Here is a 57,671-nt window from a genome sequence, read left to right as displayed (position 1 = left end):
CCCCATGCCTTCCGGCCACCACAACGGCGGACGCACCCGCCGCAGGCCCGTGCTCCACCGGCTGCGCGCCCTCGCCGCCGTCGCGGCGCTCGGCGCCACCAGCCTCCTGCCCGTCGCCACCGCCACCTCCGCCTCAGCCGCTCCGGCGGAGGCCTCGACGCCGGCCGCCCGGGTCGACAACCCCTATGCCGGCGCGGGCGTCTACGTGAACCCCGAGTGGGCCGCGAACGCCGCCGCCGAACCCGGCGGCAGCGCCGTCGCGGGCCAGCCGACCGCCGTCTGGCTCGACCGCATCGCCGCCATCAACGGCACCGCCGGCCACCTGGGCCTGCGCGGACACCTCGACAACGCCGTCCGGCAGGCGGCGGGCAAGCCCTTCGTCGTCCAGCTCGTCGTCTACGACCTCCCCGGCCGCGACTGCGCCGCCCTCGCCTCCAACGGCGAACTCGGCCCGACCGAGATCGGCCGCTACCGGACCGAGTTCATCGACCCGATCGCCGCCGTGCTGGCCGATCCCGCCTACGCCGGGCTGCGGATCGTCACCACCGTCGAGATCGACTCGCTGCCGAACCTGGTCACCAACGCGGGCGGCACCGCCACCGCCACCCCGCAGTGCGACACCATGAAGGCCAACGGCAACTACGTGAACGGCGTCGGGTACGCACTGGCCAAGCTGGGCGCCGTCCCGAACGTCTACAACTACGTCGATGCCGGCCACCACGGCTGGCTCGGCTGGGACTCCAACCTCGGCCCAGCCGTCGACGTCCTCCACCAGGCCGCGACGGCCGCCGGCTCCACCACCGCCAACGTGCACGGCTTCATCGTCAACACCGCCAACTACTCGGCCCTGAAGGAGCCCTACTACACCATCGACGACTCGGTGAACGGCACCTCGGTCCGCCAGAGCGCCTGGGTGGACTGGAACCGCTACGTCGACGAGCTCTCCTACGCCCAGGCCTTCCGGCAGAAGGCCGTCAGCGCCGGGTTCGACCCGGCCGTCGGCATGCTGATCGACACCTCGCGCAACGGCTGGGGCGGCGCGGCCCGCCCGACCGGGCCGGGCGCCCGAACCAGCGTGGACAGCTACGTGGACGGCGGCCGGACCGACCGGCGGTTCCAGACCGGCAACTGGTGCAACCAGAGCGGGGCCGGCCTCGGCGAGCGTCCGCGGACCGCACCCGAGCCGGGCATCGACGCCTACGTGTGGGTGAAGCCCCCGGGCGAGTCGGACGGCGCCAGCCAGTACATCCCCAACGACGAGGGGAAGGGCTTCGACCGGATGTGCGACCCGACGTACACGGGCAACGCGCGCAACAACTTCCACCTCTCCGGCGCCCTGCCGGGCGCGCCGCTGGCCGGGGCCTGGTTCTCCGCCCAGTTCCAGGAGTTGCTGAAGAACGCCTACCCGCCGGTGACCGGCGGCGGCACCGGCGACACCACGCCGCCGAGCACCCCGGCCGGGCTCCGCTCCACCGCCACCACGGCCGCCACCGTCTCGCTGGCGTGGACGGCCTCGACCGACAACGTCGGGGTCACGGGGTACGATGTCTACCGCGACGGCACGGCGGTCGGGTCCACCACGGGCGCCGGCGGCACCACCTACACCGACGGCGGGCTGACCGCCTCGACCGCCTACCGCTACACCGTGGTCGCACGTGACGCGGCGGGCAACGCCTCGACGGCCTCGGCGGCCCTCACCGTCACCACTGCCGCGGGCAGCGGCGGCGGGAGCTCCGGTTGCACCGCGGCCTACCGGGTCAGCAGCGACTGGGGCAGCGGCTTCAACGCCGACGTCACCGTCACCAACACCGGCACGGCCGCCGCCACGCACTGGAAGGTGACCTGGACCTGGGGCGGCACCCAGCAGGTGAGCAACCTCTGGAACGGTGTCCTCGCGCAGTCCGGCCCGAGCGTGACCGTCACCAACGCCCCGTACAACGGCGCGCTGGCGGCGGGCGCGAGCACCGCCTTCGGGTTCGGCGCCGGTTACTCCGGCGGCAACACCGCGCCCACGCTGAGCTGCACGACGAGCTGACGCCCGACCGGCCCGGTGCCGGCTCCGCCACGACGGCGGGGCCGGCACCGGCGCTGTCCCCAGCGTTCCGGCCAGTCAGGGGTTCCCGCCACACAGGGGGTTCCCGCCAAGCCGGTACTCGCCGGGGCCGCGGGCAGGCCCCCGTCAGGCCGAGTCGCGGACCACCAGCTCGGTCGCCAGCACCACCTGCCGGCTGCCCCGGTGCCGCCCGGCGATCTCCTCCAGGAGCAGCCGGGCCATCGTGCGCCCCATCTCCTCGATCGGCTGGCGGACGCTGGTCATCGCCGGTTCGGTGTGCCGGGCCACGATCGAGTCGTCGAACCCGATCACCGCGACCTGGTCCGGGATCCGCCGGCCGGCCGCCCGGAGCACCTGCATGGCCCCGGCGGCCATCACGTCCGAGGCGCAGAACACCGCGTCGAGGTCGGGCCGCCGCTCCAGCAGCGCCCGCATCGCCTGCCGCCCGCCCTCCTCGGTGAAGTCGGCCAGACCGACGAGGTCCTCCTCGTACGTCTGCCCGGCCTCCTCCAGGGCCCGGCGGTAGCCGTCCAGGCGGGCCAGCGCCACCTCCATGTCCAGCGGGCCGGTGATGGTGGCCACCCGGCCGCAGCCGCGCCGCAGCAGGTGCCGGACGGCCATCCGCGCACCGCCGGCGTTGTCGGCGTGGACATAGCTGAGGACCTCGTGGTCGTTGCGCCGGCCGGCCAGCACCGACGGGATCTCCAGGCTCTCCAGCAGGCCGGGCAGCGGGTCGTCCCGGTGCACCGCGACGAGCAGCACGCCGTCCACCCGCTGGGCCGACAGGTACGCGGCCAGCCGGTCGCGCTCGCGCTGGTTGCGGACCAGGATCAGCAGCAACTGCATGTCGGTCTCGCTGAGTTCGGCCGCGACGCCGCTGATGATGTCGGAGAAGTAGGGCTCGGAGAAGAGCCTGGTCTCCGCCTCCGGGACGACCAGGGCGACGGCGTCCGTCCGGGAGGTGACCAGGGCCCGCGCCGCCCGGTTCGGCACGTAGCCGAGTTCGGCGATCGCGGCCTGGACCGCCTCCCGGGCCTTGTCGCTCACCCGGGGCGAGCCGTTGACCACCCGGGAGACCGTGCCGCGGCCCACGCCGGCGAGGGCGGCCACCTCCTCCAGGGTCGGCCGTGCCGAGCCCCGTGACCCACTGCCCGACGCGCCGGCCGTCCCACTCGCCGCCTGTGCCATCGTCCACCTCTCCAAGACCTCGCCACGGGGGCCGCCAACGCCGGGCGGGCGCCCCGGAGACCATCCTCCTCCACCGGGGCGCGGCGCGGGCGCGAGGGGGCAGGTGCCGGCCCGGTGGGCCGCCCGCCGCAGGACACGTTCCCGCAACGGATGGCGCGATCCGCCTTGACACCCGACCCGATCACCCAGCAACCTTCCCCTAGTGCTTGGGAGCGCTCCCACGACAGTGCGCCCACCCTAGCGGCCCGCCGCCACCGGGGCCAGCCTCCGACGCCCGACCGGAGCCGGAGGGGCTGTCCGACGCTCAATCAACACGCCTGCCAGTGAGCCGAATTGGCCGCCGGATCACTGACTGATCAACCCCGGCCGGGCACCACGCACACGTCCGCCGAGTACTGCCGGAACCAGAGCCCGAACCGGAACCAAAGTCCGAGCCGGAACCAGAGGGCCCGAGCCGAAGCCCGAGCAAACCCGCACCCGGCCCCCGGGAGCACCGGCCACCCGGCCACCCGGCCACCCGGCCACCCGGCCACCCGGCCACCCGGGAGCACCGGACACCGGCCACCAGACACCCGCCACACCCACCACGCACAGGCACCGAGGAGAACCCCCATGCGTCTCACCACCCGCGCACGCCGCCGGGCCGTCCCCGTCACCACCGCACTGACCCTCTCGGCCCTCCTGCTCACCGGCTGCGCCGGCGGCTCCGACGCCGATCCCGCCACCGGCGCAGCCGCCGACGGCGGTGGCAAAGTCACGCTCTCCGTCGGCGACTTCGGCACCTTCGGCTACCGCGAAGCCGGCCTGTACGACGAGTACATGGCCGCCCACCCCTCGATCACCATCCGGTACGAGACCGTCCAGGACGGTCAGAAGTACTGGGACGCCCTGGCCACCCACCTGGCCTCCGGCAGCGGCCTCAACGACATCCAGGCCGTCGAGGTCGGCTACATCGCGCAGGCCACCGGCACGCTCGGCGACAAGTTCACCGACCTCTCCAAGGCGGAGGGCGTCCGGGCCGACGCGTGGCTGCCGTGGAAGGCCAAGCAGGCCACCACCGCCAAGGGCGCCCTGATCGGCCTGGGCACCGACATCGGCCCGATGGCCGTCTGCTACCGCAAGGACCTCTTCGAGCAGGCCGGACTGCCGACCGACCGCGAGGCCGTCGGCAAGCTGTGGAGCGGGGACTGGGCGAAGTTCGTCGAGGCCGGTAAGCAGTACCAGGCCAAGGCCCCGGCGGGCACCTTCTTCACCGACTCGGCGAGCGGCCTCTTCAACGCGGCCCTCTCCGCGGAGTCCCAGCAGTACTCGGACGCCTCCGGCAAGCTCGTCTACCGGGACAGCCCCGGGGTGAAGAAGGCCTGGACGACCGCCGTGGACGCGTCCCGCGCCGGTATCAGCGCCGGTCTGCGGCAGTTCCAGGACGACTGGAACACCGCCTTCAGCAACGCCCGGTTCGCCACCGTGGTCTGCCCGTCCTGGATGACCGGCATCATCAGCAAGTACTCCGGCGACCCGGGCAAGGGCAAGTGGGACATCGCGCAGGCGCCGGTGGCCTCCAACTGGGGCGGCGCCTTCCTCACGGTGCCCAAGGCCGGCAAGCACCAGAAGGAAGCCGCCGCGCTGGCCGCCTGGCTGACCGCGCCCGAGCAGCAGGCCAAGGTCTTCGCCAAGGTCGGCAATCTGCCGTCGACCACCGCGGCACTGGCTCAACCCGCCGTCCAGAACGCCACCTTGGACTACTTCGGCACCACCCCGACCGGGAAGATCTTCGCCGCCACCGCACAGAACATCGCGCCGGCACCGATCGGTGAGCAGGACGGCACGGTCAAGACCGTCATCACGGACAACGGGATCCTCGACATCGAGCAGCACGGCACCGACCCGGCCAAGGCCTGGACCAACGTCACCAAGCTGATCGACGACAAGGTCAACGGCTGAGCGCCACCCCTCCGGCCGTTCCGGTGCCGGGCCCGTCCGCGGCCCGGACCGGCCCGGCCCGCCACCCCTGGAAGGACTCCCCCGTGGCCACCACCCACCGGCCCGCGACGGACAGCGGCCCGCCCCGGCCCGCGCCCGCAGGGCGCCGCTCCGGCCCCGCCGCGCCGCCCCCCAGCTGGCGCTCGCGCCTGCACCGACTCGACCTCAAGGCCTCGCCCTACGCGTACATCGCGCCCTTCTTCCTCTGCTTCGCGGCCTTCGGCCTGTTCCCCCTGCTGTGGACCGGCTGGCTCTCGCTGCACCGGGTCGACCTGCTCGACCCGGGGGTGATGGAGTGGCGCGGGCTGGGCAACTACACCCGGCTCTGGGGCACGGAGCAGTTCCGCACCGCGCTGCTCAACACCTTCACCATCGGGGTGCTGTCCACCGTGCCGCAGCTGCTGATGGCGCTCGGGCTGGCGCACCTGCTCAACTACCGGCTGCGCGGCCGCGGCTTCCTGCGGGTGGCGGTCCTGGCGCCGTACGCCACCTCGATCGCGGCGGCGACCCTGGTCTTCGTCCAACTGTTCAACCCCGACTACGGCTTGGTCAACTGGCTGCTCTCGCTGGTGGGGGTCGGCCGGACGGACTGGTACGCCGACACCTGGCCCGCCCAGATCGCCGTCGCCACCATCGTCACCTGGCGCTGGACGGGCTACAACGCGCTGATCTACCTGGCCGCGATGCAGGCCGTCCCGAAGGACCTCTACGAGGCCGCGAGCCTGGACGGCGCCTCCCGCTGGCAGCAGTTCACCCGGATCACCGTGCCGTCCATCCGGCCCACCATCCTGTTCACGGTGATCGTCTCGACCATCGGGGCCACCCAGCTGTTCGGCGAGCCGCTGCTCTTCGGCGGCGGTGTCGGGGTCAGCGGCGGATCGGCCCACCAGTTCCAGACCCTGAGCCTCTACATGTACGAACTCGGATGGCCGAGCCGTCAGTTGGGCCGTGCGTCGGCCGTCGCCTGGACGATGCTGCTGATCCTGTTGCTGATCGGCGCCGTCCAACTGCTGCTCGCCCGCCGGGGCCGTGCCGGACAGGGGCGCTGAGATGACCACCACCCTCGAACCCACCCCGACGGCGCGGCCGTCCACCGCCGACCGTGCCCCCGGCCGTCTCGCGGGCGCGCTGCGCGCCGTCCGGCGCCGGCTGCGGCCCGGTGCCGGGGAGCAGGACAAGGCCGGGCCGCTGACCTACGCCGTCCTGGTGGCCGCCGCCGTGCTCTCGCTGTTCCCCCTGTACTGGACCTTCGTCGCCGCCTCCTCCACCGGGGAGCGGGTGGCCCAGGCACCGCCGCCGCTGCTGCCCGGCGGATCGCTGTGGACCAACATCACCACCGCCTGGGAGCAGGCCGACCTCGGCCGGGCGCTGCTCAACTCCACGGTCGTGGCGGGCTGCGTCGCACTGAGCACGGTCGCGTTCTCCACCCTGGCCGGGTTCGCCTTCGCCAAGCTGGCGTTCCGCGGCCGGGGCGCCCTGCTGACCGTCGTCGTCGCCACCATGACCATCCCCCCGCAGCTCAGCGTGATCCCGCTCTACCGGATCATCACCGACCTGGGCTGGGGCAACCAGCTGAAGGCCGTCGTACTCCCCTCCCTGGTGGCCGCCTTCGGGGTGTTCTTCATGCGGCAGTACCTCGCCGAGGCGCTGCCGGTGGAGCTGATCGAGGCGGCCCGGGTGGACGGCGCGCACAGTCTGCGGATCGTCTGGCACGTCGTGCTGCCGGTGGCCCGGCCGGCGATGGCCGTGCTGGGAATGCTGGTCTTCGTGCAGTCCTGGAACGACTTCTTCTGGCCCTTCGTCGTCCTGACCCAGCAGAACCCGACCGTCCAGGTCGCGTTGTCCGCCATCGGCGGCGGCAGCGCCTACGAAGTCAACCAGGCGGTCATCATGACCGGCGCCCTGGTCGGCACGCTGCCGCTGCTGCTGCTCTTCGCCGTCCTGGGCCGGCACATCGTCGGGGGCATCACCGCCGGCGCCGTCAAGAGCTGAACCCGCCCCATGCCGCCGTCAAGAGCTGAACCGCCGTCGAGCGCTGACCCCCGCCCCGCCCACCACCTCCCGGGAGCATCCCCGTCATGACCTCCACCGTGCCGCCCGCCCGCACCGATGCCGTCCCCACGGCCCGCACCTCCGCCCGCACCTCCGCCTCCACCCCCGCCGCCCGCACCGCGGCCGAACCCCCCGCCAGGGCCTTCCCGCCCGGCTTCCGCTGGGGCGCCGCCACCGCCGCCTACCAGATCGAGGGCGCCGCCGCCGAGGGCGGCCGGACGCCGTCGATCTGGGACACCTTCAGCCACACCCCCGGCCGGACCGCCGGCGGGCAGACCGGCGACGTGGCGGTCGACCACTACCACCGGTTCCGCGAGGACGTCCGGCTGATGGCCCGGCTCGGCCTCACCTCCTACCGGTTCTCGCTCTCCTGGCCACGGATCCAGCCCACCGGCCGCGGCCCCGCCCTGGAGAGCGGCCTGGACTTCTACCGGGCCCTGGCCGACGAGCTCGCGGAGCACGGCATCCGGCCGGTCGCCACCCTCTACCACTGGGACCTCCCGCAGCACCTGGAGGACGCCGGCGGCTGGCCGGTGCGCGAGAGCGCCGAGCGCTTCGCCGAGTACGCGGCCCTCGCGGCGCAGGCCCTGGGCGACCGGATCGACACCTGGGTGACCCTCAACGAACCCTGGTGCAGCGCCTTCCTCGGCTACGGCTCCGGCGTCCACGCACCCGGCCGCACCAGCCCGGCCGACGCGCTCCGCGCCGCCCACCACCTCAACCTCGGGCACGGCCTCGCCGTCGGCGCCCTGCGCGCCGCCCTGCCCTCGACCGCCGAGATCGCCGTCTCGCTCAACCTGCACGCCGTCCGCCCGCTCACCGGCCACTCCGACGACCTCGCCGCGGCCCGGCGCATCGACGCGGTGGGCAACCGGATCTTCACCGGTCCGATGTTCGCCGGCGCCTACCCGGACGACCTGCTGGCCGACACCGCCCACCTGGTCGACTGGGCGGACCTGGTGCGCGACGGCGACCTCGCCGAGATCTCCCGGCCCATCGACCTGCTCGGGCTGAACTACTACACGCCGACGGTGGTCTCCGCCGCCCGCGACGGCGAGGCCGCGACGGCCCGCCACGACGGCCACGGCGCGAGCCCGCACTCCCCCTGGCCGGGCGCCGACGACGTCACCTTCCACCGCGCGCCCGGCGAACTCACCGCCATGGGGTGGCCGATCGACCCGACCGGCCTGACCGAGCTGCTGACCGCGCTGCACCGGGAGCACGGGCTGCCGCTCCTCGTCACCGAGAACGGCGCCGCCTTCGAGGACGTGGTCGGCCCCGACGGCAGCGTCGACGACCCCCGGCGGATCGCCTACATCCGCGCCCACCTCGCCGCCGTCCACCACGCCCTCGAAGCCGGCGCCGACGTGCGCGGCTACTACCTCTGGTCGCTGCTCGACAACTTCGAGTGGGCCTACGGCTACGCCAAGCGCTTCGGCGCCGTCCACGTGGACTACGACACGCTCGCCCGCACCCCGAAGGCCAGCGCCCACTGGTACGCGGAGGTGATCCGCCGGGGCGGGATCGACTGAGCGAGGGGCCGGGTGCCCCGGGCCTCAGCCGGCCAGCTCGTCGCGCCGCACCAGTGCGACGGCCCGGCCGTCGACCAGGACGAGCGCGGCCTCCTGGCCGGGCCCGAGCGACTCCCGGGCCTCGGCGAGCGACTGGCCGACGCCGACCGTCGGCAGGGCGGGGCCCAGCAGGGCGGTGACCGGGCCGTCCGGCGCGGCGCGGCCCTCGGTGACCGCTCGCTCGACGGCCGCCGAGGAGAGGGAGCCGAGCACCTCGGTGGCGCTGACCCCGTACGGGCGCTCCGGCCGGGCCAGCACCACCGGCGCGACGCCGCCGGGCACCTCGCGCAGCACGGCCAGGGCGTCGGCCACCGAGGCGTCCGCGGCGACCGTGACCGGCCCGCCGGGCCGACCGTCCAGCACGGACCGGACGGTCGGTCCGGTGTGGTCGGCGCCCCGCGGCTCCTCCAGGAACCCCCACCGGCGCAGCCAGTCGTCGCTGTACAGCTTGGAGAGGTAGGACCGGCCGGAGTCGGGCAGCAGCACCACGACGAGGTCGTCGGGGCCGAGTCCGCGCGCGACCCGGAGCGCGGCGGCCACCGCCGTGCCCGAGGAGGGGCCGGCCAGCAGTCCCTCCTCACGGGCCAGCCGCCGTGCGGTCAGCAGGGACTCGCGGTCCGGGATCCGCTCGACGTGGTCGACGACCTCGCGGTGGTAGGACTCCGGCCAGCGGTCCTCCGCCGTGCCGGGGTGCAGGAAGTGGCCGATGCTGTCGACGAAGTAGGGGCTGCCGTCGCCACCGCCGTAGCGGGAGGACTCCGGGTCCGCGCCGACCACCGTGACGCCGCCGCCGGAGGCCTTCTTGAGGAAGGCGCCGGTGCCGCTGATCGTGCCGCCGGTGCCGACCCCCGCGACGAAGTGGGTCACCCGGCCCCCGGTCTGCTCCCAGAGCTCCGGACCGGTGGTCCGCACGTGCGCGTCGGGGTTGGCGGGGTTGTCGTACTGGTTGGCCAGCCAGGCGCCGGGGATCTCCTCGGCGAGCCGGCGCACCACGTTGAACAGGTGGTCCGGGTGCTCGGCCGGCAGCGTGGTCGGGGCGAGCACCACCTCGGCGCCGTACGCCCGCAGGATGTCCGACTTCTCGACGGCGGACCGGTCGGCCACGCAGGCGATCACCCGGTAGCCGCGCCGGCGGCCGACGATGGTGAGGCCGATCCCGGTGTTGCCGGAGGTCGCCTCGATGATCGTCCCACCGGGCCGGAGCAGGCCGTCCCGCTCGGCCGCCAGGACCATCGACAGCGCGGCGCGGTCCTTCACGCTCCCGCCGATGCTGAGGAACTCGGCCTTGGCGTAGACGGGGGTCGCGAGGCCGGCGCCGAGCCGGGCCAGCCGGAACAGCGGCGTCCCGCCGATCGCGTCGACCACCGATTCGTGAACCGTCATGCGACTCCTTGCCCCGGTACCCCGCCGCGCGCGGCCGCTGCCGCGTACGCCACGGCCCCGGGCGAACGCCTGCGACCGCTGGGACGAAAGGCTTTCACCGCACGATCGCCCGACGCAAGAGGACCCGGCGCGAGAGGACCCGGCGCGAGAGGACCCGGCGCAAGAGGACCGGGCCAGGTCAGCGGGCCGGGCGGATGGACCCGGCCGGGCGGGTCACGCCTCCTGGGTGTCGAGCCAGTTCAGCAGGACGGCGCGGTCGGCGACGGTGCCGGTGGGGTTCGCCGGGTCCAGCAGCCAGTGCCGGATCCGCCCGACGGTCTCCGGATCGAGGTCCAGGTACAGGCGCCAGTGCGCCCGGGTGTGGCAGTTCGGGTCGCGCGGCTCGTCACAGTCGTGGCAGTGGGTGAAGAAGGCGTCCACCATGCGGTGCACGATCAGCTCGTCGGACATGAAGGCCGCGTTTCCCTCTCTCGGTGCGTACTGCCGGCCTCCACGGGCCGGCGCTCCACTTCCAGGGTGCGGGGCGGCCGACCCGGACGGGAGGGACGAACGTCCCGCGCCCCGGCCCGTCCGGCGCCCGCCCGGGCCCGGGAACGCCGGAGGCCCGGTACCCGTGGGGGTGGGTACCGGGCCGTTCGAGGGGCGGTGGTCAGCCGCGGCCCGAGGACTTCTGCGTGCGACGGGAGACCGAGTCCAGGACGACGGCGGCCAGCAGCACGGCGCCGGTGATCATGTACTGGATCGCCTGGGCGGCGTGCACCATGTCCAGGCCCGTGGTGATGGACTGGATGACCAGGATGCCGAGCAGCGCCGACCAGGTCTTGCCGCGCCCGCCGAAGAGGCTGGTGCCACCGATGACGGCGGCCGCGATGGCGCTCATCAGCACGTTGCCGCTGCCCAGCGTCTTGTCCGCCGAGCCCTGCTGGGAGGCGATGAACAGGCCGCCGAGACCGGCCAGGCCGGCCGAGATCATGAAGACCGAGATGCGGACCCAGGCGACGTTGATGCCCGCGCGGCGGGCGGCCTCGATGCCACCGCCGACGGCGAAGATCTGCCGGCCGTAGGAGGTGCGGCGCAGCACGAAGTCGGTCAGCACGACGACGCCGAGCAGGATGACCAGCGGCAGCGGCAGGCCGCTGTCCTGGTTGAGGGTGTAGGCGCCGGCCAGGGCGAGCACCGCGAGGGCGCCGGTGCGCAGCGCTATCTCGCCGGTGGTGCGGGCGGGCAGTCCGGCGGTGGTGCGGCGGCGGGCGTCCAGGAGCTGGCCGCCGAGGAACAGCACGATCGCGAGGACGGCCGCCAGCCAGGCGAAGGCGATGTCGCCGTCGCCCAGGAAGTAGGTGTCCAGGTTGGCGACGACGCCGTCGTTGATGTTGTTGACGGTGCCGAGCTTGCCGAGGACGTAGTCCTGCAGACCGCTCCAGGCGAGCATGCCGGCCAGGGTGACGACGAAGGCGGGGACGCCGATCCTGGCGAAGAAGAAGCCGTGCAGGGCGCCCATGGCCACCGCCGCGACGAGGGCGAGCAGGATCGCCAGGCCCTCGTTGAGGCCCTGACGGACCGCCAGGACGGAGGTGATGGCCGAGGTGACGCCCGCGATGGAGCCCAGCGAGAGGTCGATCTCGCCGAGCAGCAGGACGAAGACGACACCGACGGCGATCAGGCCGGGACCGGCGATCCACTTGGTGATGTTGGTCAGGTTGTCGGCCTGGAGGAAGTGGCCGGTGACGCTCTGGAAGATGACCGCGATCAGGACCAGGCCGATGACGACGGGCAGCGAGCCGAGGTCCCCGCTCTTGATCTTGCGGCGGAACTCCTCCACGTAGCCCGCGACGCCGCCCTGGCGGACCAGCAGGCGCGGGTCGGCCACCGGTGCCGGGGCGTTGGTGGGGGTGGTCTGGCTGGTGCTCACTTCGCTTCCTCCGCGATACGTGCCTGACGCCGGGTGACGGCGTTGTCGGTGGCGCCGGTGATGGCGGAGATGATCTCCTCGGGCGAGGTGCCGGCGACCGGGAAGACCCCGTTGTTGCGGCCCAGGCGCAGGACGGCGACGGTGTCGGCGACCGCCCGTACGTCCGCCATGTTGTGGCTGATCAGGATCACGCCGAGGCCGCGCTGGCGCAGCCGCTCGACCAGGTCGAGGACCTGCGCGGTCTGCTCGACGCCGAGGGCCGCGGTCGGCTCGTCGAGGATCACGATCCTCGGGTCGCCGACGAGGGCGCGGGCGATCGCCACGACCTGGCGCTGGCCGCCGGAGAGCGCGGCGATCGGGATCCGCACGCTGGGGATCCGGATCGAGAGCGTGTCCAGCAGTTCCTTGGCGCGCCGCTCCATGGCGACCTCGTCCAGCGTGCCGAAGCGGCGCAGCTCGCGGCCCAGGAAGAGGTTGGCGACGACGTCGAGGTTGTCGCAGAGCGCGAGGTCCTGGTACACGGTGGCGATGCCGAGTGCCTGGGCCTCCTGGGGACGGGTGACCCGGACCGGGCGCCCGTCCCAGGTGATCTCACCCTCGTCGATCGGGTGAACTCCTGCGATCGTCTTGACCAGGGTGGACTTGCCGGCGCCGTTGTCGCCGACCAGCGCGACGACTTCGCCGGCGTGGACGTCGAGGTCGACATCGGTGAGTGCCTGGACAGCGCCGAAGCGCTTGGAGACCGCGCGCAGCGCCAGTACGGGTGCGCCTGTCACGTGAACCATCTCCTGCGGGGTAGTGCGTGGGGTGGGGTGGGGTTCCTGCGGGCAGGAGGGCCGGCGCTCCCCGGGCGGTACGGGGAGCGCCGTGGCCTTCGAGCCCGGCGGGCGCGCTACTTGACGCCGGCGGTGGTGCAGGCGGCGGCGAAGTCCGCGGTGCAGATGTCGGCGGCCTTGTACAGGCCGTCGGCGATGACGGTGTCGTTGATGTTGGCCTTGGTGACGACCTTGGGCTCCAGCAGCTTGGCCGGGATGCCCTTGTCCGTGTCGCTGTCCACCGTGGACGGCGCCGCGGCCTTGAGGTCCTTGCCCTGCAGGAGGTTCACGGCCAGCTCGGCGGCGCTGTCGGCGAGCGGCTTGTAGGCCTTGTAGATGGTGTAGGCCTGGTCCCCGGCGACGATCCGCTGGACGGCGTCGAGGCCGGCGTCCTGACCGCCGACCGGGACGCTGACGCCCGCGGCCTTCAGCTGGGTGATGATGGCGCCCGCCATGCCGTCGTTGGCGGAGTAGACGGCCTGGAAGCCGTCCTTGCCCAGCTGGGTGATGGCGGCACCGGTCTTCTGGCCGGCGACGGTGGGCTTCCACTCGCCGGACTGCTCGTAGACCACCTTCTTGACCTTGCCGTCGAGCACCTTGTGCGCGCCCGACTTGAACTGCGCGGCGTTGGGGTCGGCCTCGTCACCGTTGATCATGATGATGTTGGCGTCGGCCGCCTTGGCGCCGAGCGCGTCGACCAGCGCCTGGCCCTGCAGCTCGCCGACCTTCTCGTTGTCGAAGGAGACGTAGGCCGAGACCGGGCCGGTGGCGAGCCGGTCGTAGGCGATGACCTTGACGCCCTTGCCGGCCGCCTCCTTCACCCAGGACTGGGTGGACTTGGCGTCGAAGGCGTCCAGGATGATCACCTTCACACCCTGGGCGATCAGGGTGTCGAACTGCTGCTTCTGCTTGGCGGCGCTGCCCTCGGCGTTGCTGTACTGCACCTTGCAGTCCGAGCAGAGCGCCTTGACCTTGGCCTCGATGAACGGCCGGTCGAAGGACTCGTAGCGGGTGGAGGAGGCGTTCTCGGGGAGCAGCAGGCCGATGGACTTGCTGTCCCCGGAGCTCGCGGAGTCCTTCTTGTCACTGCCGGCCTTGCCGCAGGCGGCCATCGAAAGGGCCATCGAGACCGCGGCGGTGCCAATGACGACGCGACGCATCGTTGCGTTCATGTGAGGAGTGCCTCCGTGACGGTGCCGCAGCGCTGCGGCGGGGTGGGAGGAGTTAATCCGTCTTCGGCATATGACGTCAATAAGTAAATCCAAGCCCTCACGATTCAGATCTTTTCGTTATCTTCGTGAACGCCTACTCGTCATTGAAGCTTGGAGGAACCTCCGAGTATCAATCTGGCAGGACATGACAGAACGGACATATGGTTTCGCTTCGATGTTCACCACCTGGTGCGAACGTGAGAATCGATCTGTGAATCCAAAGGGCCGGTCGCCGATCCCCTGACCGTTGCACTCTTGACAAGAACAGAGCAAAGTGCTTCGTGCGTTCAAGACTTAGATCAACAGGACGGAAGGCTTGAGGATCTGACGTTCCGTCGGCGGCGGCCGGAATCACCGCGCGGGCCCGTCGGCGCCCGAACGTGGTACAGGAGGGGCGGCCGCGGCGCACCCCCGGAACGCCGTGGACCCGCCGGACGTGATCGTCCGACGGGTCCACGATGTTCGGGAACGTGCTCGTAGGGGGTGCCTACCGGCGGACTGCCTACCGGCGGACGGCACCCACCACCCGGGGCCCGGGTCCGCCGGGGCCCCGCCCGCTCAGCCCCACCACTGCTCCGGCACGGCGGCCGCCTCCGGCGCACCGCCGGACCGCACCGCCTCCTCCCGCGCCCGGGGGCCGGCCGTCACCAGCAGCTCACCCGGCCCGGCCTCGGCCACCCGGTAGCCGGACTCCCGGAGCACTGCGGCGACCGCCCCGGTCATCGCCGTACGGATGCCCTCGCCGGGCGGCGGCGCGGCGTCGCCCGGCCCGCCGGCGCCGTCCCCGCCGGGCTCGGCGCCCTGCCCGGCGTCCTGGTCCGCGCCCGGCGACCAGCCGACCAGCACGCCCTGGGGCAGTTCCGCGATCCGCAGGCCCGAGGGCCCCGAGGGGCCCCGTTCGGTGTCGAACCCGGCACGGGCCAGGGCCGCTGTCACGTCCTCGTAGAGTTCCCGGTGATCCACCATTGGCGCAGCGTAGGCCGGGGACCGCACCCTCCCCGCGCACGGCGCGCGCCGAAACGGTTCGGCTCCCCGGCAACAGCACCCGAGCGCACCATTCCCGGGCCGAAAGCGGCCGGTCAGCGGCACGAACACCCCCGGACGGGCCGACACGAGCGGCCGTCCGGGCCGATGGACGTGCACAGTCGGCCCCCTGCCGACAGCATGACAGAGTAAGCGCTCCATCACTTTGAGCAACGGGGCCAGCGGGTCGGCGGATCCGCGCGCCGGCGACCCCGGCGGCCCCGTATCGAGAGGTCCCATGATCACATCACTCCGCCGGCCGGCAGCTCCGCAGGCGGGCTCCCCGGACGGTACGCAGCGGACGCCGGGGAGCCCGTCGTGAGAGCCCACCAGCAGTCGCGCCCGGGACCGGTCACCAGCACGCGCTCGGCGCCCGCGAACAAGGCCGAGGCCCTCGCCGACTGGGCCGACGGCCGGCTCGGCATCTACGCCCTGTCCAAGGCCAACCTGCGCAAGATCTTCCCGGACCACTGGTCCTTCATGCTCGGCGAGATCTGCCTGTACACCTTCATCATCATCATCCTGACCGGCGTCTGGCTGACGCTGTTCTTCCAGCCGTCGATGGCCGAGGTGACGTACGAGGGCTCGTACATCCCGCTCCGGGGCATCCGGATGTCCGAGGCGTACGCCTCGACGGTCGACATCAGCTTCGACATCCGCGGCGGTCTGCTGATCCGGCAGATCCACCACTGGGCGGCGATCGTGTTCGTCGCCGCGATGCTGGTGCACATGATGCGCGTCTTCTTCACCGGCGCGTTCCGCAAGCCGCGCGAGATCAACTGGATCTTCGGCGCACTGCTGCTGTTCCTCGGCATGTTCGACGGCTTCATGGGCTACTCGCTGCCCGACGACCTGCTCTCCGGCACCGGCATCCGGTTCATGGAGGGCGCGGTGCTGGCCGTCCCGCTGGTCGGCACGTACCTGCAGTTCTTCATCTACGGCGGCCAGTTCCCGGGCTTCGTGATCGTGCCCCGGCTGTTCACCGTGCACATCCTGCTGATCCCGGGGATCATGCTGGGCCTGCTGGTGGCCCATCTGATCCTGGTCTTCTACCACAAGCACACCCAGTTCTCCGGGCCCGGCCGCAAGGAGGAGAACGTCGTCGGCATGCCGCTGATGCCGGTCTACATGGCCAAGGCGGGCGGCTTCTTCTTCCTGGTGTTCGGCATCATCAGCGCGATGGCGGCGATCGCCACCGTCAACCCGATCTGGGCCTACGGCCCGTACCGGCCGGACCAGGTGTCCACGGACGCCCAGCCCGACTGGTACATGGGCTTCTCCGAGGGCCTGATCCGGATCATGCCGGGCTGGGAGATCGGCCTCTGGGGGCACACCCTCAACATGGGCGTCTTCGTGCCTCTGATGATCTTCCCACTGGTGCTCTTCGCCATCTGGACATACCCGTTCCTGGAGGCCTGGGTCACCGGCGACCGGCGCGAGCACCACATCGCGGACCGCCCGCGCAACGCGCCCGTGCGGACCGGCTTCGGCGCCGCCTGGGTCAGCCTCTACGTGATCCTGCTGATCGGTGGCGGCAACGACCTCATCGCCACCCACTTCCACCTGTCGATCAACGCCATCACCAACGCGGTCCGGATCGGCTTCTTCGTCCTCCCGGTGGTGGTCTTCGTGATCACCAAGCGCTGGTGCCTGGGCCTCCAGCGGCGCGACAAGGAAAAGGTGCTGCACGGCCGCGAGACCGGCGTCATCAACCGGCTGCAGCACGGCGAGTTCGTCGAGGTGCACGCCCCGCTCCCGCAGGGGCGGCTGTACACGCTCACCTCGCACGAGCAGCCGCAGCCGATGGAGCTGCCGGCCGAGGTGGACGAGAACGGCGTGGTCCGCCGGGCCGGCCTGCTCACCCGCACCCGGGCCCAGCTCTCGCGCGGCTTCTTCGGCCGGGGCAGCCAGATCGCCAAGCCGACCGCGCAGGAGCACGAGGAGATCACCAGCGGCCACGGCCACCACTGACCTCCCGCGCCCCGCACGACCGGGCCCGCCACGCCGTCCAGCGCGTGGCGGGCCCGTCGCGTGCGGCCACCCCGCGGGCTCCGGCGCGCGGCCGCCGCCCCGGTCAGGCCCGCAGCGCGACCGGCACCACCGCGAGCAGGGCCGCGGCGAGCGCCACCGAGAGGCAGACGGCCGCCCAGCGCGCGCAGATCCGCCGGCACTCGCCGCGGTAGCGCGCGGCCAGCTGGCGGCACCGCTCCACGGCCCGGTCGACGACGTCCTCGGCGTAGCGCAACCGGTCGGCCGCGTAGGCCCGTTCGAGGTCCTCCCGTTCGGCGGGCGACAGCCAGGGGAACCGGCCCGCGAACGCCTGGGCGTCCCGCTCGGCCGCCGCCACCTCGGCCTCCCAGGCCAGATAGCCCTCCAGCCGGGCGATCTCCACCCGTGCGTCCACCCGGGGCCGGGCCGGCCCGCCGCCCTTGCCCGGCCGAGGGGTCCGCGCTCTCGGCGGGCGCTCTCTGCCACCCATGACCGCTCCTTGTCCAGCACCCGGGCACCGCGGCGATCAGCACTGCGGCAGCGGCGCGCACCAGTCGATTGGGCCGGCCGAACGCTCCACCGGCCAGGACAGCAGCCGGCGGTCGATCGCACCGCAACCACGCAACTACTATCAGTGACCGACGGCGGCCCGCGGGACGACTCGCCGGATCCGGCCGCACCACGGGGCGCCCGCCCGGCCGCCCGCGCTGGGCCGATCGGTGCGACGGCGGCCCCCCGGAACGCCCGCACGACCGGAGCGGCGGCCCGCCCGGGCACACCCGCCCGCACCCCGAAAACCGGGTGGACACGCTCCGCACACAGGCATGTACGATCAGCGATCACGGCGGCGCTCTGCCCGACCGCCGGTCCGGCCTGCCCCGGCCCGCCGGGGTCCGAACCAGGAGGTCAGCCATGCCCGATGCCGGTCGGTTCAACGAGTTGGGCGAGCAGGGCTCGCAGGCGGTCATGGAGGCGGCCGCGGTGCTGGAGCGCGAGCTGTCCGCCGGGTTGACCGACGCCGAGGCCGCCGGCGACCGGCTGACCGGCGAACACCACGTCGACCAGGAGGAGTTCGACCGGCTGGGGCGCCGGGTCTCGGAGAACACCCACCAGCTGATCGAGGCCGTCAGCAGCCGTCTGCTCGGCAGCACCACCGGCGACGCCGCCGACCAGACCCAGCGCCTCGCCGCCAACGCGCACGACGTCCTCGACCTGCTGCTCAACCTCAGCTCGCTGGCGCCGGCGCTCGCCAACCGGACCATGGAGAGCAACTTCGGGCCCCGGCAGAGCCCGGCCGAGCGCCCCGGCGGGGCCGACGGCCGGCACGGGTGACGACCGCCGCCCGGCCGCTCGCCGGCGCCGCCTGCCGGTCGAGCCGGTACTCGCCCGGCAGGCGGCGGACGTGCTGGTGCCCCCTGCTCGTGGTGCAGTGGCCAATGGCGTACCTGCTGCGACCGGCCCGGGTCTGGGCGGCGCCGGCACCGATGGCGGCGCTGCTGTCGGTGGTCGCCGCGATCTCCACCATCAACCCGGGCACCTGAGCGTCAGGCGAAGGCCGAGGGCCGGCCGAGGGCGACCAGGCGGTGGTCCTTGGTCCCGACGTAGATCCGGCCCCTGTCGGTGGCCGGCACCGAGAACTTGCTGACCGTGCCGATCGGGAAGGAGCGGCGCAGCTTCAGCGTGCCGTCGACCGGCACGGGGTCGTAGGCGCGCAGTTCGCCGCCCTCGCCGTACTGGCCGGTGCCGGACCAGATCACCCAGACCAGGGCGGAGCCGGACCGGGTGCCGTCGGAGGTGACGACGGGTGAGCCGGACATCTTGAGGAAGTCCTCGGCGCTCGTGCCGGCGCTGGTCAGCCGCGGGTCGCCGGCCGCGGTGACGGAGTACTCGAGGGCGCGCAGCCTGCCGTAGTTCTCGACGGTGTAGACGTAGCCGCCGTCGCCGCCCCAGACCGCCGGGTGGCCCCAGACGCCGCCGTGCGGGCCGGTGATGCCGACGGCGCGGTCGGTGCCGCCGGGGCCCTGGCCCATGCCGCCGAGGTCGTCCCGGTCGAGCAGGAAGATCCGGCCGTCCTTGCCGACCTGGACCAGCAGGCGGGGGTGGGCGGGGGTGCCGAAGTGGGCGGCGGGCAGGGCGACCGGGCCGCCGGAGCCGAGGTCGGTGTCCCGCTTGTCGAGGGTCGCGTTGTTGCTGGGGCTGAAGAAGTCCCGCGGGGTGAAGCCGCCGTCGTCGTCGACGGCGAAGCGGATCACCGACTCGCCGAGGCCGCCGGGCGGACTGGAGCCGGGGCCCCGCGCGGGTGAGGCGCCGGCGCCCTGGCCGTTGGCGGTGGTGAGGATGATCCGGCCGGGTCCGTCCGAGACCGGCCCGCTGCCGGCCATCCAGATGGAGGCCCGCTGGGTGTCGGAGCCGGCCACCGTCGACCACAGGGTGAGCTTGCGGGTCCGGGTGTCGAGGCCGGCCAGGGTGCCGATGTAGTCGCCGATGCCGCAGAGCGAGCCGAAGCCGAGGTAGAGCCGCCCGTCGAGGAGCAGCAGTCCGGGTCGCTGGAGCGAGCGGTAGGCGTTGAACGGCTTGCCGGGCGCGTTCACCGGGTCCCCCTGGACGGTCACCGGCCAGCCGCTGCGCTCGGCACCGGTCTGCGCGTCCATGGCGTGCACGTAGTAGTGCGGGTGCCGGTCGTCCGGGCCGTCGTCGACCTTGCCGGTCAGGTAGACGGTGCCGGTGGCCGGGTCGTACACGGGGGTGGAGGTGGTGCCGACGTTGGGACCGGGGTCGGAGCAGCCGATCGCGGCGGAGCGCCAGGGGGCGCCCGTCGACCGGTGCCAGCGGACCCTCCCGGTGGCCGCGTCGACGCCGTAGACGTGGTTGGTCTCGGTGGCGACGACCACGGTCGGGCCGATGACCAGCGGCTGGGCGAACACCTGGCCGTCGAGCGGGGTGCTGAAGCGGATGCCGAAGTCGGAGGCGTCGACCTCGCCGGGGGCGAGCCCCGGTTCGGCCTGGTCCCAGGCGGTGCGTTCGGTGGTGACGGAGACGGTCGTGACGTCCGCGTGGGCGACCGCTGCCGGGGCGAGCAGGGCGATGCCGGTGAGCAGGGCGGCCGCCCGGGCGTACGGTCTGTTGGTTCGGTTCATGGCGCCCATGCTTCGGCGGTGGCGGCACGGCCACCAGCGGGCGTGGTCCAGTCGGCGCACCCGGAGCGGCTCGGCCGCCGCCGAAGGCGGTCATTCGCCCGCCGGCGGGGGCGCGGTGATCTATCGTCGTCGCTGCACGCGTCACGGGGCGCGCGACGACGGAGGGCGAGGCACGGTGCGGTTCGCAGTCATCGGCACAGGGACGGTCGGGCGGACGCTCGCGGACAGACTGGTGGCGCTCGGCCACGAGGTGACGCTGGGCTCCCGGAACAAGGACAACGAGACGGCCGTCGCCTGGGCGGAGCAGGCGGGGCCGAACGGGCGGCACGGGACCTTCGCCGACGCGGCGGGCTTCGGCGAGGTGGTGCTGAACGCCACCGGCGGGACGGTCGCGCTGGAGGCGCTCCGGGCAGCGGGCGCCGAGCGGCTGGCCGGGAAGCTGCTGGTGGACATCTCCAACCCGCTGGTCTTCTCCGCCGAGGGCGAGGTGACGCTGGATCCGGTGAACACCGACAGTGTGGGCGAGCGGATCCAGCGGGAGTTCCCGGAGGCCCGGGTGGTGAAGGCGCTCAACACCCTGACCGCCCCGCTGATGGTGGACCCGGGGCGGCTCCCGGGTGAGCACAACGTCTTCGTCGCCGGGAACGACGCGGGGGCGAAGGCCGAGACGGTCGCGCTGCTGGGCGAGTTCGGCTGGCCGGCGGAGTCGGTCGTCGACCTCGGGGACATCGCGGGCGCCCGGGCGATGGAGATGATGATGCCGTTCTGGCTCCGCCTGATGCGGGCCTACGGCACGGCCGAGTTCAACTACTCCATCAGGCGCGCCGGGTAGCGCGCCGGGAGGCCCGTGCCCCGTCCCCCCGGTCGCGGGGGGACGGGGCACGCCGCTACCGGGAGCCCGGTCCGGCTCCGGCGGGTACGCGCTTCTCGGGCGCGTCCTCGACCGGCTCCGGGGTGCCCCGGGCCGGCCGGGGAATCCGTACCCCGGCCGGGGCGACGGCGCCCGGGCCGGCCGGGGCAGCGGTACCGGCCACGCGGGCCGCCTCGGTGAGCGCCAGCAGGCGGTCCGCCTCGGCCTGGATGGCGTCCTTGTCACCGATCTCGGCGTCCGGCAGGGCGTCCGGCAGCAGGTCCTCGATCAGCCGCAGCGGCCGGTAGGCGAGGCCGAGCAGGCCCCAGACCGCCAGGACGGCGCCGACCACGACGAGCAGCAGGCCCGCGCCGCGCCCCGGGCCGGTGCCGAGCACCAGGCCGACGGAGTCGGCGAGCGCGCCGCCCGGCCGCATCAGCGGCTCGAAGACGTGGTCGGAGAGCGGCCCCGCGGTGAGGAAGCCGAGCGGCATCATCGACATCGCGAGCATCTGGTTGGTGGCCAGCACCCGGCCCTGGAGCTCCATCCCGACCTTGGTCTGGATCAGCGCCATCCAGTGCGAGTTGAGGATCATCAACGCCGCCCAGAGGCCGAAGAGCCCGCAGGCGGTGATGGCCGCCTGCGGCCGGCAGCCGGTGACGACGGCGGCCACGCCGACCAGCGAGGTGAAGCCGATCATGCCGACCGCGCGCCGCCTGGTGCCGCCCCACAGGGCCATCACCAGCGCGCCCGTCAGCGCGCCGACGCCGCCGACGGCGGTGATCACGCCCAGCTGCACGGCCGAGCCGCCGGCCAGCACCATCGGGGTGACCAGCACCGTCGCGACGGCGAACAGGTAGTTGAAGACCACGAAGAAGACCACCATCGCCACCAGGCTGTGCCGGCGCACGATGTAGCGCCAGCCGGTGACCACCTCGCGCAGCAGCGGCTCCTCCTGCCGGTCGAACAGCGCGTCCGGGAAGCGGACCAGCAGCAGGCAGGTGACCCCGGTCAGGAAGGTCGCCATGTCGAAGAGCACCACACCGTGCAGGCCGATCAGCGAGACCAGCACGCCACCGGCCAGGACGGCCATCATGTCGCCCGCACCGGTGCCGAGTTGGGCGAGGCCGTTGGCCTGTCCGAGGTAGCGCTTGGGCACCAGCTGGGTGATCGCGGCCAGATAGGCCGGGCGTTGGAAGGCCGAGCAGACCGCCCCGACGCAGGCCACCAGATAGATGTGCCAGACCTCCAGGAGGTCGGCCCAGAGCAGGAGACCGAGCGAGAGCATCGCGGCCGCGGCCACCGTGTCCGTGACGATCATGATCTTGCGGCGGTCGATCCGGTCGGCCAGCGCGCCCGCGATCGGCAGCAGCAGCACGGCGGGCAGCACCGCCACCACCGAGATCATCGCGAAGTCGAAGGCCGAGCCGGTCTGCTGGTAGACCCAGACGCCGAGGGCGAAGGTGGAGAGGCTGGTGCCGATCATCGAGACGAACTGGCCGATCGCCACCTTGGCGAAGGTGCCGAGCTCGGCCCGGGCCGCCGGCCGCTTGGCCGCGACCTGCTCGGCCACCGCCCCGGTGGCGGTGAACTCGGTCAGCACCCGGGCGAGTTCGTCGGCCTGGTGCTTGAGGAAGTAGTGCCCGGCCCGTGGGATGACGGCCAGGTCGACAGCCTCGCCGAAGTGCTCCCACTCGGCGTACCGCTCCTCGTACAGCTGGGTGGCGCGGTCCTTCTCGCCCACCACGCAGAGGATCGGCGCCGCGATCCGGGCCGGGCGGGCGTCCCCGTACGCCTGGGTGTAGAAGTCCTCCGCCTGCCGGACATCGTGGCGCAACGCCCGTACCAGGAAGTCCTGTTCCTCCTGGTCGTAGACGTCGGTGAAGCCGCCCATGGCGCGCAGGTAGTCGAGGTAGGAGCGGTTGGAGAGCATCCGGTCGCCGGGCAACCGCTTGGCCATCCACTCGGCGAACCGGCCGGGCAGCCGGGCCGCCGGGAAGGTCCCGCCGAGGGCGACGCCGCGCAGGTCGACGCCGGCCGCCTCCAGCCGGGAGCCGAGCGCGGTGGCGAGCGCACCGCCGAGGCAATGGCCGTAGAGCAGCACCGGGCCCTCGATCCGCTCGGTGATCTGCTCGACCAGGTGGTCCGCCAGGGCGCCGAGTTCGACGAGCTCGTCGTCGGGCCTGCTCGGATCGTGCCCGGGCAGCTCGACGGCGTACAGCCGGTGGCCGGCCGGCAGCGCGTCCGCGAGCGGCTGGAAGGTGATCGGACTGCCGCCGCCGTACGGCACGCAGACCACGCTCACCTCGGCGGGCGCCGTGCCGCGGGTCAGCCGGTGCAGCAGGGTGCGCGGTCCCTCGTCCCCGGTGCCGGCGGCCCGGGCGTCGAGCAGCGCGGCGAGTTCGCGGACGGTGGGGTGCTGGAACAGGTCGATCACCGAGAGGCCCCGGCCGATCAGGCGGACGGCGTGCACCGCGGAGAAGGAGTCGCCGCCGAGCGCGAAGAAGTCGTCCGCCGGGCCGGGTTCGTCGACGGCCAGCACGGTGCGGTAGGCGGCGGCCACCTCGTGCTCGGTGGCGGAGGACAACGCGCCCCCGCCCTCGGCCGGGCGGGCGGCGGCCGGCTCGGGCAGCGCGGCCCGGTCGACCTTGCCGTTGGCGTTCAGCGGCAGGGCGTCCAGCACGACCAGGGCGGCGGGCACCATGTAGTCCGGCAGCCGGGTGCGCAGCGCCGCGCGCAGGGCGGCCGGGTCGGGGGCGGCCGCCGGGTGGGCGGGCACCAGGTAGCCGACGAGGGTGCGGGCGGCGCCCTCGCCGCGCGCCACGACCACGGCCTCGCGCACCTCGGGGCGGCCGGTGAGTTCGGCCTCCACCTCGCCGATCTCGACCCGGAAGCCGCGGATCTTCACCTGGTGGTCGATCCGGCCGAGGAACTCGACGGCGCCGTCCTCCCGGCGGCGGACCAGGTCTCCGGTGCGGTAGCTCCGGCGGCCGTCGACCCGGACGAACCGCTCGGCGGTGAGGTCGTCCCGGCCGAGGTAGCCGCGGGCCACGCCGGCGCCGGAGACGTACAGCTCGCCGGGGACGCCGATCGGCACCGGGCGCCGCCGGGCGTCCAGGACGTGGGCGCCGACGTTGCCGAACGGCAGGCCGAGCGGCGCGGTGGCGGCGTCCCCGAGGTCGGCCGGGACGGCGGCGCCGAGCATCGACACCGTGGTCTCGGTCGGGCCGTAGTGGTTGTGCAGCAGCAGGTCCGGGCGGGCGGCCCGGATCCGGGCCACCAGGTCGGGCCGCAGGGCCTCGCCGGCGCAGATCAGCAGCCGGCCGGGGAGGATCCCGGCGAGCCCGGCGCCGTGGGCCGCGAGGCCCTCCAGGTGGCTGGGGACGAGCTTCATCGCGTCGATCCGGTGGACGGCCGTGTAGGCCGCGAAGGCGTCCGGATCGGTGGCCTGGTCACGGGTGAGAAGGTGCAGGCAGCCGCCGCCGGTGAGCGCGCCGAACACGTTGGTGGTGCCGAGGTCGGCGGCGAAGGTGGAGACCAGGGCCCAGTCCCAGCCCCGCTGGTCGCCGCCGATCCGCTCGCGCAGCCCGTGCAGGTAGTTGCGGACGTTGCGGTGCTCGACGGCGACGCCCTTGGGCGCCCCGGTGGAGCCGGAGGTGAAGATCAGATAGCAGAGGTTCTCCGGGCCGGCCCCGGCCTCGGGGGCCGGGCACGGCGCCACCGGGGCGTCCAGCGGCTCCGGGACGACGACCGGGGTGCCGGCCACCCGGCCGGCCAGGTCGTCGGTGGTGACCACGGCGGCGGCCCCGGCGGCCGCCAGCAGCGCCCGGATCCGCTCGTCCGGGTAGACCGGGTCGAGCGGCAGGTAGGCGCCGCCGGCCTTGAGAATGCCGAGCATGCCGACGACCAGCGCGGCCGAGCGCTCGACCAGCAGCCCGACCGGACGGTCCGGACCGACCCCGAGCGCGCGCAGCCGGTGGGCCAACGCGTTGGCGCGGTTGTCCAGTTCGGCGTAGTCGAGGACGCCGTCGGCGCCCCGGACGGCGGGCGCGCCGGGGGTGCGGCGGGCCTGCTCCTCGACCAGGCCGTGCAGGGTGGCTCCGAGGTCCCAGTCGCGCGGGGCTCCGTCCCACTCGGCCAGCCGGCGCTGCTCGGAGGGGGTGAGCAGCGGCAGCTCGGCGAGCGGCCGGTCGGGGGCCTCGGCCATCGCGTCGAGCACGGTGCTGAGATGGCCGAAGACCCGTCGTACGGTCGGCTCGTCGTACAGCTCGGCGCGCCAGACCAGGTCGGCGCAGAGCTCTCCGCCGTGGTCGACGACGGCGGCCGAGAGGTCGAACTTCGCGGTGTCGGTGCCGATCGGCCGCCAGTCGGCCCGCAGCCCGGGCAGGTCGAGGTCCGCCCGGTCCTGGTTGTGGACGTTGAGCATGACCTGGAAGAGCGGGGTGTGGGCGAGTTCGCGTTCCAGGCCGAGGGAGTCGACCAGCCGCTCGAACGGCAGGTCCTGGTGGCCGAAGGCGCCCAGGGTGCCTTCGCGGACCCGCGCCAGCAACTGCCGGACGCTCGGGTCGCCGGAGAGGTCGGTGCGCATCGCCAGGGTGTTGACGAAGCAGCCGACCAGCGGCTCCGTCTCGCTGCGGGTGCGCCCGGCGACCGGCGTGCCGACCACGACGTCCTGCGCGCCGGTGTAGCGGGACAGCACGGTCTGCAGGGCGGCGAGCAGCACCATGTAGACGGTGCCACCGGTCTGCTCGGCGAGCGCCCGGATGCGGCGGGTGCGCTCGGCGCCGAACTCGACGGTGATCCGCCGGCCGTCGGTGCCGGCCACCGCGGGACGCGGGCGGTCGGTGGGCACGGTGACGGTGGCGGTGGCGCCGCGCAGGCGCTCCTGCCACCAGGCCTGCTGGCGGGCCAGCTCGTCGGCCAGCTCGGTCTGCTGCCAGTACGCCACGTCGGCGTACTGGAGGGGCAGCGGCTCGAAGGCCGGTGCGCGGCCCTCCCGGCGGGCGCCGTAGGCGGTGGCGAGGTCGGCGAAGAACACGCCGATCGACCAGCCGTCGGCGGCGATGTGGTGCAGCACCAGGCTCAGCACCGCGCCCTCGGCGGTGCGCAGCAGGGTGGCCCGGACCGGCAGGTCCGCCGCGAGGTCGAACGGGCGGCGGGCGTCCTCCTCCAGCCGGGCGTCCACCTCGTCGGCGGGGAGGTCGGCGGTGGCGAGGATCAGCGGGGCGGCGGTCAGCGGCCGCGGCCGGACCTCGCCGTCGACGGTCGGGTAGACGGTGCGCAGCACCTCGTGCCGGTCGAGGACGTCGGTGAGCGCGGCGGCCAGTGCGGCGGTGTCCGGCTCGCCGGTGAGGTGGAGGGCGAGCGGGATGTGGTAGGCCGCGCTGTCCGGCTCGTACTGGGCGAGGAACCACATCCGGCGCTGGGCCGAGGAGAGCGGGGCCGGGGTGCCCTCGGGGCGGGGCGCGATGCCCCGGCGGGCGGGCTCGGCGGTGCCGGCGTCCCGGGCGGCCTTCGCGGCCTTGGCCGCGGCGAGCCGACGGCGGAGCAGCTCCTGGCGTCTCGCCTCCCGGTCCGGCCGGTCGCCGGTGGTGTGCTGGTCGCTCATACCGTCTCCCCCGTCAGTGCGCCGATGCCGTCCTCGGCGCCCAAGCCGTCCATGCCGTCCATGCCGTCGATCTCGTCGAGCAGTCGCTCCTCTATGCGGCGGGCCATCGCGGCCAGGGTGCGGGACTCGAAGACGCTGCGCAGCGGCAGGTCGATCTCGAAGGTGTCGCGGACCCGGGCGGCCATGCGGGTGGCGAGCAGCGAGTGGCCGCCGAGCGAGAAGAAGTCGTCGTGCCGGGAGACCCGCTCGACGCCGAGGACCTCCTGCCAGAGGTCGGCCAGCAGTTCCTCGCAGTCGCCCTCCGGCGGGGCACCGGCACCGCCGGAGGGCGGCACCGGCAGCGCGGCCCGGTCGATCTTGCCGCTGGGGGTCAGCGGCAGCCGGTCGAGCAGGACGAGCGCGGCGGGCACCATGTAGTCGGGCAGCCGGGCGCCGAGCGCGGTGCGCAGCGCGTCCTCCCCGACGGTGCCGTCGGTGACGGCGTACCCGGCGAGGACGGGACCGGCCGGGCCGTCGGCCAGCCGGGCGGCGCCGGCGGTGACACCGGGGACGGCGGTCAGCGCGGCCTCGATCTCGCCGAGTTCGATCCGGAAGCCGCGCAGCTTGACCTGGGCGTCGGTGCGGCCGTGGTACTCCAGCCGGCCGTCCGCCCGGCGGCAGGCGAGGTCGCCGGTGCGGTACATCGGCGCGCCCCCGGGGCGGCCGGGCTCGGGGACGAACCGCTCGGCGGTGAGGTCCGGGCGGCCGTGGTAGCCGAGCGCGACACCGTCGCCGGCGATGCAGAGCTCGCCGATGCCGTTGACCGGGACGGGCCGCCCGGCCGTGTCGAGCAGGTGCAGCCGGGTGTTGGCGACGGGCGCGCCGAGCGCCACCACTCCTCCGTGGGCGACGAGTTCGGGCGTGACCCGCTGGATGGTGGACCAGACGGTGGTCTCGGTGGGGCCGTAGAGGTTCCAGAGCGCGCCGGTGCGCTTCAGCAGGGCCTCGGCGAGGTCTGCGGTGAGCGCCTCGCCGCCGCAGAGCGCGGTCAGCCCGGGTCTGCCCGGCCAGTCGGCCTCCAGCAGCAGCCGCCAGGTGGCCGGGGTCGCCTGGAGGTGGGTGACCGCGCGCCGCTCCAGCCAGTCGGCCAGCGCACGGCCGTCGGTGGCGGTGGCGCGGTCGGCGATCTCCACCCGGGCGCCGGTGACCAGGGGCAGCCACAGCTCCAGGCCGGCGATGTCGAAGGTCACGGTGGTGACGGCGGCCATCACGTCGCTCGCGGTGAGGCCGGGTTCGCGGCCCATCGAGGTGAGGAAGTTGACGATCGCGCGGTGCGGGACGGCCACGCCCTTGGGCGTGCCGGTGGAGCCGGAGGTGTAGAGCAGGTAGGCGCGGTCCTCCGGCCCGACCGGGACGGCCGGCAGCTCCGGTGCGGCGGCCGCCTGCGGGCCGTCGACCAGGACGACGGTCCGCCCGTCGAGCAGCGCGTCCCCGGCGGTGGACCGTTCGGCGACCAGCAGGGTGACACCGGCGTCGTCGAGCACCGCCCGGTTGCGGGCGAGCGGCTGGTCGATGTCGAGCGGCAGGTAGGCGGCGCCGCTGCGCAGCACGCCGAGCAGGGCGGCGGGCAGCAGCCGGCCGCGCCGGACGGCGACCGCCACCAGGGTGCCGGGGCCGGCCTCGTGCCCGGCCAGCAGATGGGCCAGCCGGCCCGCGGTGGCGTCGAGTCCGGCGTAGTCGAGGACGCCGTCGTCGGCGGAGACGGCCACCGCCTCCGGGGTGCGGGCGGCCTGGGCGGCGACCAGCTCGTGCAGACGGAGGTCGGGCAGCGCCGCCGCCGGGCCCTCGGCGGGCTCCACGGCGTCCGGCCCGGTGGCCGGGAGCATCGCCAGCTCGCCGAGCGGGCGGTCCGGTTCGGCGACGGCGGCGGCCAGCAGGGCCACCAGGTGGTCCAGCGCGGCCCGGACGGACCGCTCGTCGTAGCGCGAGGTGCGGTACTCGGCGGAGAGCAGCGGGCCCTCGGCCGGGAACTCCAGGAACAGCGACAGGTCGGTCTTGGCCGTGCCGTTGCACACCTCGGCGACGAACTGCAGGCTGAGGCCGGGGAGTTCGAGGCCGGCCACCGGGTGGTTCTGGACCGCGAGCAGGACCTGGGCGATCGGGGAGGCGGTCAGCCCGGCGGAGCCGCCGACCCGGCGGACGTGCTCCAGGAACGGGTAGCCGCTGTGCTCGGCGGCCTCCAGCACCACCGGACGCACGCGCGCGACCAGTTGGCGGAAGGTGTCGGTGCCGGCCGCGTCGAAGCGGAGCGCGACGGTGTTGATCAGCGAGCCGAGCACCTGCTCCAGCTCGGGCACCGGACGGACCGCGAACGGGCTGAGCACCGCGAGGTCCGTGCGGCCGCTGTAGCGGTGCAGCACGCCGCCGAGCGCGGCCAGCACGGCCATGTAGAGGCTGGCGCCCTCCTGCGCGGCCCAGCGCTCGGTGGCCCGGATCAGCTCGGTGTCGAGCCGGCGGGCGATCCGGCGGCCGGCGGTGTCGTACGGGTTGGGGTGCGGGCGGTCGCCGGGCAGGTGCTGGTCGGCGTCGAGGCCGAACAGCCCGTCGCCCCAGCGCAGCGCACCGTCGCGGGCGGCCGCGTGGGCGCGCTCCTCCCAGCGGGCGATGTCGGAGAACTGCAGCTGAGGCTCGGCGAGTTCCCCGCCCTGGTAGGCGCGGCCGAGTTCGGCCAGCAGCAGCCCGGCGGCCCAGCCGTCCATCGCGGCGTGGTGGACGGTGATCAGCAGCTCGTGCCGGTCGGTCCCGGTGCGCAGGGCGAGGGCGCGCAGCAGCTGCCCCCCGGCGAGGTCCAGCGCCCGGGCGGCCTCGGCGCGCAGCGCGGCGTCCAGCTCCTCCTCACCGGCGCCGGCGAGGTCGAGCAGCGGCACGTCGACGGGGTACGGCGGGCGGATCTCCGCGGTCACCTCGCCGTCGCGGTCGGCGAACGCGGTGCGCAGCACCTCGTGCCGGCGGACCACCTCGCTCAGCGCCCGGCCGAGGGCGGACCGGTCCAGGGTGCCGACGGCGCGGAAGCGCAGCGGCACGTTGTAGAGCGGACTGCCGGGCTCCAGCGACTCGTGCAGCCAGAGCTCGCGCTGGAAGCCGGTGGGGCGGGCGGGCAGCGCGGCCTCCCGCACGGGCGGGGCGACGGACGGACGGCCGCCGCCCCCCTTGGCGACCCGGACGGCGAGCGCGGCGACGGTCGGCGCGGCGAAGAACTCGGCCAGCGGGACGCGGGTGCCGTAGGCGCGCTCGATCCGGGCGAGCAGTCCGGCGGCGAGCAGCGAGTGCCCGCCGAGGTCGAGGAAGACGTCGTGCACGCCGACCCGCGGGACGCCGAGCAGTTGCTGCCAGAGCTCGGCGATCCCGGTCTCGACCGGGGTGCGGGGCGCGACGAACAGCTCCTGGTCGCCCCGGCTCCGGGCGACCGGCGGGAGCGCCCTGCGGTCGGTCTTGCCGTTGGGGGTCAGCGGCAGCCGCGCCAGCACGCCGACGGCCAGCGGCACCATGTAGCCGGGCAGCGCCGCGGCGCAGTGCGCGCGCAGCTCGGCCGCGGTGGGGTCGGCGACGCCGGGCCCGGGCTGGACGAAGGCGGCGAGGTAGTCGCCGGCCTCGTCCCGCTGGACCACGGCGGCGGCGGCCTCGACGGCGGGGTGGGTCGCGAGCACCGCCTCGATCTCGCCCAGCTCGACGCGGAAGCCGCGTACCTTCACCTGGTGGTCGACCCGGCCGTGGTACTCCAGCTCCCCGCCCGGCAGGCGGCGCACCAGGTCCCCGGTGCGGTAGCAGCGCTCGCCGTCGACGGTGACGAAGCGCTCCTCGGTGAGGTCCGGGCGGCCGTGGTAGCCGCGGGCGAGGCCCTCGCCGGAGAGGTAAAGCTCACCGATGCCGCCGTCCGGTACGGCGCTCCGCCGTTCGTCGAGCACGTGGCCGGTGGTGCCGGGCAGCGGGCGGCCGATCAGCGGCTCCTCACTGCCGCCCCGGTCGACCAGCGACCAGGTGGAGTAGACGGTGTCCTCGGTGGGCCCGTAGAGGTTGTAGACCCGCTCGACCCGCGGTTCGCCGTAGACCTGGTCGGCCAGCCGGCGCGGCAGCGCCTCGCCCGCCAGGTTGACCACGCGGACGCCGCCCGGCAGGCCCCTGCCGCCGGGAAGGGCGCCACCGCGCAGCAGCGCCGCCATGGCGCTCGGCACGGTGTTGACCAGGGTCACCTCGTCGCGGGCCGGCAGCTCGGGCAGGGCGAGGACGTTCTCCGCCACCACGACCGTGCCGCCGACGGCGAGCGGGAAGAACAGCTCGTAGACCGAGATGTCGAAGCAGACCGAGGTGCCGAACAGCACCCCCGCGACATCGGCCGGCCCGTAGGTCCGGGCGGCCCAGCGGAGCATCGCGTTGACGCCCCGCTGGGTGACCGCGACGCCCTTGGGCCGGCCGGTGGAGCCGGAGGTGTAGAGGACGTAGGCGAGGGAGTCGGCGCCGCCGCCCGGGGCGAGCGGTGCGCGGGGGCTCTCGGCGTCGGTGTACAGCAGGGTCGCGCCGACGCCGGCCAGCAGGTGCTCGTGGGCGCGGTCGGTGAGGACCACGGGCGCCTGCGCGTCGCCGATCACCAGCTCCAGCCGGTCCCGCGGGTAGGCCGGGTCGAGCGGCACGTAGGCGCCGCCGGCCCGCAGGACCGCCAGCAGGGCGATCACGAGGTCCGCCGTGCGCGGCAGGCAGACCGCCACCAGGGTTTCGGCGCGTACTCCTGCGGCGGCCAGGCGGCCGGCCATCGCGTCGACGGCGGCGGCCAGCTCGCGGTAGGTCAGCCGCCGGTCGCCGTCGATCACCGCCGTCGCCCCGGGTGTCCGGCCGACCTGTGCGTCGACCAGATCGGCCAGCGAGGCCGTCGGGTCCGGTGGAGCCAGTGGAGGAAGTCCCGTCGAACTCATCAACTCTCCTGAGGGATGGCCCTGCGCCGACTTGTGGTCGGCTGGAAATGGGCGGTGTGCCCTGGGAGATGGTGGGGTAACGGTCTCCGGATGACCAGCACATCTCCATCACTCGTTCGATATGCCGGAAAGATCACCTGCCCATCACCACGGAGCGGTACGAGTACGTGACGGTTCGTCGACGATTCCTACCGGCTGCCGAAGCCCGTGACATCCGCGCGCGGTGCCGATACGGTCTCCCCAGTAGCCGACGGAGCATCAGCTCCGGGGCGGCAAAGGGCCTTCGACCTCGGATGTCTTGACCTGAACCCGTCATTTCGGTGCCTGAAGCAGCGTCAGCCGACCGCCCCCGAAGGCTCACGACCCCCTCGTCGGCGCCCGCCGTACGCGGCCGGCCGCACCACCGCCGCGCGACCGCGCGATCCGGCCCGCCTTCACGCGGTACGCACATGTCCGCAGCGGGTCCGCCCCTTCGCCCGGATTCCGGCGGATCGGGGCGGCCCGGCCCCGTCCAGACACCCGGCCCGGCACCCGACCGGCACCCACCCCTTCACCCGGCCCGGCGCCCGGGTGCAGGGCCGGGGCGGCGGCGGCCCCGCGAGGGGTGAGAATGGACGCCATGTCCCGACGCCGCTCCGCGCCCCGCGCCGCCACCCCCGCACCCCGTCTGCTGCCCTCCTCGCCCTGCCCCTGCGGCCTGTCCGCCGCGTACGGCGACTGCTGCGGCCGCTACCACCGGGGCCTGGCCGCCGCGCCGACCGCCGAGGCGCTGATGCGCTCGCGCTTCAGCGCCTTCGCCGCCCACGACGAGGCGTACCTGCTCCGCTCCTGGCACCCCGACACCCGGCCGGACGCGATCGACGTCGATCCCACGCTGCGCTGGACCGGGCTGGAGGTGCTCTCCACCACCGACGGCGGCCGCTTCCACGCCGAGGGCACCGTCGCCTTCCGCGCCCACTACACCGAGGGCCGCGACCAGGGGATCCTGACCGAGCACAGCCGCTTCGTCCGGTACGAGGGCGCCTGGGTGTACCTGGACGCCCTCTCGGTGGACTGACCGGCCCCCGGACCGGGCCGGGCCGGGCCGGGGGCCGCCGTCGGCTCCCCGGCGGCGGCTACAGGTAGTCGTCCAGCCGGGCGAGGGCGAAGCCCTGCGCGGTGACGTCGTTCACGACCTTGCGGAGCAGGTCGGGCATGGTGCCCGGCCACAGGTCGGTGCCCCGGAAGTGGGTGAGGATGATGTCTCCCGCGTGCAGCCGCTGGTCGTCGTAGCGGTACTCCATGTGGTCGGGGAAGGCCTCCTCGTTCCAGAGCGGCACCGCCTCGATGCCGCAGGAGGCGGCGGCCCGCAGGGTGTCGTCGTTGTACTCGCCGTACGGAGGCCGGAACAGCCGGGGCCGGGTGCCGATCTGCCCCTCCAACTGGTCCTGCTGGCGGCAGATCTCGTCCCGCTGCACGTCGTAGCCGAGTACCTTGAGGTTGCGGTGGTTGATGGTGTGGTTGTTCACCGCGTCGCCCTGGGCGGCGAGGTCGCGGAAGTAGCCGTAGTCGGCGCGCGCGAGGTAGTCGGCGACGAAGGTGCTGAGCGGGATTCCGAGCTCCGCCGCCATCCGGGAGAACTCCGGGTCCTTCTCCGCGCCGTCGTCGACGGTCAGGAAGACGATCTTCTCGTCGGTCGGGACGCGGTACACCACCGGCGGCCGCCCGTCCTGGAGCCGCACCCCCTGCACCGGCTTCAGCTCCGGCTTGGACACCGGTGGCCGGGGCGCCCGCAGCGGCAGCCGGTCCACCCCCCAGCGCCGCGCGGTCTCCAGCGCCTCGCGGACGGCCGTCTCCCGGCGCGCCACCGCCTCGCCGCTGGTCTCCTCCTCCGCCCGGGCCAGGCCGGGCAGCGCCAGCGGCACGGCCGGCGGCCGGGGTCCGCCCCGCTCGGCGGTGGAGGTGGCGGCCGGGTCGGCCGGGGCGGGGGCGGCGCTCAGACCGGCCCGCGAGGACGGCGCCTGGTGTCCGGTCGGCACGGCGCAGCCGGCGGTCACCGCCGCCAGGCAGACCGCCGCCACGAGGCCGGTTCCGGCTCGGCGACTCCCCCTCAACCCTCCATTAATACGATGATCTGATGGTGTGTCCATGGAGCACTGCTCCCCCGCCACGCCCACCGGCCAATCCCACCGTCACCCACCCGGCGCAACACCGGTCCGCGCAGGTCACCGGGCCGTCCAGCCCGGATAACCGTTCGCGCCGGGCACCGTGCGACGCCGATAATCCGGCGCATGACCACCACCACCCCGCGCACGAACGACCGCTGGGCCATCGAACGGGCCGATGTGAACTCCGAGGAGGCGCAGGAACTGCTGCGCGCGTACTACATCGACGTCGCCAACCGGTACTACCGGCTGCACCTGGGCCGGGACGGCACGCCCGAGGAGATCGAGACCGGCCTGGCCGACTCCCCCAGCGACGACCTCGCGGAGCCGACCGGCCTCTTCCTGCTCGGCCGCCTCGGCGGGGCCGCGCAGGCCTGCGCCGGCCTGCGGGTGCTCGACGACCGCACGGTGGAGCTGACCAGGGTCTTCGTCCGGCACGCGGCCCGCGGCACCGGCGGCGGCGGGCTCCTGCTCGCCGCCGTGGACGAGGGCGCCCGAGCGCTCGGCGCCGAGCGCGTCGTGCTCGACACCCGGCTCGACCTCGTCGAGGCCCGGGCGCTCTACACCCGGCACGGGTACCGCGAGATCCCGGCGTACACCAGCGGGGCGTACGCCGAGGTCTGGTACGGCAAGGACCTCACCGAGCAGCAGGGGTAAGGCGGTTGACGCCGGTCGCGCCCCACCGGACCGACCGGCGGGGCCGGGGCTGCAGGGAGCAGCACGCGCGGCGGCCCCGAAGTCCAGCCCGGGCGGCGCATCCGCACCGGAGATTCGTCGCGCCCCGCGGCTCGCGCGGGGCGACGGCTCGCGGCGAGGGGGCTCGGCGGGGCGGTTTCCCGTCCCCAGCTCCCGCCCCCGCCCAGGAGTCGCGTGGCGGGCGGGGGTGAGAGCATGAAGAACGGCCGCCGGACCTGGCCAGGTACTCCGACGGCCGTGGCCCCGTCCGTCAGGGGGCGGAGCACTTCGAACGCTATGACAGTCCGCAGCCACTCGGCTACCGCGGTGGGCCGTCCGGGGGATGCCGCGTGTCGCGCGGCCTCCCGGACCGTCCGACCGATCCGCTACGATCCGCTACGATCCGTGCTCGAAAGGTCGCCCTGCGGCACCGGCGGACCTCGCCGCCGTACTCCGGGACACGACACGAAAGCGGTGATCACCCTGGCCAGGCCGCGCTCCAGCCTCGTCATCGCCCTGGCACTCGCGACGGCGGTGCTCGGCGCCGCGGTGCCGCCCGGCGCGGCCGCGGCGGACGCTCCGGTCGCCGGCGTCGGTGACCCGGTCTTCCCCCAGCTCGGGAACGCCGGCTACGACGTGCAGGGCTACGACCTCGACCTCCGCTACCGCCCCGACAGCCGCACCGTCGACGGCACCGCCGTGGTGACGGCGCGGGCGCTCACCGCCCTGCCCAGCCTGGAGCTGGACGCGCTCGGCCTGGACGTGCACGCCGTCCGGGTCGACGGCCGGCCGGCCGCGTTCCGCGCGCACGACGAGAAGCTGACCGTCGTCCCGGCCCGTCCGGTGCGCCGCGACGCCACGCTCCGGGTGACGGTCGACTACTCGGCCGACCCCGCCGCGAAGCTGCCGCACACCGGCTGGGTCCCCACCCCCGACGGCTTCGCGGTGGCCGGTCAGCCGGACGGCGCGCACACCGTGTTCCCGTGCAACGACCACCCGAGCGACAAGGCCCGCTTCACCGTCGCCGTCACCGCGCCGGACGCCCTGTACGGGGTGGCCAACGGCCGGCTCACGACGACCGAGCGGCGCGACGGCGGGCAGACCACCCGCCGGTACGTCTCGCGCGAGCCGATGGCCACCGAGCTGGTGCAGGTGTCGGTCGGCGACTACACGGTGCGCGAGCGCACCGGCCCGGGCGGGCTGCCGCTGCGGGACGTCGTCCCGACCGCGCGCGCCGCCGATCTGGAGCCCGCCCTCGCGCTCACCCCGGGCCAGCTGGCCTGGGCCGAGCAGCACCTCGGGGCCTTCCCGTTCGAGACGTACGGGCTGCTGCCCGCCAACACCGACGACCCGGCGGCCTTCGGCTTCACCGGGCTGGAGACGCAGACCCTCACCCTCTACAAGCCGAACTTCCTGCGCCAGCCCGAGCCCCTGATCGGCTCGCACATGATGCACGAGCTGGTGCACTCGTGGTTCGGCGACAGCGTCTCGCCGCGCACCTGGGCGGACCTCTGGCTGAACGAGGGCCACGCCGACTTCTACGGCCTGATGTACCGCTACGAGCGCGGCTGGCCGGACTCGGGCGGCTTCGCCACCCTCACCGACCGGATGCGCGACGTGTACGCCAAGGGCGACCAGTGGCGCCGCGACTCCGGGCCGGTCGCCTCGCCGACCGCCGCCGACCTCTTCGACAGCCAGCGGTACACCGGCGGGGCCCTGGTGCTGTTCGCCCTGCGCGAGCGGGTCGGGGCGGCCGCCTTCGACCGGATCGAGCGGACGTTCCTCCGCCGGCACCGGGACGGCACGGCCACCACCGCGGACTACATCCGGACCGCCTCGGAGGTGTCCGGCCAGGACCTCACCGCCTTCCTCACCGAGTGGCTCTACGGCGACCGGACCCCGGCCATGCCGGGCCACCCGGACTGGACCGTCACGCCGGTCACGCCGACCGACCGCGCGGCCGACCGGTCCGCCCCGGCGCCGCGCGGCAGCGGGACGCTCTGAGCCGGCTCCCCTCCGGGGTGCCGGCCCCACCCGGTGCGGCGGGCCCCTCCCCGCCCCCGGCCGGCCACCGTCGCCACGGCCCCGCCGTACGCCGGAGCGCGCCGGTCCGGTGCGCTCGGGCGCCCATCGCGCGCCCTGTACGACGGGGGTCCGCGGGCGCATCGTGGTCACACGGCCCGCCCGCCGCCCGGCCGAGTTCCGGCCGGCTCGCGGGCCGTCCAAGGTCCGCGCGCCGGCCGGCCCCGCCGGCCCGCTCCGGACGATGCCGAGGCCCCGCCCGTGACGCCCGGCGGGGGCCGCGGCGCCGGTCCGCGACGCACTGCTGGAAAATGTGCCCTTCCGGCAGGCAACCCGTTCGACCTCCCATCGCGTTCAGCAGCCGTGAGTAGGACGACGACGGCACGGCCACAACGGCCGGCGATGACGGCGGAAACGACGGGAGCACCATGGCGGGGGCGGCACGATGAGGGATGCGACACCGGACTTCGAGGAGTTCGTCGCCGCCCGCAGCCCGCGCCTGCTGCGGATGGCCTGGCTGCTGACCGGCGATCCGCACCTCGCCGAGGACCTGCTGCAGACGGCGCTCGCCAAGGTCTGGCCCCGGTGGGAGAAGATCGCGATCGACCGGCCGGAGGCGTACGTCCGGCGGGTGCTGGTGAACTCGCACGTCTCCTGGTGGCGGCGCCGTTGGCACGGGGAACTGCCGCACGGCGAACTGCCGGAGCAGCCCGTGACCTCGGACCCGTTCGAGGAGCTGGTGGTCGGCGAGGTGGTGGCCGCCGCCGTCCGGGCACTCCCGCCGCGGCAGCGCGCGGTGGTCGTGCTGCGGTACTTCGAGGACCTGAGCGTCGAGGAGACCGCCGAGGCACTCGGCTGTACCACGGGCACGGTCAAGAGCCAGACGCACCGGGCGCTGCAGGCCCTGCGCGGCAAGATGCCCACCCGGGAGCTGCTGCTGGAGGGGGGACGCCGTGACCTGGTCTGACCCCGACCGCCCCGACCGCCGGCCCGGACACCCCGGATTCGGCGACCCCGTGCTCGGCGCCCCCGACGGGCTCTCGATGGCAGACGCCGAGGTGGAGGACGAGCTGCGCGTGCTGCTGCAGCGGGCCGCCCCGCACCTGCCCGCGCCCGCCGACCGGATGGACCGGATCCGCGAACTCGCCGCCCGCAACCGCCGCCGGCGCCGGGCGGCCGGGCTCGGGGCCGGGCTGACCGGGGGCCTGCTCGCCGCCGCGCTGGCCGCCGCCCCGGCCATCGCCCCCGCGCCGACGCACACCGCCCTGCGCCCCTCGGCGGGCGGACCGGCCGCCGACGCACCCGGGAACGGGGCCCCGTCGCCGAGCCTGCCACCGGAGGGCGCGAGCCCGGCGCCGAGCGTCGCCCCGAGCTCCCTGCCCGTCGCCGAGGACGACTGGCAGGCCGTCCGGTACCCGGAACTCAACAGCGTGATCATCCGGGTGCCGCCGGGCTGGTCCACCCTGGTCGTGCGCTCCCCCGACGCGCTGCGCGCGACCGGGTACACGGCCAGCCAACCGCTGGCGGGCGGGCCCGAGTGCGCACCCGAGCCGGGCTACTGCACGCCCCTCACCGCCCTGGCGACCGACGGCGCCCTCGTCAGCATGACCCTGCTCAGGGACCCGGCCTACCTCGGGAAGATCGCGGGGACGGGGACCACGATGGCCGTGCAGGACTCCACGATCGACAAGGAGTGCAGCCTCCGCGGCGGCACCAGCCAGCTCACCGGGTACCGGGCGATCGCCCTGGGCGACGCGGTGGCGGTGGTCGAGCTGACCGCCTGCCTGAACCGCGCGTCCACCCGGACCCTGGGCCTGGTCCAGAAGATCGTCGACTCCGTCCGGATCACCGGCGGCGCCTCGGGGGTCGCCGACGGCAGCCTGGTCGACTGAACCCGCCCGGCCCCGCTCCGCCCACCCCGCATCCCGAAGGCGGTCCCACCATGGCCCTGCCCCGTCGCACCCTCGTCGGCCTGATGCTGCTCCTGCTGGGCTGCGCGCCCGCCACCGCGGGCTCGGCGGCCGCCCCGTCCGCGCCGCCGCGGCCCGGACCCCCGGCGACCCGGGACGCGGCCGAGCCCTCGCCCCGGTGCACCCGGCGCCGCCGGCACCCCGCGAACCGGCCCCGGCGGGCCTGCCGGGCCGCCGGGCCGGCCCCCGACCGGGGCGGCTCACCGCGGCGGCCCGGCAGGCCCTGGTGGTGACCGGAAAGCCGCCGCCGGGCGAGGGATCCCGCTGACGGCCGCCCGCCCCTCGACGTCCTCGGCGGCGGGCCGGACATCCGTCCTCCGACGGCGGCGGGACCGCGGGTCGCGGGCGGCAGACCGCCCCGGGCCCGGCCGGGGTGACCGGCCGGGCCCGGGGCGGACGGTGGTCAGTAGCGCAGCACGGCGGCGATCCGGTCGCGGCCGGCGAGCTCGCCGGAGGGGACGAACTGCACCTTGGCGCCGGTGTCCAGGGCGCGCTCGACGATCTCGTCGACCATGTCGTCGCGGACGTCCGGCTCGTCGGCGGTGGTGGGCACCAGGTGGCTGTCCGTGACCCGCACCGGCTCCCAGTAGTCCTCCTCGACCGCCAGCAGCGCGGCCCGGCCCTCGTTCACGTTCTGCCAGACCTCGTCGATGCCGGCGGCCAGCGCCTTGACGCTCTGGGCCGAGTCGAGCCGCGCGTGGAGTTCGGCGACGGCCTGCTGCTCCTGCTTCGCGACGATGGGGCGGACGGCCTCGGCGACGGCGGCGGCCGAGGCGTGCCCCAGGCCGCCGCGCGGCACCTGGGCGGCGGCCCGCTTCACGGCGGTGCCGACCTCGTCCAGCAGGGCGAGCGCGGCGGCCTCGCCGAGCACGTACAGCGGGCGCGCGTCGGCCTCCAGGACCGCGGCCAGCGCGGTGTCCGCGTCCCGCAGGAAGCGCCTGGTCTCCTCGTCGCGGAAGGTGCTCGGCACGTCGCCGATCCGCTCCTTGCGCTCGACGTCCCAGTCCGGGCCGACCTGGTCCAGGGGGAAGGCGCCCGCCGTGTGCTCGGCCAGCCGCGCCGCCGTACCGCCGAACAGCGCGACCCGGTCGGCGGCGACCGTCAGCACCCAGTACGGCGCGCCGGCCGCGTAGGCGGAGACGAGGTTGCGGGTCAGGAAGGTCTCGGAGAACACCACCCGGGCGGCGACGCTCCGGGGCAGCGACCAGACCTGGTGCTCACCGGGCGCCGCGAAGATCGCCAGACCGTCCTCGGCGTGCACCAGGTCGATCTCCCGCAGGGCCCGGTCCAGCTGCTCCACCACGTCCAGCCGGTCCGCCCGGGACACGGCCTCGTCCGCTTGCAGCCGGTTCTTGGCCTCCGCGATCAGATTGCGCAGGCGCACCGGGTCCTGGGCGTTGTCGGGCTCGCTTCGGTGGGTGGGCAGCAGGATGGAGACGGCCGGGTAGCGCCGGGGGCGGCGCAGTTCGGCGAGGACGGCAGGCGTGAGCTCGGCTGCGTGCATCGGATGCCCTTCTTGTCGCGGTTGCCTCGACATGCTCGGCAGAATCAGATTCTCTTATGGTTTGCCAGCTTTGCCGGATTTGCCTCTCCACCCCTCCCCATCCAAACCCGCTCCTATGCCCGCCGCCACCGAAAAGGTGTCCGTATCCACGGTGGGACCGGGCGCACCGGACCCAGCGGGAGGCCCGCCCCCGCCCACGGAAGATCCGCCGCTCAGCTGAGAGGCGATCAAAACTCTCTGATCGTCGGATAGTTGTGTCGTACGGCGGGCCCAGCCCCTACGCTGAGCGCTGCCGCACATCGAGGCCGAGGGGGAGTCACAGGTGGGGGACGTCATCACGGTGGATCTCGGCGGGGGCGCGCTCGTCCACGCCGAGGTGACGGCGCTGGAGCCCGCGACGGCGCCAGTACCGGCTCCCGCGGCCGGGACGGGGACGGGGGCGGGCGGTGACGCCGGGGTCCGGGACGCCGCCGGGCGGGCGCTCGCCGAGTTGCCGCTGCGGCTGGACGCGGTCGGCGGGGTGTTGCGCGACGTCGGACGCTGGGCCTCCGACAGCGTCGCGGACGCGGGCCCGGCGATGCCGGACGCGCTGGAGGTCGAGTTCGGGCTCAAACTGGCCGTGAAGTCCGGGAAGCTGATCGGCGTGGTGGCCGAAGCCGGGGGCGAGGCCTCGTTCACCGTCCGGATGAGCTGGGACACGGCGCGGGTCTCGGCGGCCCGGGCGGCGCGGCGCGACGTCGCCCACCCGGGTGCGGGCGACGGCGCGGACGGCGGGCAGGGCGGGGCGGGTGGTGCGGACGGCGGACCGGACACCGGGCCGCCCGGAGCCGGAGCCCCGGCCGGACCGCGGGTGAGCGACCTCCGGTGACGGACCGCCGGCCGCCCGGGGTGGCGGCCACGCGAGCGGCCGCCGTCGAGGTTTTCGACGACTCGGGCTTCCTGGGCAGCGGATTCGTCCTCTCCCCGACCATGGTGCTGACCGCCGCCCACGTGGCGCGTCGCGGCCGCGCCGGGCTGGGCGTGCGGGGCGCGTGCGGACGGGCCGGCGCGGCCCGTCCCGGCCGGCTCTTCCCCACCGAACCGGGAGACGGCAGGTTCCACGCCTTCCCGGATCTCGCCCTGCTCGACCTCGACCGGACGGTGGCGGCGGTGCCGCTCCTCCTCGACGCCGGGCGCCCGCCGGAGGCCGGAACGGCGGTACTGGTGAGCGGGTTCTCCACCCACACTCCGGTCCCCGGGGTCCACTGCGACTCCCTGCTGCTGACGGTGGCCGGCCCGGCGGCGGGCTATCTGCGGCTGACCGGGGACGAGGTACGGGACGGGTTCAGTGGCGGCATGGTCGTCCGGCTGGACTCCGGCGCGGTGTGCGGGGTGCTGAAGGGCAGTCGGGACTTCGACGGGGTGCGCGGTGGCTGGTTCACACCGCTGTCGGCCCTCGCGGCCGCCTTGCCGGTGATCGACCCGCTGCGGCACGCACTGACCGCCGGGGCCGAGGCGGCGCAGCAGGCCGGATCGACAGCGGGTGCCGGCCCGACAGCGAGTGCCAATGCGGCAGAGCATGCCAATCCGGCAGAACGTGCCACTCCGGCACACCGTGCCGGCGCGATTCCCGGGGCCCGGGAGCTCGTGCCCCTCCTCCTGGCCGTGCCCGACCTGGACGACCCCGACTTCCGGCGTCAGGTGCTGCGCGCGGCCGGGGAACAGCTCGGTCCGTCGGAGCCCCTGCGGGTCGCCCACCGGTCGCAGGCCGTCGACCACCTGATGGAGCTGCTCCAGGCGTGCGCGAGCCATCGTGATCCGGCGACGGCGCTGGCCGCCGTGCTGGACGCGCTGGACTTCCTGCGACCGGGCCTCGCCGCCGTCGACGAGCTCCGCACCCTCGCGGACCTCCCGCAGGCCGGCTCCGGCGGCCCGGCCGGAGACGGGTTCCCCGGTCCCCGCGCCGCCGGACCGGGAGGCTGTCCGTGGTAGACCGCCGGGGCCTGCTCGCCCGTCTGGGCGAGCGGCTGCGGCCCGCCGATCCCGGCGCCGGCGACGCGGCCGGCCATGCGAACGACGGGCCGACCGACTGCGGGCCATGGCCGGCCGAGGCGGACCGGCAGCTGTGCGAAGTCCTCGCCGAGGTCCCCGGCATCGGCGACCCGGCGTTCCGTGAGCGCACCCTCGACGAGCTCGGCCACCGGCTCTCCCCGCCCGGCGCCTTCGCCGTCCCCTTCAGCGCCCTCGTCACCGACCACCTCCAGGAGGTGGTCCGCGGCTGCCGCCGCTGGCACGACCCGGCCCAGGCCCTCGTCCACCTCGCCGACGTCCTGCGCTTCCAGCGCGGGGGCACGGCCGCCGTCGGCTGGCTCACCGCGACCGTCGAGGCGATCACGGCGCCCGGTCTGCTGGCCCCGGCCACGCAGCTCGCCGTGCTGCGCGTCCTCCGGACGCTGCGACCGACGCCGGGCCCGGCCGTCGTCCAGCGCCTGGTCGAGGCCGCCTGCACCCCCGGCGAGACCCACCCGGTGCGGAGCCGGGACGGCCTGCCCGAAGCGGTGACCCGCCTCAACCAGGCCCGTCTCGACCAGACCCGCCTCCAGCAGCCTCACCTCCCGCAGGCCCACCTCAACCAGGCCCGCCCCGACTGGCCGTCGGGACCGGCGGCCCCCGAACCACCGGGCGACCGGCAGCCGCCCCCGCTGCTGCTGCGCTTCCTGGCCGGGCTCGCCGAGGAGACCACCGGCCCCGAATCCGCCGCCCTGGCCGACCTGGTGAAGCAGCAGGCCCACGACCTCGGCATCGCGGAGGCCGACCTGGCCCGCTCCGCCCAGGCCACCGCCGCCCACGGCGACGGCCCGGCCGAGCAGCACCACCCGCTGGTCCTGCAGATCGTCCTGGACGACGTCTCCCCGATCGGCTCGGACGCCGAGCCCGTCTACTCCTTCGAGGCCCTGCTGTACGACACCGCGCAACAGCCGTGGCGGCTCGTGTCCAAACACGCCTCGGACGACCGGATCCCCCAGTCCGCCCTGCGCGGCAGCGGCAGCCGGCACCTGACGACCTGGCGGGAGCTGGCCGCGGCGGCGGCGAACGCCGAGGGCCTGCGGGTGGAGTTCCTGCTGCCGTGGTCCCTCCTCAGCCACCCCGCCGAGCTGTGGCCGATGGACGAGGACGACTACCCGGTCGGCATGCACTTCCCGGTGGTGGTCCGCTCGCTGGACCGGATCCGGTCGACGCTCTGGCACCCGGCCTGGAAGAGCAAGTGGCGCGCCCTGGAGGCGACCATGGACGGCGACCCACTGGGGACCGTCGCCGACCTGCCGGGCTGGCTCGCGTTCGCCGAGGACCTCGCGCCGCTCGACGCCGAGGCCGCCGGTCGCACCCTGCGGCTCGGCAGCCGGCCGGGGGACGTCCGGCGCTGGCTCGACGAGCGGCCGCAGACCGCGATCCTGGCGCTGTCCTTCCCGTACGCCTACCACCCGAAGCAGCGGGCCGCCTCCTACCGCGCCGTCAAGGACGCCCTCCGGGAGGGCATCCCGGTGATGGTCTGGCGGCGGGACGCCGGCAGCTCCATCGAGTTGCACGAGCTCCTGGGCGAACTGACGACCGGTCGCCTGACGGGCCTGGCGGCGCACGTCCACCGCCGTCGCCGGGCCGCCGCCGAGGACGACCCCGCCGACCTCGGTCACCACCTCACGCTGCTCTGGGACGAGCCGGGCCAGGCCGCCTGGCTGGCGCCGTCGCCGTTCAGCGCCCCCGCGCACAGCACCGCCCGTGAGCCGGACCCCGCCCCCGGCGCCCCGCCCGGTCCGCTGCCCCACCCCGGCCGCGGGCCGGCCCAGCAGGAAGGACAACCCGCGTGACGACCCCGTTCGAGGGCGACGCCCAAGCAGTCCCCGCGCCGCGCCCGGCCCCCCGCCGGCCGGACGGGCCGGCGCCGGACTGGTGGCTCTACCGCAGCGCCGGCCACCCGCACGACGGGATCCGGGCCCTCCCGGACGCCCCGCCGTGGCGCTCCTTCCGCCGCGACGGCGAAGACCGCTCCGGCCTGCCCACTCCCCCGGAGATGTCCGAGGCGGTCGCCGTCCGCAAGCTCGGCCGCGACCACCGGGCCGCCGCCTACCAGGCCGACGAGAAGGAGATTCACCTCGTCAACATGGCCCTCCACCTACGCCGTCCGCTGCTGGTCACCGGACCACCCGGGGTGGGCAAGTCCACCCTGGCGTACAGCGTCGCGCACGAGCTGCGCCTCGGTCCGGTGCTGCACTGGCCGGTCACCAGCCGCTCGACGCTCCAGGAGGGCCAGTACCACTACGACGCGATCGGCCGGCTCCAGGACACCGGCCTGCGCCCCCTCGGCCGCCCGGGCGCCGGCGGCGGCGACCGTACCGGTGCGGCGGGCGGGGAGGAGCGTTCGGCCCCGGGGATCGGCCCCTACCTGCGGCTCGGCCCGCTCGGCACCGCGCTGCTGCCCTGGGACCGGCCCCGCGTCCTGCTCGTCGACGAGATCGACAAGGCGGACCTGGACCTTCCCAACGACCTGCTGACCGTCTTCGAGGAGGGCGAGTTCGTCATCCCCGAGCTCAGCCGGCTCGACGACGAGGACGCCCGGGTGATGACCGGCGACGACGACGGCTGGGCGTCGCTGCGCCGGGGCCGGGTGCGCTGCACCGAGTTCCCACTGGTGATCCTCACCAGCAACGAGGAGCGGGACTTCCCCGCCGCCTTCCTGCGGCGGTGCCTGCGCCTGGAGATCCCCCGCCCGAGTCCGGACAAGCTCGCCCGGATGGTCGCCGCGCACCTCTCCGGCCCGGGGGCCGCCGTCCCCGCCGAGGTCCGCGAGCGACTGATCGCCCGGTTCCTGGCCAAGCAGCAGGAGGAGGGCGCCGACCTCGCCAACGACCAGTTGCTCAACGCCCTGCTGATGGCCTCCCGCGGCCTGTGGGACGACGACGGCGGCCGGGACCTGCTCGACACCCACCTGCTGCGCTCGCTCGGGGAGCGGTGACACCCGGTGTCCACGGCCCCCGTGCCCGAGGAGCTGCTGCGCCAGCTCGGCCGTCTGCTCACCGGGGACGGGACCGAGCCCGAGGGCAGCACCGACCCGCGCGACCTGGCCGACGTGCTCTGGCTCGCCCACGTCTGCGGGCTGCGCCCGGACACCGCGGCCGAACCGGCCCGGGTCCGGCTGCCACCGCTGCCCGTGGTCGACGAGGAGGAGAACGAGCAGGCCGCGGCCGCCTGGGGAGCCGCGCTGCGCGCCGCGGTCGACCGGGCCGCCCGGGACCAGGACGAGGGCGACCCCGACGGCGCCGCACGCCGCACGCCCGCCCCCGACCGCGGCGCCCGGTCACCGGCCGCCGCCGGGCCGCACCCGCCCGGGCCACCGTCGCCACCGACCGGGCCGCCCGGCGTCGTCCCGCTCCACCTGCCTCCCGTACCGGACACCGGCCGCACCGGGGACCGTCCGGCGATCGGCGTCCGCAGCCCCGCCAGGCCCGCGCTGGCCGACACCCTGGCGCTCTCCCGCGCCCTGCGCCCGCTGCGCCGCACCGTGCGCTCGCCGCACGACCGGGTGCTGGACGAGTCCGCCACCGTGGCGGTCTCCGGCCGCGCCGGCCTGGTGCTGCCGGTCTGGCAGGGCGCCCCGGAGCGGTGGCTGGACGCGGACCTGGTGGTGGACTGCGGCCCGACCATGGCCGTCTGGTCCACGCTGGCGGACGAACTGGCCGCGCTGCTGCGCCGCCACGGCGCCTTCCGGCGGGTGCGCGCTTGGTCCCTGCACGACCACACCGGCGTACCCGTCCTGACGCCGCGCCACCACCGCGTGCCCACCGCACCCGCGCGGTCCGCCGCCCGCCATTGCGCCGGCCCGGGCCTGGGCCTGACCCCCGACCCGCGCGGCCGGCGGATCGTGCTGCTGCTGACGGACGGGGTCGGCCCGCTCTGGCACGGCCGGACGCTGCCCGCCGCGATGCACGACTGGAGCCGTCACGCACCGGTCACCGTGCTCCAGGTCCTGCCGCGCCGGCACTGGCACCGCACCGCCCTGCACCCCGTTCCGGCCCGGGCCCGGGTCCGGCCGGGTGAGCGGCCGGCCGTGCTGTTCACCGCCGACGACCCGTGGAGCGAGCCCACCGGACCGACCGGACCCGACGGCCGGTCCGGGCCCGGCACCGCCTGGGCCACGGTCCTGGAGCTGCGCGCCGACTGGCTGGCGCCCTGGTCCCGGATGATCTCCGGCCGGGCCCCCGACTGGACGCCGGTCCTGGCCGTCCCCCTGGACGGCCGTCCGGCCCGCCCGGGGGGCCTGCGGCCCTTCGGACCGCCCCCTCCCCCCACCCACCGGCCGCCCGGTGACGAGACGCCGGCCGACCTGCTCGCCCGGTTCCGCCGGGAGGCCTCCCCCACCGCGTACGAGCTGGCCGGGTTCCTGGCCGCCGCGCCGCTCAGCCTGCCGGTGATGCGCCACGTCCAGCAGGCCATGCTCGCCGGTTCCTCGGCGGCGCACCTGGCCGAGGTCCACCTCTCCGGCCTGCTGGAGCGGCGCTCGCCCCACGTCCCGGGGGAGGACCCGGAGGCGGTGCTCTACGACTTCCGCCCCGGGGTCCGCAGCGGCCTGCTGTCCACGCTGACCAGGGGCGAGTCCGCCGAGGTGCTCCGGGTGCTGGCCGGGGTGTCCCATTCGGTCGCCAGCACCTTCGGCACGCTCGACTTCCGCGCGCTGGCGGCGCTCGCCGCCGCGGCCCCGGCCGGGGCCGCGGCGCTGCCCGCGCAGAGCGTCCCGTTCGCCGAGGTGGCGGTCGAGGTCCTGCGCGGCCTGGGCGGCGCGGACGGCGCGCTGGCCGACCGGCTCGCCGTCCGCCTGCCGTCGAATGCCCGGACGGCCGCCGCGACCGGGGCGGCGCCCCCGGCCCGGCAGCCGACCGAACGTCCGCCCGCCGTCCTCCTGTCCGACAACGGCACGCTCCGGACCGGGCCGGAGACGACGGCGCGCCGCCGCTGGTGGCGACGCGGCACGGCGGCGCCGGACCTCGCCACGGCGGCCGGGGACCGGTTGCCCGCAAGGGCCGCCGGACCGACCTGGAGCAACCTGCCGCAGAGCCGCCCCGACATGACCGGCCGGGAGCGCGAACTCGTCGAGGTCGAACGGATCCTGCACCCCGGGAGCAGTGCCGCCGGGGCCCGGTCCGCCGGTCACCCCACCGCCGAGCGCTCGCTCTGCGTCGTCCAGGGCCCGCCCGGGACCCGCAAGACCTCGCTCGCCCTCGCCTACGCCCATCTGCACCGGGAGTCCTACTCGCTGGTCTGGTGGGTGGACGGCAGCACCCACGAGCGGCTCGCGCAGTCCTTCGCCGAACTCGCGGCCCTGCACGGCCTCGCGGCCACCGCCGGCGACGGCCCGGCGGACGGCTCGGAGCCGAATCGGCGGCTCGTCGAGCACCCCGGCTGGCTGATCGTCATCGACGACCTCGGCGGGGAGATGCCCGAGCAGGAGCGCTGGATGGCCGGCTACTCGCCCCGCACCCTGGTCGGCGGCCACTGGCCGCCCGACGGCTACGGCAGCGTGCTGATCACCACCGGTGTCGAGAGCTCCGACCGCCGGGCCCTCGAAGGCCATCTCCTGCCCCTCGGGGGCGGCGTCCGGCGCCGCTCCGGACCGGCCGGCCCCGCCGCCGATCCCGAGGACGACCTGGCGGCGCTGCCCGGCCTGCTCGCCCAGGCCTCCGAGACCACGGTCGTCCGGGCCGCCAACCCGGGCGCGCCCGGCGCCCGTCCCGAACCGACCGTGCCGTACCACGTGCTGCTCGACCGGCTCTCCGAGGTCGACGGGCGGGCCATGGCCGTCCTCTCGATCTGCGCCTTCCTCGCTCCCCGCGGCCTCAGCCTCGAACTGATGACCCAGGGGCTGCGGGCCGCCGCCGACGACCCCGGCACCGGCGCCGCCCCCCTCCAGGGACGCCTGCCGACCGAGGTGCTGACCCAGCTCTCCGCCGACCGGCTGCTGCGCATCGCGCCCGACAGCCGCACCGGTTCGATCGCCATCCACGGCCACGAGCAGCTGCAGCGGACCGTCCGCGCCCGGATGTCGCCCGTGCGGCGACGCGGTTGGGCACGCGCGGCCCTGCGGGCCGTGCTGGCCTGCTTCCCGCCCGACCCGACGTCACCGCAGCACTGGGCGACCTGCACCGCGCTGCTGCCGCACGCCCACACCGTCGTCCAGCGTGCCGACGACTACGCCGCCGACACCGCCGACCGCTCGAAGCTGCTGCACCGGCTGGCCCGGTTCCGCGTGCGGCAGGGCGACCTCGTCGCCGCCGAGGCCTATCTCAGCTACCAGGAGTCCCTGCGCCGGCGGCACGGACCGCTCGGGGAGGAGGAAGTGGACGCGATGCTGCTGCTCGCCGAGGTGCTCCGGGCCGGTGCCCAGTACGACCAGGCCAAGCTCCGGACCGGCCGGGCACTGGCCGACCTCGCCGGGCAGCCCGCCGGGGCCGCCACCGCCCGGCTGACCGTCCGCGCCCACCGGCTGGCCGCCGGGATCTGCCGGGACCTCGGTGACCCGGCCGGGTCCCTGCGGGAACTCCGGTCCGCCGCCCGGGCCCTCGGCCCGCGCGGCGGCGCGGACCGCTCCCCCAAGGAGGTCGCGGCGCCCGTGTCCGCCGCCGACCGTGAGCTGGCCCTGACCGGCGTGGCGATCGACCGCGAGCTGGCCCTGACCGAGCTGGAGGCCGGCCGGCTCGACCGGGCCGCGGACCACCTGGAACAGGCCTGGACCGAGCTGCTGCGCCTCGGCTCCTACCTGCCCCGGGTGGCCGCCGTCCTGGAGGTCACGATCCGCCAGGACCGCGCGCGGCTGTCCCTGCTCCAGGGCCACCCGAGCCTGGCCGCCTGCGAGTTGCTCGCCCAGAGCCTGCGCAAGGCCGGCTCCGACCGGGACGTGGAGTCGCTCGACCTCGTCATGGGGGCCAGCGAGACCCTGGTCGACACCATGCGCGAGTACTTCGAGCAGTTGGAGATCCCCGGGGCGGGCCTGCCGGGCAGCTACCAGGGCCTGCGCACCCGTCAACTCGACTCGGTGTCCGCCATCGGCGAGGCGGTGCTGACCTACCGCCGCGGCCGGGCGGAGCAGCAGCCGCACCGGCTGGCCACCGCGCTGGACGTGTCCGGCATGCTGCTCGCGGCGCGCGGCCGGCACGGCGGCGCGCGGCGGGCCCTGGCCGAGGCGGCGGAGCTGCACCGGCGGGTGCACGGCCACGACCACCCCGCGTGGGCGGAGAACCGGTGGCGGCTGGGCCGGGTGGTGGCGGCCACCGGACAGGACGCGCGGGCCCGCGGGCTGTTCGTCGAGGCACGGGCGGTGCTGGCCGCCCGGCTCGGCCCGGAGCACCCCCGGCTGGTACCGATCGACGCCGCGCTCGCCCGGCTCGGCCCCCGCCCGCGTGACGAGGACGGGTGAAGCCGGCGGCCCGGCCGTAACCCGGGTGGCGCAGTGTCGTTGGGCGGGGCATGAAGAAGCGCAGCTTGCTCGCCGTCGCCTCGCTCGCCGTGGGTGTCGTGGCCTCCCTCACCGCTCCCAGCGCGCACGCGGGCGCGATCGGCGGCCAGGGGGACCTGTCCGGCCCGCTCCAGCAGGGCGGCACGCTGAACGCCGCGCCCGCCGCCCTGCCGGGGCAGGTCGGCGACGCCGGCGGGGTGCTCGGCGAGGCCACCGGTCACGTGACCGGTCAGGCGGACGGCCTGATCGGCCTGCCGTCCTGACGCCGGTACCGGGCGGCCCGGCGGTACCGGCGCTCGGTGGTCAGCCGAGCGGGGCGCCGAGGTCCTGGGTCCAGTAGGAGCCGCCGGGCCCGGTGGTCACGCCGATGCCCACGTCCTTGAAGCCGCAGTCCAGCATGTTCGACTGGTGGATCCCGCCGTCCATCCAGCGGGAGACCACGGTGGCGGGGGCGGTCGGGCCCCGGTCGAGGTTCTCGCCCCACTGGGACCAGCGGTAGCCGGCCGCCGACAGCCGGGCGTCCGCGCGGGCGCCGTCGGGGTTGACGTGGTCGAAGTAGCTCCGGGCCACCATGTCGTCCGAGTGCTTCTGCGCCGCCGCGTGCAGCTTGGGGTCGATCCGCAGCGGGGCGCAGCCGACCTTGGCACGCTCGGCGTTGACGAGGTCGACCAGCTGGCGCTCCGGGCTGGGCGGCGTGGCCGGGCGCGCGGTCACCGGGGACGGCGGCGCGGTGACGGCCACCGGCGGCTCGGTGGGTGTCGAGGTCGGCGCCGGCGGGGCCGCCGGGGTTTCGGTGACGGGCGGTTCCGGTACGGACTGCACGGGTATCGCTGGCACCGGCAAGCTGTCGGGCAGGGTGTCGGGCGCGGCGCTCGGGGTGGTCGGTTCGGGCGCGGCGTGCTCGGGTCGCGGATGCGGCCAGACCAGGGCGAGGGTCGCGACGGCCAGCACCGCCGCCGTACCGCCCGCGACGGCCGTCCGACGCCGGATCGGGCCGAACCGGCCCTGCGCTCCCCCCGGTCCGGACGCTCCCCCGGAGCCCGTGGCACCGCCCCCCGGCCCGCCGGCGGAGCCCGGCGGCGGGGTGGAGCCGGCCGCGGCGGCCGCGGCCTGGAGCTGCAGCCCGGTGGGCGAGTCCAGCGGGATCGGCACCAGCGCCAGGCCGGCCAGCAGGCCCTCGGCGGGGAAGAGGTCCCGGCCGAGCCCGTCGCAGCCGGCGCAGCCCCGGATGTGCCGGGCGATGCGCTTGCGCCACACCGAGTCCGGGGTGCCGTCCCAGCCCGCCGTCAGCTCGACCAGCTCCGCGCAGCGCGGGTAGGCGGTGAGCGCGCGGACCACCACCCGGCCCGCCTCCAGCTGCTTCTTCATCCGCTGGACCCGGACCGCGGTGTGCTGCGGCGTCAGGTCGAGCGCCTCGGCGAGTTCGGCCCGGCTGAGTTCGCCGCAGGCCTCCAGCCACCAGAGCGCGAGCAGCTCCCGGTCGTCCGGGTCCAGCCAGCGGGTGGCCTCGGCGACCTCGCGGCGCTGGCCGGACAGCCCAAGCCGCAGGATGGTGAGGTCGGTGAAGTCGGCCCGCGGGTCGGCGAGCTCCCAGGCCTCGTCGAGGCCGCCGACGGTGCTCTGCTGCTGGCCGGTGAAGCGCCGGCGGACCTGGTTCATGGTGATCGCGACCAGCCAGGAGCGGAAGGATTCGGGGTCGCGCAGCCCGTCCAGGCCGTCCAGCGCCCGGATCATGGTCTCCTGGGCCACGTCGTCGACGTCGGCGTGGCCGTTCAACGCACGGCCGGCGACGTTGTAGACCAGCGGCAACCAGGCGGCGACCAGCGCCTCCTGGGCCTGCCGGTCGCCGGACTGGGCCGCCAGCACCAGGGTCGTCCCGGTCCTGCTCTGCACGTCAACGTTCATGGGTACGCACTCCGTCTTGCCGTCATCCGTCCGCCGTTGCCTCCTGGGAGACCTCGGGGAAGTGCTCAGATAACAACAATTCGCGCGGATTCGGAAACGGGGGTTCGAGCGGGGGCCGGAGATCAGGACGGGGAGGCGAAGACCTGGGTCCACCAGGGGCCGCCGGAGCCGGTCTTCACACCGACGCCGATCTGCTTGAAGGAGCAGTTCAGGATGTTGGCGCGGTGGCCGGGGCTGTTCATCCAGGCGTCCATCACGGCCGCCGGGTCCTTCTGACCGCGGGCGATGTTCTCGCCCCAGCTGCTCCAGCGGTAGCCGGTCGCCTCGATCCGGTAGTCCGCGTGCCGACCCTCGGGGCTGGCGTGGTCGAAGTAGTTGCGGGCCGCCATGTCCTCGCTGTGGCCCTGGGCGGCGGTGGCCAGCCGGGAGTCGGCGGTGAGCGGTCCGCACCCGTTCTGGGCGCGCTGGGCGTTGACCAGGTCCACGACCTGCTGGGCGTACTGGGCCGCGGTGCCACCCGCGGGGGCGCCGCTCGCGGGGGCCGCGGTGGTCCGGGGCGGCGTCGCGGCCGCGCTCGTCGAGGCCTTCGGGGCGGTGCCGGCGCTCGCGGTGGAGGTCGGCTTGGCGGTCGCCGAGGCCGTGGCCGGGGCGGACGCGGTCGGCGCGGCGGCACCGGCCGAGGGGCTCTGGCCCGCGGCGGCCGAGTCGGACGGCGCCGGGGTCGCGGTGGCGGCGTGGGCCGGGTCGGCGGCGGAAGGGCTGTCGGTGGGCGAGGGCTTCAGCGCCGGGTCGATGACACCGGACCCGGGGATCTGGATCCCGTTGTGGTCCCCGGCCTCCGCCGCGATCTGCGGGTCCAGGGCCACCGTCCACTGCCCGTCCCGGTCGGCGGACCCGTGGTAGTAGCCGTAGCCGGCGCCGGCCAGCGCGGCGATCACCCCGGTGCCGGCCACCGCGGCGACCACCGCCACCACCGGGCCGACGCTGCGACGGCGGCGGCCCCGGCGGCCGCGCCCCCGGTGGCGGTCGGCCGCGCGCCGTGCCGCGCGGCCGCCGTCGGAGGCGTCCGGGCCCCCGACGGCGGGGAGGATCGTCGTCCTGTCTTCGCTGTTCACCTGGGCACACTTCCTGTTCGGGCCGGCCGGTACGGGTGCCGACACCTGGGAGACCCCCCGGCGGCGCGCCGATAACAGAAAGTACGAACGAATTTCCGATGCTCCGGCCGGTGGCGGGTCGGACCGGTCGGACCGGGGGGACCGAGGCTTCCGGAGCCTGTCAGCCGGCGGCGGCCGGCGCCATGGCGTGGGTCACGAACATGGTCCGGTGGGGCACCTGGCCGTCCGTGCCGCGGGCCCGGCGGCCGTCGTCGGCGGTGCTCCAGCGGACGGCGTGCCGGCCGCGCCCGGCGGCGATCGCCCTGAGCCGGGCGAGCGGCACCTCCACCGCAGCGCCAACCCGGACGTCCGCGGCATGACGGGCCGTCGGAATCCCTTCCACTGGACGGTACGGCCAAGAGCCCCGGCCGGCGCACTACGCGGTGGCACAATCCCTCCGGCCGCGCCCGGGGCGTGTCCTGCGATCCGGAACGGGCCGCGTCGCGGATGCTGGAGCCTCCCCGCCCGATCCGTTCGCCGGTCCGATCCGCGCCTCCCGCGTTCCCGTCGGCCCCGATACCGCGTCCGGCCCGCTCTCGGGTCCGGCCCGCTCTCGGGTCCGGCCCGCTCTGGGGTCCGGCCGGCACTGGGGTCCGGCCGGCGCCGAGCCCCCATCGAGGAGCCCCCATGCTGCTCCGGCACCTGGCCCTGACCTCCCGCGCCGTGGCGGGCGAGCCCGGCCGCCGGGCCAAGACCACGCTGCTGGCGGACTGCCTGCGCGAGCTGGGCCCGGCCGAGGCCCCGGCGGCGGTGGCCCTGCTCTCCGGAGAGGCCCACCGGTTGCGCACCGGTATCGGACCGGCGGCCCTGCGCGACCTGCCGCCCGCCGTCGCCGAGCCGTCCTGGGGCGTCCGGGAGACCGAGCAGGCCCTGGAGGCCATCGCCGCGGTGCACGGCCCGGGCGCCAGGGCCGAGCGGCAGCGGCTGCTGGCCGAGCTGTTCGGGCGGGCCACCGAGGTCGAGCAGGCGTTCCTGCGGGCGGTGCTGGTGGGCGAGCTGCGCCAGGGCGCGCTGGACGCGGTGGTGGCCGACGCCGTCGCCCAGGCCGCCGGCGTCCCGGCGGCGGCGGTGCGGCGGGCGCTGATGTTCCGGGGTTCGGCCCGCGCGGTGGCCGAGGCCGCGCTGACCGGCGGCGCGCCCGCCCTGGAGGCGTTCCGGCTGGAGGTCGGCCGCCCGGTCCGGCCGATGCTGGCCGCCTCGGCACCGGACGTCGCCGCCGCGCTCGACCGGATCGGCCCGGCCACGCTGGAGTGGAAGCTGGACGGCATCCGGATCCAGGTGCACCGGGACGGCCGGGACGTCGCGGTGTTCACCCGGAGCCTGGACGACATCACCGCCCGGGTGCCCGAGGTGGTCGAGGCGGCCCTCGCCCTGCCGGTGCGCTCGGCGGTGCTGGACGGCGAGGCGATCGCGCTCGGCCCCGACGGCCGCCCCCGGCCGTTCCAGGAGACCGCCGCGCGGACCGCCTCCCGGCAGGACCCGGACCGGCTGCGCGCCGAAGTGCCGCTCAACGCCTACTTCTTCGACCTGCTGCACCGCGACGGCGTGGACTTCGTGGACCGGCCGGGGCTGGACCGCTGGGCGGCCCTCGACGAGTCGGTGCCGGCCGCCCTGCGGGTGGCGCGCACCGGGACGGCGGACCGCGAGGCCGCCCTGGCCTTCTTCCGGGACACCCTGGCGCTGGGCCACGAGGGCGTGCTGGCCAAGGACCCCGCGGCCGGCTACGCGGCCGGCCGGCGCGGAGCCGGGTGGATCAAGGTCAAGCCCCGGCACACCCTGGACCTCGTGGTGCTCGCCGCCGAGTGGGGCAGCGGCCGGCGGCGCGGCTTCCTCAGCAACCTGCACCTCGGCGCCCGGGCCGCCGGCGAGCCCGGCCTCGGGCCCTGGGTGATGCTCGGCAAGACCTTCAAGGGCCTGACCGACGAGACGCTCGCCCGCCAGACCACCGAACTCCTCGCCCGGGAGGTCGAACGGGACTCGTACACCGTGCGGGTACGGCCGGAACTCGTCGTGGAGATCGCCTTCGACGGCGTCCAGCGCAGCCCCCGCTATCCCGCCGGGCTGGCCCTGCGGTTCGCCCGGGTGCTGCGCTACCGGCCCGACAAGAGCGCGGACGAGGCGGACACCGTGGCCACCGTCCGGGAGATCGCCGCGGCGGAGGGGCTCAGCGAGGCCGGACGCGCCTCGGAAGGGTGATGACGGTCGGTCAAACCGCCTTTGCCAGAGCTTTGTTCGGGTCGAGCGTGGAATCGGCCATTCTGCACGAGTATGGCGACGCACCCTTCGTGTGCGACAGAGCGACGGCTACGTTGGCGTGGACGGCGGGGGGCGGCCGGCCCGGGCGATCCGGTGCCACACCACTGAGAGGTGTCCGTACATGCAGGTGAGCATCGACCAGGACCGCTGCTGCAGCTCCGGCCAGTGCGTCGTCACGGCGCCGGAGGTCTTCGAACAGGACGACCACGACGGCCTGGTGAGGCTCCGTCTGACCGTTCTGCCACCGGCGCGGTTCGCCGACGTGCGGCTGGCCTCCGAGCTCTGCCCGGGCGGCGCGATCACCGTCGCCGAGGAGGCTCCGGAGAGAGACCGGGAGCAGACGGGCCCCGCGGCCGGTTAGGGGCCGCCGCCGGGCCGGTGCTCCCGCCCGCCCCGGGGACGCCCGCCGTCCTCCTTGAGCGTCCGCCCTCCTTGAGCGTCCGCCCTCCTTGAGCGTCCGTCGTCCTCCTTGACCACCCGCCGGGCCCGACCGGTCCGGCGCCCCCACCGGCCGCCGCCCACGGCGGCCTTCCCCACGTCACTCGGCATCCGGTTCCCGGCCGCCGGACGGGCCCGCGTGTCCACCCCCGGGGCCCGCCGCCCGTCCGCTGCCGCCCGCCCCTGCCGCCCATCGCTCCGCCACGCGAGGAGACCCCACCTTGACGAGCACGCCCACCGCCCCCGCCCCCGCCCCGCTGCTGCCCGCCCCGCACGACGGCGTCTGCCCGTTCAGCCCGCCCCCCGTCTACACCGAGGCCGCCCGCGCGGGCACCGTCACCCGCGCCGCGCTGCTGGACGGCTCCTCCTGCTGGCTGGTGACCGGATACCACGAGGTCCGCTCGCTGCTCTCCGACCGCCGTTTCAGCGCGGACGTCCGCCGTCCGGAGTTCCCGTCCTTCACCCCCGGCCGGCGGGCGATCCTCGCCGCCAACCCCAACTTCCTGCGCCTCGACGACCCCGAGCACTCCCGGCTGCGCCGCATGGTCACCGGGGACTTCCTGGTCAAGCGGGTCGAGGCGATGCGCCCCGAGGTCCAGCAGATCGTCGACGAGGCCCTCGACAGCATGACCGCGTCCGGTGCCCCCGCCGACCTGGTCGGCGACTTCGCGCTGCCGGTGCCCTCCCTGGTGATCTGCCTGCTGCTGGGCGTCCCGTACGAGGACCGGCAGATGTTCCAGGAGCTCAGCCGCGTCCTGGTCAGCACCACGGTGGAGGAGGCCGAGGTGCGCCGGGCCCAGACCGAGCTGCTCGACTACCTCGGCGGCCTCGCCGCGCAGAAGCGGCGCCGCCCCGGCGACGACATCCTCAGCCGGCTCGCCGCCCGCGACGACCTCAGCCTCCGCGAGATCGCCGCCACCGGCATGCTGCTGCTGGTCGCCGGCCACGAGACCACCGCCAACATGATCGGGCTCTCCACCCTCCTGCTGCTGCGCCACCCCGGGCAGGCCGCGCGGCTGACCGACCCGGCAGCCGTCCCCGGCGCGGTCGAGGAGCTGCTGCGCCACCTCACCATCATCCACATGGGGCTGCCCCGACTGGCGCTGGAGGACGTCGAGCTGGGCGGCGTCCGGATCCGGGCCGGCGACGGGGTGGTCGCGATGCTCTCCACCGCCAACCGGGACGAGGAGCTCTTCGGCTCCCCCGGCCACCTCCCCGCCGACGAGCTGGACGTGGCCCGGGACGCCCGGCGCCACCTCGCGTTCGGCTTCGGCGTGCACCAGTGCCTGGGCCAGCCGCTGGCCCGGGCGGAGCTCCAGATCGCCCTCGCCACGCTCTTCCACCGGCTGCCCGGGCTGCGGCTCGCCGTGCCGGAGAGCGAGCTCACCTTCCGTTCGGACGCGTTCATCTACGGCCTGAAGGCGCTGCCGATCGCCTGGTGAGCCCCGCCACCGGAGCGGATCCACGCCCCGGAACGGGCATGACGCCGGCGCGGCCGGGCAGAAGGGGTGACGCAGGCACCCGTCCGGTCCGGCCGATCCGCTCGGCCGCGACCGCGGAGCCCGGTCGGCCCCGGCGCACGGGCTACCGGGCTCGGTTGGCCGCGGCGCGGGCACCGAGGCAGGCTGGAGGGGCGAAGCAGGAGCCCGGCCCGGCGGCCGGCCCGCACCACGGCAGGCTGTGGTGCTCTCGGGCGACCCCGGCCGGCCGAGGAGACGGAGCCCGCGATGACCGATATGAGCGCACGGTCCGAGGTGAGCGTCGATCGGGAGGAGGACATCCGCGCGGCCGACCCCGAGGAGGGCATCACCTCGATGCAGAACCAGCACGCGCAGGACACCTCGCAGGCGGAGGGCGCACCTCCGGAGGAGCCCGAGGCGTACAGCTGACCTTCCAGGACGAAGGATCTCCACGAGGCCGCCCGCCGGACGGGCGGCCTCCGCGACCGCGGGTGTCGCTGCCCGCTCGGCGGCGGCCCGGCGGGGAAGGATGGGCGCATGAGCGAGCAGCAGCAGAGCGCATCGGCGGCGCAGGGCGGACGGCCGACCGGGAGGCCCGGGGACCCGCGGGCGTCCTGGGCCACCTGGACCACTCAATCGATCATCAGCGGACCGGGCGGAGTCACCACCGCCGAGGTCGGCCCGATCTCCGGCGACCTCACCGTGCACACCACGTGGGTGGACGGCGAGGCCCGGCTGACCGTGCAGTACACCGGGGCGCTGGACTGGTACACCGTGGCCGGCAGCCCCGTGCCGGCGACGGACGAGATCACGGCGCGGGCGATCCACCAGGCCATGGTCAACACCGTGAAGACCGGGCGCGGGGCCTCCGCCCCGCAGGCGCCCGGCGTCTGAGGCGCACACGGGGGTGGCCCCGCTCCCGGGTGCCCGGGAGCGGGGCCACC

Annotated in this window: 40 protein-coding genes; 24 read left to right on the top strand and 16 right to left on the bottom strand. The window is 75.1% G+C overall.

What is annotated here, in order from left to right:
* The first annotated feature begins 4 nt into the window (after positions 1-4).
* Positions 5-2,035: a glycoside hydrolase family 6 protein gene (locus ABZ495_RS09960; RefSeq protein ID WP_359804486.1), complete on the top strand. Its 2,031-nt coding sequence runs from the start codon at positions 5-7 to the stop codon at positions 2,033-2,035.
* Positions 2,036-2,179: 144 nt separating this feature from the next.
* Here ABZ495_RS09960 and ABZ495_RS09955 read toward each other — a convergent pair whose 3' ends face one another.
* Complete coding sequence (locus ABZ495_RS09955) at positions 2,180-3,241, bottom strand: LacI family DNA-binding transcriptional regulator (protein WP_359804485.1); 1,062 nt, start codon at positions 3,239-3,241, stop codon at positions 2,180-2,182.
* Positions 3,242-3,853: 612 nt separating this feature from the next.
* Between ABZ495_RS09955 and ABZ495_RS09950 the strand changes: the two genes are divergently transcribed.
* The 4 genes from ABZ495_RS09950 to ABZ495_RS09935 all read left to right on the top strand — a co-directional run bounded on the left by ABZ495_RS09950 (position 3,854) and on the right by ABZ495_RS09935 (position 8,805).
* Complete coding sequence (locus ABZ495_RS09950) at positions 3,854-5,182, top strand: extracellular solute-binding protein (RefSeq protein ID WP_359835157.1); 1,329 nt, start codon at positions 3,854-3,856, stop codon at positions 5,180-5,182.
* Between the two features lie 188 nt (positions 5,183-5,370).
* Entirely contained in the window at positions 5,371-6,270 is a 900-nt protein-coding gene (locus ABZ495_RS09945; protein ID WP_329492012.1) for a sugar ABC transporter permease, read from the top strand.
* A 1-nt stretch (position 6,271) separates the two neighbouring features.
* On the top strand, positions 6,272-7,213 hold the full coding sequence (locus tag ABZ495_RS09940; RefSeq protein ID WP_359835155.1) for a carbohydrate ABC transporter permease: 942 nt from the start codon (positions 6,272-6,274) through the stop codon (positions 7,211-7,213).
* 86 nt (positions 7,214-7,299) lie between these two features.
* Positions 7,300-8,805, top strand: a complete 1,506-nt coding sequence (locus tag ABZ495_RS09935; RefSeq protein WP_359835154.1) for a GH1 family beta-glucosidase — start codon at positions 7,300-7,302, stop codon at positions 8,803-8,805.
* A gap of 24 nt (positions 8,806-8,829) precedes the next feature.
* Here the strand turns inward: ABZ495_RS09935 and ABZ495_RS09930 are convergent, their stop codons facing one another.
* The 6 genes from ABZ495_RS09930 to ABZ495_RS09905 form a co-directional block, all read right to left on the bottom strand.
* Positions 8,830-10,227, bottom strand: coding sequence for a pyridoxal-phosphate dependent enzyme (locus tag ABZ495_RS09930; RefSeq protein WP_359804481.1), 1,398 nt, complete (start codon positions 10,225-10,227; stop codon positions 8,830-8,832).
* A gap of 213 nt (positions 10,228-10,440) precedes the next feature.
* Positions 10,441-10,677 carry a hypothetical protein gene (locus tag ABZ495_RS09925; protein WP_352292002.1) on the bottom strand — a complete coding sequence of 79 codons (237 nt, stop codon included), beginning with the start codon at positions 10,675-10,677 and terminating at the stop codon, positions 10,441-10,443.
* A gap of 199 nt (positions 10,678-10,876) precedes the next feature.
* Positions 10,877-12,139 (bottom strand): sugar ABC transporter permease, encoded by a 1,263-nt coding sequence (locus tag ABZ495_RS09920; protein ID WP_329485941.1) that lies wholly within the window; start codon positions 12,137-12,139, stop codon positions 10,877-10,879.
* Entirely contained in the window at positions 12,136-12,924 is a 789-nt protein-coding gene (locus ABZ495_RS09915; RefSeq protein ID WP_329485943.1) for an ATP-binding cassette domain-containing protein, read from the bottom strand. The genes ABZ495_RS09920 and ABZ495_RS09915 overlap by 4 nt, the downstream gene beginning before the upstream one ends.
* Positions 12,925-13,031: 107 nt before the next feature.
* Entirely contained in the window at positions 13,032-14,126 is a 1,095-nt protein-coding gene (locus ABZ495_RS09910; protein ID WP_352292000.1) for a substrate-binding domain-containing protein, read from the bottom strand.
* Between the two features lie 597 nt (positions 14,127-14,723).
* Entirely contained in the window at positions 14,724-15,131 is a 408-nt protein-coding gene (locus tag ABZ495_RS09905; protein ID WP_359835152.1) for a hypothetical protein, read from the bottom strand.
* A gap of 375 nt (positions 15,132-15,506) precedes the next feature.
* Between ABZ495_RS09905 and ABZ495_RS09900 the strand changes: the two genes are divergently transcribed.
* Entirely contained in the window at positions 15,507-17,159 is a 1,653-nt protein-coding gene (locus ABZ495_RS09900) for a cytochrome bc complex cytochrome b subunit (RefSeq protein ID WP_329485946.1), read from the top strand.
* 103 nt (positions 17,160-17,262) lie between these two features.
* On the opposite strand, the gene ABZ495_RS09895 is transcribed toward ABZ495_RS09900, so the two are convergent.
* Positions 17,263-17,667 carry a cytochrome C oxidase subunit I gene (locus ABZ495_RS09895; RefSeq protein WP_359804477.1) on the bottom strand — a complete coding sequence of 135 codons (405 nt, stop codon included), beginning with the start codon at positions 17,665-17,667 and terminating at the stop codon, positions 17,263-17,265.
* A gap of 422 nt (positions 17,668-18,089) precedes the next feature.
* Between ABZ495_RS09895 and ABZ495_RS09890 the strand changes: the two genes are divergently transcribed.
* Positions 18,090-18,509 (top strand): hypothetical protein, encoded by a 420-nt coding sequence (locus ABZ495_RS09890; protein WP_359835151.1) that lies wholly within the window; start codon positions 18,090-18,092, stop codon positions 18,507-18,509.
* A gap of 212 nt (positions 18,510-18,721) precedes the next feature.
* Here ABZ495_RS09890 and ABZ495_RS09885 read toward each other — a convergent pair whose 3' ends face one another.
* Positions 18,722-20,314 carry a PQQ-binding-like beta-propeller repeat protein gene (locus tag ABZ495_RS09885; protein WP_359835149.1) on the bottom strand — a complete coding sequence of 531 codons (1,593 nt, stop codon included), beginning with the start codon at positions 20,312-20,314 and terminating at the stop codon, positions 18,722-18,724.
* Positions 20,315-20,489: 175 nt separating this feature from the next.
* Between ABZ495_RS09885 and ABZ495_RS09880 the strand changes: the two genes are divergently transcribed.
* Entirely contained in the window at positions 20,490-21,146 is a 657-nt protein-coding gene (locus ABZ495_RS09880; protein ID WP_359835147.1) for an NAD(P)-binding domain-containing protein, read from the top strand.
* A gap of 55 nt (positions 21,147-21,201) precedes the next feature.
* On the opposite strand, the gene ABZ495_RS09875 is transcribed toward ABZ495_RS09880, so the two are convergent.
* Both ABZ495_RS09875 and ABZ495_RS09870 read right to left on the bottom strand, forming a co-directional pair.
* The gene (locus ABZ495_RS09875; protein WP_359835146.1) at positions 21,202-26,772 is read right to left on the bottom strand and encodes an amino acid adenylation domain-containing protein; all 5,571 of its coding nucleotides are present in this window, start codon (positions 26,770-26,772) and stop codon (positions 21,202-21,204) included.
* Entirely contained in the window at positions 26,769-31,718 is a 4,950-nt protein-coding gene (locus ABZ495_RS09870; RefSeq protein WP_359835144.1) for an amino acid adenylation domain-containing protein, read from the bottom strand. Before ABZ495_RS09870 ends, ABZ495_RS09875 begins: the two co-directional genes overlap by 4 nt.
* A gap of 619 nt (positions 31,719-32,337) precedes the next feature.
* Between ABZ495_RS09870 and ABZ495_RS09865 the strand changes: the two genes are divergently transcribed.
* Positions 32,338-32,775 carry a YchJ family metal-binding protein gene (locus tag ABZ495_RS09865; RefSeq protein ID WP_359835142.1) on the top strand — a complete coding sequence of 146 codons (438 nt, stop codon included), beginning with the start codon at positions 32,338-32,340 and terminating at the stop codon, positions 32,773-32,775.
* A 58-nt stretch (positions 32,776-32,833) separates the two neighbouring features.
* On the opposite strand, the gene ABZ495_RS09860 is transcribed toward ABZ495_RS09865, so the two are convergent.
* Positions 32,834-33,778, bottom strand: a complete 945-nt coding sequence (locus tag ABZ495_RS09860) for a polysaccharide deacetylase family protein (RefSeq protein ID WP_359835140.1) — start codon at positions 33,776-33,778, stop codon at positions 32,834-32,836.
* A 210-nt stretch (positions 33,779-33,988) separates the two neighbouring features.
* Here ABZ495_RS09860 and ABZ495_RS09855 point away from each other — a divergent pair, with 210 nt between their 5' ends.
* The 4 genes from ABZ495_RS09855 (at position 33,989) to ABZ495_RS09840 (ending at position 38,451) form a co-directional block, all read left to right on the top strand.
* Entirely contained in the window at positions 33,989-34,519 is a 531-nt protein-coding gene (locus ABZ495_RS09855; protein ID WP_359835138.1) for a GNAT family N-acetyltransferase, read from the top strand.
* A gap of 552 nt (positions 34,520-35,071) precedes the next feature.
* Complete coding sequence (locus ABZ495_RS09850; RefSeq protein ID WP_359835306.1) at positions 35,072-36,541, top strand: M1 family metallopeptidase; 1,470 nt, start codon at positions 35,072-35,074, stop codon at positions 36,539-36,541.
* A gap of 463 nt (positions 36,542-37,004) precedes the next feature.
* Positions 37,005-37,526: a SigE family RNA polymerase sigma factor gene (locus ABZ495_RS09845; protein ID WP_329485957.1), complete on the top strand. Its 522-nt coding sequence runs from the start codon at positions 37,005-37,007 to the stop codon at positions 37,524-37,526.
* The gene (locus ABZ495_RS09840; RefSeq protein ID WP_359835136.1) at positions 37,513-38,451 is read left to right on the top strand and encodes a hypothetical protein; all 939 of its coding nucleotides are present in this window, start codon (positions 37,513-37,515) and stop codon (positions 38,449-38,451) included. Before ABZ495_RS09845 ends, ABZ495_RS09840 begins: the two co-directional genes overlap by 14 nt.
* A gap of 481 nt (positions 38,452-38,932) precedes the next feature.
* On the opposite strand, the gene ABZ495_RS09835 is transcribed toward ABZ495_RS09840, so the two are convergent.
* Positions 38,933-40,033 carry a chemotaxis protein gene (locus ABZ495_RS09835; RefSeq protein WP_359835134.1) on the bottom strand — a complete coding sequence of 367 codons (1,101 nt, stop codon included), beginning with the start codon at positions 40,031-40,033 and terminating at the stop codon, positions 38,933-38,935.
* Positions 40,034-40,355: 322 nt separating this feature from the next.
* Here ABZ495_RS09835 and ABZ495_RS09830 point away from each other — a divergent pair, with 322 nt between their 5' ends.
* Genes ABZ495_RS09830 through ABZ495_RS09805 form a run of 6 tightly spaced genes read left to right on the top strand, consistent with a single transcriptional unit; the run spans position 40,356 to position 49,777 of the window.
* The gene (locus tag ABZ495_RS09830) at positions 40,356-40,901 is read left to right on the top strand and encodes a CU044_2847 family protein (RefSeq protein WP_359835132.1); all 546 of its coding nucleotides are present in this window, start codon (positions 40,356-40,358) and stop codon (positions 40,899-40,901) included.
* Positions 40,898-42,004 (top strand): hypothetical protein, encoded by a 1,107-nt coding sequence (locus ABZ495_RS09825; RefSeq protein WP_359835130.1) that lies wholly within the window; start codon positions 40,898-40,900, stop codon positions 42,002-42,004. The genes ABZ495_RS09830 and ABZ495_RS09825 overlap by 4 nt, the downstream gene beginning before the upstream one ends.
* The gene (locus ABZ495_RS09820; protein ID WP_359804463.1) at positions 41,998-43,878 is read left to right on the top strand and encodes a hypothetical protein; all 1,881 of its coding nucleotides are present in this window, start codon (positions 41,998-42,000) and stop codon (positions 43,876-43,878) included. The genes ABZ495_RS09825 and ABZ495_RS09820 overlap by 7 nt, the downstream gene beginning before the upstream one ends.
* Positions 43,875-45,023, top strand: coding sequence for a MoxR family ATPase (locus ABZ495_RS09815; RefSeq protein ID WP_359835128.1), 1,149 nt, complete (start codon positions 43,875-43,877; stop codon positions 45,021-45,023). Before ABZ495_RS09820 ends, ABZ495_RS09815 begins: the two co-directional genes overlap by 4 nt.
* 6 nt (positions 45,024-45,029) lie before the next feature.
* Entirely contained in the window at positions 45,030-49,475 is a 4,446-nt protein-coding gene (locus tag ABZ495_RS09810; protein WP_359835126.1) for a tetratricopeptide repeat protein, read from the top strand.
* Between the two features lie 50 nt (positions 49,476-49,525).
* A complete protein-coding gene (locus tag ABZ495_RS09805) occupies positions 49,526-49,777 on the top strand; it encodes a hypothetical protein (protein ID WP_359804460.1) in 252 nt (83 codons plus the stop codon).
* A gap of 40 nt (positions 49,778-49,817) precedes the next feature.
* Here the strand turns inward: ABZ495_RS09805 and ABZ495_RS09800 are convergent, their stop codons facing one another.
* The 3 genes from ABZ495_RS09800 to ABZ495_RS09790 all read right to left on the bottom strand — a co-directional run bounded on the left by ABZ495_RS09800 (position 49,818) and on the right by ABZ495_RS09790 (position 52,862).
* A complete protein-coding gene (locus tag ABZ495_RS09800; RefSeq protein ID WP_359835125.1) occupies positions 49,818-51,419 on the bottom strand; it encodes a sigma-70 family RNA polymerase sigma factor in 1,602 nt (533 codons plus the stop codon).
* 122 nt (positions 51,420-51,541) lie between these two features.
* A complete protein-coding gene (locus ABZ495_RS09795; protein WP_359804458.1) occupies positions 51,542-52,534 on the bottom strand; it encodes a CAP domain-containing protein in 993 nt (330 codons plus the stop codon).
* Positions 52,535-52,694: 160 nt separating this feature from the next.
* Positions 52,695-52,862, bottom strand: a complete 168-nt coding sequence (locus ABZ495_RS09790) for a hypothetical protein (RefSeq protein WP_359835123.1) — start codon at positions 52,860-52,862, stop codon at positions 52,695-52,697.
* Positions 52,863-53,200: 338 nt separating this feature from the next.
* Between ABZ495_RS09790 and ABZ495_RS09785 the strand changes: the two genes are divergently transcribed.
* From ABZ495_RS09785 to ABZ495_RS09765, 5 genes are all read left to right on the top strand, one after another.
* Positions 53,201-54,769 carry an ATP-dependent DNA ligase gene (locus tag ABZ495_RS09785; RefSeq protein WP_359804456.1) on the top strand — a complete coding sequence of 523 codons (1,569 nt, stop codon included), beginning with the start codon at positions 53,201-53,203 and terminating at the stop codon, positions 54,767-54,769.
* 181 nt (positions 54,770-54,950) lie between these two features.
* Complete coding sequence (locus ABZ495_RS09780) at positions 54,951-55,190, top strand: ferredoxin (protein ID WP_352291960.1); 240 nt, start codon at positions 54,951-54,953, stop codon at positions 55,188-55,190.
* Between the two features lie 298 nt (positions 55,191-55,488).
* Entirely contained in the window at positions 55,489-56,709 is a 1,221-nt protein-coding gene (locus ABZ495_RS09775) for a cytochrome P450 (protein ID WP_359804455.1), read from the top strand.
* Between the two features lie 285 nt (positions 56,710-56,994).
* The gene (locus tag ABZ495_RS09770; RefSeq protein WP_329485968.1) at positions 56,995-57,156 is read left to right on the top strand and encodes a hypothetical protein; all 162 of its coding nucleotides are present in this window, start codon (positions 56,995-56,997) and stop codon (positions 57,154-57,156) included.
* Positions 57,157-57,264: 108 nt separating this feature from the next.
* Positions 57,265-57,621: a hypothetical protein gene (locus ABZ495_RS09765; protein WP_352291954.1), complete on the top strand. Its 357-nt coding sequence runs from the start codon at positions 57,265-57,267 to the stop codon at positions 57,619-57,621.
* The last annotated feature ends 50 nt before the right edge of the window (positions 57,622-57,671 follow it).

It is taken from the genome of Kitasatospora sp. NPDC005748 (genome assembly GCF_040630735.1).
Lineage (GTDB): Bacteria > Actinomycetota > Actinomycetes > Streptomycetales > Streptomycetaceae > Kitasatospora.
This window is presented reverse-complemented; position numbering and strand designations above follow the sequence as displayed.

Excerpts from the sequence above, each read along its gene's own strand:
- ABZ495_RS09885 (WP_359835149.1), bottom strand. The coding sequence starts at position 20,314 with ATGAACCGAACCAACAGACCGTACGCCCGGGCGGCCGCCCTGCTCACC.
- ABZ495_RS09925 (WP_352292002.1), bottom strand. The coding sequence starts at position 10,677 with ATGTCCGACGAGCTGATCGTGCACCGCATGGTGGACGCCTTCTTCACC.
- ABZ495_RS09910 (WP_352292000.1), bottom strand. The coding sequence starts at position 14,126 with ATGAACGCAACGATGCGTCGCGTCGTCATTGGCACCGCCGCGGTCTCG.
- ABZ495_RS09955 (WP_359804485.1), bottom strand. The coding sequence starts at position 3,241 with ATGGCACAGGCGGCGAGTGGGACGGCCGGCGCGTCGGGCAGTGGGTCA.
- ABZ495_RS09865 (WP_359835142.1), top strand. The coding sequence starts at position 32,338 with ATGTCCCGACGCCGCTCCGCGCCCCGCGCCGCCACCCCCGCACCCCGT.
- ABZ495_RS09905 (WP_359835152.1), bottom strand. The coding sequence starts at position 15,131 with ATGGTGGATCACCGGGAACTCTACGAGGACGTGACAGCGGCCCTGGCC.
- ABZ495_RS09895 (WP_359804477.1), bottom strand. The coding sequence starts at position 17,667 with ATGGGTGGCAGAGAGCGCCCGCCGAGAGCGCGGACCCCTCGGCCGGGC.
- ABZ495_RS09890 (WP_359835151.1), top strand. The coding sequence starts at position 18,090 with ATGCCCGATGCCGGTCGGTTCAACGAGTTGGGCGAGCAGGGCTCGCAG.
- ABZ495_RS09930 (WP_359804481.1), bottom strand. The coding sequence starts at position 10,227 with ATGACGGTTCACGAATCGGTGGTCGACGCGATCGGCGGGACGCCGCTG.
- ABZ495_RS09800 (WP_359835125.1), bottom strand. The coding sequence starts at position 51,419 with ATGAACGTTGACGTGCAGAGCAGGACCGGGACGACCCTGGTGCTGGCG.
- ABZ495_RS09915 (WP_329485943.1), bottom strand. The coding sequence starts at position 12,924 with ATGGTTCACGTGACAGGCGCACCCGTACTGGCGCTGCGCGCGGTCTCC.
- ABZ495_RS09805 (WP_359804460.1), top strand. The coding sequence starts at position 49,526 with ATGAAGAAGCGCAGCTTGCTCGCCGTCGCCTCGCTCGCCGTGGGTGTC.
- ABZ495_RS09765 (WP_352291954.1), top strand. The coding sequence starts at position 57,265 with ATGAGCGAGCAGCAGCAGAGCGCATCGGCGGCGCAGGGCGGACGGCCG.
- ABZ495_RS09960 (WP_359804486.1), top strand. The coding sequence starts at position 5 with ATGCCTTCCGGCCACCACAACGGCGGACGCACCCGCCGCAGGCCCGTG.
- ABZ495_RS09845 (WP_329485957.1), top strand. The coding sequence starts at position 37,005 with ATGAGGGATGCGACACCGGACTTCGAGGAGTTCGTCGCCGCCCGCAGC.
- ABZ495_RS09770 (WP_329485968.1), top strand. The coding sequence starts at position 56,995 with ATGACCGATATGAGCGCACGGTCCGAGGTGAGCGTCGATCGGGAGGAG.
- ABZ495_RS09855 (WP_359835138.1), top strand. The coding sequence starts at position 33,989 with ATGACCACCACCACCCCGCGCACGAACGACCGCTGGGCCATCGAACGG.
- ABZ495_RS09835 (WP_359835134.1), bottom strand. The coding sequence starts at position 40,033 with ATGCACGCAGCCGAGCTCACGCCTGCCGTCCTCGCCGAACTGCGCCGC.
- ABZ495_RS09950 (WP_359835157.1), top strand. The coding sequence starts at position 3,854 with ATGCGTCTCACCACCCGCGCACGCCGCCGGGCCGTCCCCGTCACCACC.
- ABZ495_RS09940 (WP_359835155.1), top strand. The coding sequence starts at position 6,272 with ATGACCACCACCCTCGAACCCACCCCGACGGCGCGGCCGTCCACCGCC.
- ABZ495_RS09785 (WP_359804456.1), top strand. The coding sequence starts at position 53,201 with ATGCTGCTCCGGCACCTGGCCCTGACCTCCCGCGCCGTGGCGGGCGAG.
- ABZ495_RS09935 (WP_359835154.1), top strand. The coding sequence starts at position 7,300 with ATGACCTCCACCGTGCCGCCCGCCCGCACCGATGCCGTCCCCACGGCC.
- ABZ495_RS09780 (WP_352291960.1), top strand. The coding sequence starts at position 54,951 with ATGCAGGTGAGCATCGACCAGGACCGCTGCTGCAGCTCCGGCCAGTGC.
- ABZ495_RS09875 (WP_359835146.1), bottom strand. The coding sequence starts at position 26,772 with ATGAGCGACCAGCACACCACCGGCGACCGGCCGGACCGGGAGGCGAGA.
- ABZ495_RS09870 (WP_359835144.1), bottom strand. The coding sequence starts at position 31,718 with ATGAGTTCGACGGGACTTCCTCCACTGGCTCCACCGGACCCGACGGCC.